50 protein-coding genes and 2 pseudogenes (2 of these 52 only partly in view) are annotated in these 56,760 nt (G+C 70.5%); 24 read left to right on the top strand and 28 right to left on the bottom strand.

All coding sequences use genetic code 11. From position 1 onward, the window contains the following. Together OWR29_RS08855 and OWR29_RS08850 are read right to left on the bottom strand one after the other, a co-directional pair. Positions 1 to 607 carry the 5' portion of a glutamate--cysteine ligase gene (locus OWR29_RS08855; protein WP_267562079.1) on the bottom strand. Its footprint begins 527 nt before the window's first position, so only the first 607 of its 1,134 coding nucleotides appear in the window; it begins with the start codon at positions 605 to 607; its stop codon lies off the left edge, out of view. Between the two features lie 9 nt (positions 608 to 616). Next, complete coding sequence (locus OWR29_RS08850) at positions 617 to 1,783, bottom strand: PP2C family protein-serine/threonine phosphatase (protein ID WP_267562078.1); 1,167 nt, start codon at positions 1,781 to 1,783, stop codon at positions 617 to 619. An 869-nt stretch (positions 1,784 to 2,652) separates the two neighbouring features. Here OWR29_RS08850 and OWR29_RS08845 point away from each other — a divergent pair. Beyond that, complete coding sequence (locus tag OWR29_RS08845; protein WP_267562077.1) at positions 2,653 to 2,823, top strand: hypothetical protein; 171 nt, start codon at positions 2,653 to 2,655, stop codon at positions 2,821 to 2,823. Between the two features lie 162 nt (positions 2,824 to 2,985). Here the strand turns inward: OWR29_RS08845 and OWR29_RS08840 are convergent, their stop codons facing one another. The 3 genes from OWR29_RS08840 to OWR29_RS08830 form a co-directional block, all read right to left on the bottom strand. Continuing rightward, positions 2,986 to 4,311: a M1 family metallopeptidase gene (locus OWR29_RS08840; RefSeq protein ID WP_267562076.1), complete on the bottom strand. Its 1,326-nt coding sequence runs from the start codon at positions 4,309 to 4,311 to the stop codon at positions 2,986 to 2,988. Next, positions 4,308 to 8,123 (bottom strand): Pls/PosA family non-ribosomal peptide synthetase, encoded by a 3,816-nt coding sequence (locus tag OWR29_RS08835; protein ID WP_267562592.1) that lies wholly within the window; start codon positions 8,121 to 8,123, stop codon positions 4,308 to 4,310. The genes OWR29_RS08840 and OWR29_RS08835 overlap by 4 nt, the downstream gene beginning before the upstream one ends. Before the next feature lie 154 nt (positions 8,124 to 8,277). Then, a complete protein-coding gene (locus OWR29_RS08830) occupies positions 8,278 to 9,093 on the bottom strand; it encodes a LysR family transcriptional regulator (RefSeq protein ID WP_267562591.1) in 816 nt (271 codons plus the stop codon). Positions 9,094 to 9,184: 91 nt separating this feature from the next. On the opposite strand from OWR29_RS08830, the gene OWR29_RS08825 reads away from it, so the two are divergent. Next, the gene (locus OWR29_RS08825) at positions 9,185 to 9,880 is read left to right on the top strand and encodes an SDR family oxidoreductase (protein WP_267562075.1); all 696 of its coding nucleotides are present in this window, start codon (positions 9,185 to 9,187) and stop codon (positions 9,878 to 9,880) included. Here the strand turns inward: OWR29_RS08825 and OWR29_RS08820 are convergent. From OWR29_RS08820 to OWR29_RS08800, 5 genes are all read right to left on the bottom strand, one after another. Next, entirely contained in the window at positions 9,849 to 10,730 is an 882-nt protein-coding gene (locus OWR29_RS08820; RefSeq protein WP_267562074.1) for an AraC family transcriptional regulator, read from the bottom strand. The two genes, OWR29_RS08825 and OWR29_RS08820, sit on opposite strands and share 32 nt — an antisense overlap. 47 nt (positions 10,731 to 10,777) lie before the next feature. Beyond that, entirely contained in the window at positions 10,778 to 11,182 is a 405-nt protein-coding gene (locus OWR29_RS08815) for an ester cyclase (RefSeq protein WP_267562073.1), read from the bottom strand. Then, positions 11,175 to 11,765: a class I SAM-dependent methyltransferase gene (locus OWR29_RS08810; RefSeq protein ID WP_267562072.1), complete on the bottom strand. Its 591-nt coding sequence runs from the start codon at positions 11,763 to 11,765 to the stop codon at positions 11,175 to 11,177. Before OWR29_RS08810 ends, OWR29_RS08815 begins: the two co-directional genes overlap by 8 nt. 7 nt (positions 11,766 to 11,772) lie before the next feature. Then, positions 11,773 to 12,534 carry an SDR family oxidoreductase gene (locus tag OWR29_RS08805; protein WP_267562071.1) on the bottom strand — a complete coding sequence of 254 codons (762 nt, stop codon included), beginning with the start codon at positions 12,532 to 12,534 and terminating at the stop codon, positions 11,773 to 11,775. Between the two features lie 80 nt (positions 12,535 to 12,614). Continuing rightward, positions 12,615 to 15,443: an ATP-binding protein gene (locus tag OWR29_RS08800; protein ID WP_267562070.1), complete on the bottom strand. Its 2,829-nt coding sequence runs from the start codon at positions 15,441 to 15,443 to the stop codon at positions 12,615 to 12,617. A gap of 6 nt (positions 15,444 to 15,449) precedes the next feature. Here OWR29_RS08800 and OWR29_RS08795 point away from each other — a divergent pair, with 6 nt between their 5' ends. Genes OWR29_RS08795 through OWR29_RS08785 form a run of 3 tightly spaced genes read left to right on the top strand, consistent with a single transcriptional unit; the run spans position 15,450 to position 17,448 of the window. Then, on the top strand, positions 15,450 to 16,325 hold the full coding sequence (locus OWR29_RS08795) for an SMP-30/gluconolactonase/LRE family protein (RefSeq protein WP_267562068.1): 876 nt from the start codon (positions 15,450 to 15,452) through the stop codon (positions 16,323 to 16,325). 30 nt (positions 16,326 to 16,355) lie between these two features. Then, positions 16,356 to 17,060 (top strand): metal-dependent transcriptional regulator, encoded by a 705-nt coding sequence (locus OWR29_RS08790; protein ID WP_267562066.1) that lies wholly within the window; start codon positions 16,356 to 16,358, stop codon positions 17,058 to 17,060. A 22-nt stretch (positions 17,061 to 17,082) separates the two neighbouring features. Continuing rightward, complete coding sequence (locus tag OWR29_RS08785; RefSeq protein WP_267562065.1) at positions 17,083 to 17,448, top strand: BlaI/MecI/CopY family transcriptional regulator; 366 nt, start codon at positions 17,083 to 17,085, stop codon at positions 17,446 to 17,448. Positions 17,449 to 17,533: 85 nt separating this feature from the next. On the opposite strand, the gene OWR29_RS08780 is transcribed toward OWR29_RS08785, so the two are convergent. Beyond that, on the bottom strand, positions 17,534 to 18,148 hold the full coding sequence (locus tag OWR29_RS08780) for a DedA family protein (RefSeq protein WP_267562064.1): 615 nt from the start codon (positions 18,146 to 18,148) through the stop codon (positions 17,534 to 17,536). 24 nt (positions 18,149 to 18,172) lie between these two features. Then, complete coding sequence (locus OWR29_RS08775; protein ID WP_267562589.1) at positions 18,173 to 19,318, bottom strand: M50 family metallopeptidase; 1,146 nt, start codon at positions 19,316 to 19,318, stop codon at positions 18,173 to 18,175. Positions 19,319 to 19,417: 99 nt separating this feature from the next. On the opposite strand from OWR29_RS08775, the gene OWR29_RS08770 reads away from it, so the two are divergent. Continuing rightward, the gene (locus tag OWR29_RS08770; protein WP_267562063.1) at positions 19,418 to 22,642 is read left to right on the top strand and encodes a GH92 family glycosyl hydrolase; all 3,225 of its coding nucleotides are present in this window, start codon (positions 19,418 to 19,420) and stop codon (positions 22,640 to 22,642) included. 102 nt (positions 22,643 to 22,744) lie between these two features. Here OWR29_RS08770 and OWR29_RS08765 read toward each other — a convergent pair whose 3' ends face one another. Further along, on the bottom strand, positions 22,745 to 23,413 hold the full coding sequence (locus OWR29_RS08765; RefSeq protein WP_267562062.1) for a hypothetical protein: 669 nt from the start codon (positions 23,411 to 23,413) through the stop codon (positions 22,745 to 22,747). Between the two features lie 627 nt (positions 23,414 to 24,040). Here OWR29_RS08765 and OWR29_RS08760 point away from each other — a divergent pair. Beyond that, entirely contained in the window at positions 24,041 to 24,868 is an 828-nt protein-coding gene (locus OWR29_RS08760) for a class I SAM-dependent methyltransferase (RefSeq protein ID WP_267562061.1), read from the top strand. Here the strand turns inward: OWR29_RS08760 and OWR29_RS08755 are convergent. Beyond that, the gene (locus OWR29_RS08755) at positions 24,848 to 25,882 is read right to left on the bottom strand and encodes a LacI family DNA-binding transcriptional regulator (protein WP_267562060.1); all 1,035 of its coding nucleotides are present in this window, start codon (positions 25,880 to 25,882) and stop codon (positions 24,848 to 24,850) included. The genes OWR29_RS08760 and OWR29_RS08755 overlap by 21 nt on opposite strands. Before the next feature lie 172 nt (positions 25,883 to 26,054). Between OWR29_RS08755 and OWR29_RS08750 the strand changes: the two genes are divergently transcribed. Genes OWR29_RS08750 through OWR29_RS08730 form a run of 5 tightly spaced genes read left to right on the top strand, consistent with a single transcriptional unit; the run spans position 26,055 to position 34,689 of the window. Beyond that, complete coding sequence (locus OWR29_RS08750; protein ID WP_267562059.1) at positions 26,055 to 27,329, top strand: sugar ABC transporter substrate-binding protein; 1,275 nt, start codon at positions 26,055 to 26,057, stop codon at positions 27,327 to 27,329. Further along, positions 27,326 to 28,834, top strand: coding sequence for an ABC transporter permease subunit (locus tag OWR29_RS08745; RefSeq protein WP_267562058.1), 1,509 nt, complete (start codon positions 27,326 to 27,328; stop codon positions 28,832 to 28,834). The genes OWR29_RS08750 and OWR29_RS08745 overlap by 4 nt, the downstream gene beginning before the upstream one ends. 1 nt (position 28,835) lies before the next feature. Next, a complete protein-coding gene (locus tag OWR29_RS08740; RefSeq protein WP_267562057.1) occupies positions 28,836 to 29,687 on the top strand; it encodes a sugar ABC transporter permease in 852 nt (283 codons plus the stop codon). After that, a complete protein-coding gene (locus OWR29_RS08735) occupies positions 29,687 to 31,957 on the top strand; it encodes a glycoside hydrolase family 31 protein (protein ID WP_267562056.1) in 2,271 nt (756 codons plus the stop codon). Before OWR29_RS08740 ends, OWR29_RS08735 begins: the two co-directional genes overlap by 1 nt. Then, positions 31,957 to 34,689 (top strand): alpha-amylase family glycosyl hydrolase, encoded by a 2,733-nt coding sequence (locus tag OWR29_RS08730; protein ID WP_267562054.1) that lies wholly within the window; start codon positions 31,957 to 31,959, stop codon positions 34,687 to 34,689. Before OWR29_RS08735 ends, OWR29_RS08730 begins: the two co-directional genes overlap by 1 nt. A 6-nt stretch (positions 34,690 to 34,695) precedes the next feature. Here OWR29_RS08730 and OWR29_RS08725 read toward each other — a convergent pair whose 3' ends face one another. Then, positions 34,696 to 35,283: a helix-turn-helix domain-containing protein gene (locus OWR29_RS08725; protein WP_267562053.1), complete on the bottom strand. Its 588-nt coding sequence runs from the start codon at positions 35,281 to 35,283 to the stop codon at positions 34,696 to 34,698. A 65-nt stretch (positions 35,284 to 35,348) separates the two neighbouring features. On the opposite strand from OWR29_RS08725, the gene OWR29_RS08720 reads away from it, so the two are divergent. From OWR29_RS08720 to OWR29_RS08710, 3 genes are all read left to right on the top strand, one after another. Continuing rightward, complete coding sequence (locus OWR29_RS08720) at positions 35,349 to 35,948, top strand: class I SAM-dependent methyltransferase (protein ID WP_267562052.1); 600 nt, start codon at positions 35,349 to 35,351, stop codon at positions 35,946 to 35,948. After that, positions 35,945 to 36,379 carry a DinB family protein gene (locus tag OWR29_RS08715; RefSeq protein ID WP_267562051.1) on the top strand — a complete coding sequence of 145 codons (435 nt, stop codon included), beginning with the start codon at positions 35,945 to 35,947 and terminating at the stop codon, positions 36,377 to 36,379. The genes OWR29_RS08720 and OWR29_RS08715 overlap by 4 nt, the downstream gene beginning before the upstream one ends. 308 nt (positions 36,380 to 36,687) lie before the next feature. After that, positions 36,688 to 36,975: a hypothetical protein gene (locus OWR29_RS08710; protein WP_267562050.1), complete on the top strand. Its 288-nt coding sequence runs from the start codon at positions 36,688 to 36,690 to the stop codon at positions 36,973 to 36,975. Here the strand turns inward: OWR29_RS08710 and OWR29_RS08705 are convergent, their stop codons facing one another. Beyond that, positions 36,976 to 37,320: an Atu4866 domain-containing protein gene (locus OWR29_RS08705; RefSeq protein ID WP_267562049.1), complete on the bottom strand. Its 345-nt coding sequence runs from the start codon at positions 37,318 to 37,320 to the stop codon at positions 36,976 to 36,978. A 140-nt stretch (positions 37,321 to 37,460) separates the two neighbouring features. On the opposite strand from OWR29_RS08705, the gene OWR29_RS08700 reads away from it, so the two are divergent. Genes OWR29_RS08700 through OWR29_RS08690 form a run of 3 tightly spaced genes read left to right on the top strand, consistent with a single transcriptional unit; the run spans position 37,461 to position 38,844 of the window. After that, positions 37,461 to 37,898 (top strand): nuclear transport factor 2 family protein, encoded by a 438-nt coding sequence (locus tag OWR29_RS08700; RefSeq protein ID WP_267562048.1) that lies wholly within the window; start codon positions 37,461 to 37,463, stop codon positions 37,896 to 37,898. Between the two features lie 2 nt (positions 37,899 to 37,900). Continuing rightward, the gene (locus OWR29_RS08695) at positions 37,901 to 38,422 is read left to right on the top strand and encodes a TetR/AcrR family transcriptional regulator (protein WP_267562047.1); all 522 of its coding nucleotides are present in this window, start codon (positions 37,901 to 37,903) and stop codon (positions 38,420 to 38,422) included. After that, positions 38,419 to 38,844 carry a DUF1707 SHOCT-like domain-containing protein gene (locus tag OWR29_RS08690; protein WP_267562046.1) on the top strand — a complete coding sequence of 142 codons (426 nt, stop codon included), beginning with the start codon at positions 38,419 to 38,421 and terminating at the stop codon, positions 38,842 to 38,844. Before OWR29_RS08695 ends, OWR29_RS08690 begins: the two co-directional genes overlap by 4 nt. Here OWR29_RS08690 and OWR29_RS08685 read toward each other — a convergent pair. Continuing rightward, entirely contained in the window at positions 38,832 to 39,632 is an 801-nt protein-coding gene (locus OWR29_RS08685; protein ID WP_267562045.1) for an SAM-dependent methyltransferase, read from the bottom strand. The genes OWR29_RS08690 and OWR29_RS08685 overlap by 13 nt on opposite strands. Before the next feature lie 39 nt (positions 39,633 to 39,671). On the opposite strand from OWR29_RS08685, the gene OWR29_RS08680 reads away from it, so the two are divergent. The 4 genes from OWR29_RS08680 (at position 39,672) to OWR29_RS08665 (ending at position 45,134) form a co-directional block, all read left to right on the top strand. After that, positions 39,672 to 40,166, top strand: coding sequence for a hypothetical protein (locus OWR29_RS08680; protein WP_267562044.1), 495 nt, complete (start codon positions 39,672 to 39,674; stop codon positions 40,164 to 40,166). Positions 40,167 to 40,240: 74 nt separating this feature from the next. After that, positions 40,241 to 41,944, top strand: coding sequence for a cellulose binding domain-containing protein (locus OWR29_RS08675; RefSeq protein ID WP_267562043.1), 1,704 nt, complete (start codon positions 40,241 to 40,243; stop codon positions 41,942 to 41,944). 35 nt (positions 41,945 to 41,979) lie between these two features. After that, positions 41,980 to 43,371, top strand: coding sequence for a pectinesterase family protein (locus tag OWR29_RS08670; protein WP_267562042.1), 1,392 nt, complete (start codon positions 41,980 to 41,982; stop codon positions 43,369 to 43,371). Between the two features lie 44 nt (positions 43,372 to 43,415). Beyond that, positions 43,416 to 45,134, top strand: a complete 1,719-nt coding sequence (locus OWR29_RS08665) for a cellulose-binding domain-containing protein (protein WP_267562041.1) — start codon at positions 43,416 to 43,418, stop codon at positions 45,132 to 45,134. Positions 45,135 to 45,405: 271 nt separating this feature from the next. Here the strand turns inward: OWR29_RS08665 and OWR29_RS48260 are convergent. From OWR29_RS48260 to OWR29_RS08650, 4 genes and pseudogenes are all read right to left on the bottom strand, one after another. Continuing rightward, positions 45,406 to 45,579, bottom strand: a pseudogene (locus tag OWR29_RS48260) (HEAT repeat domain-containing protein); the annotation flags it as partial. A gap of 210 nt (positions 45,580 to 45,789) precedes the next feature. Further along, positions 45,790 to 46,413, bottom strand: a pseudogene (locus OWR29_RS08660) (MerR family transcriptional regulator); the annotation flags it as partial. Continuing rightward, a complete protein-coding gene (locus OWR29_RS08655; protein WP_267562040.1) occupies positions 46,407 to 47,030 on the bottom strand; it encodes a HEAT repeat domain-containing protein in 624 nt (207 codons plus the stop codon). The gene OWR29_RS08655 and the pseudogene OWR29_RS08660, both read right to left, overlap by 7 nt. 33 nt (positions 47,031 to 47,063) lie before the next feature. Next, a complete protein-coding gene (locus OWR29_RS08650) occupies positions 47,064 to 47,663 on the bottom strand; it encodes a hypothetical protein (RefSeq protein ID WP_267562038.1) in 600 nt (199 codons plus the stop codon). A 177-nt stretch (positions 47,664 to 47,840) separates the two neighbouring features. Here OWR29_RS08650 and OWR29_RS08645 point away from each other — a divergent pair, with 177 nt between their 5' ends. Then, positions 47,841 to 50,408 (top strand): ATP-binding protein, encoded by a 2,568-nt coding sequence (locus tag OWR29_RS08645; protein ID WP_267562037.1) that lies wholly within the window; start codon positions 47,841 to 47,843, stop codon positions 50,406 to 50,408. On the opposite strand, the gene OWR29_RS08640 is transcribed toward OWR29_RS08645, so the two are convergent. From OWR29_RS08640 to OWR29_RS08625, 4 genes are read right to left on the bottom strand one after another with little or no spacing between them, the layout of a single operon-like run. After that, positions 50,398 to 51,174: an amino acid ABC transporter ATP-binding protein gene (locus OWR29_RS08640; RefSeq protein ID WP_267562036.1), complete on the bottom strand. Its 777-nt coding sequence runs from the start codon at positions 51,172 to 51,174 to the stop codon at positions 50,398 to 50,400. The two genes, OWR29_RS08645 and OWR29_RS08640, sit on opposite strands and share 11 nt — an antisense overlap. Positions 51,175 to 51,179: 5 nt before the next feature. Next, positions 51,180 to 51,974 (bottom strand): amino acid ABC transporter permease, encoded by a 795-nt coding sequence (locus OWR29_RS08635; protein ID WP_267562035.1) that lies wholly within the window; start codon positions 51,972 to 51,974, stop codon positions 51,180 to 51,182. Next, positions 51,971 to 52,786, bottom strand: a complete 816-nt coding sequence (locus OWR29_RS08630) for a transporter substrate-binding domain-containing protein (protein ID WP_267562034.1) — start codon at positions 52,784 to 52,786, stop codon at positions 51,971 to 51,973. Before OWR29_RS08630 ends, OWR29_RS08635 begins: the two co-directional genes overlap by 4 nt. A gap of 24 nt (positions 52,787 to 52,810) precedes the next feature. Beyond that, complete coding sequence (locus OWR29_RS08625; RefSeq protein ID WP_267562033.1) at positions 52,811 to 53,095, bottom strand: SCO0607 family lipoprotein; 285 nt, start codon at positions 53,093 to 53,095, stop codon at positions 52,811 to 52,813. 203 nt (positions 53,096 to 53,298) lie between these two features. Between OWR29_RS08625 and OWR29_RS08620 the strand changes: the two genes are divergently transcribed. Next, positions 53,299 to 54,882, top strand: coding sequence for a lysyl oxidase family protein (locus OWR29_RS08620; protein ID WP_267562032.1), 1,584 nt, complete (start codon positions 53,299 to 53,301; stop codon positions 54,880 to 54,882). A 17-nt stretch (positions 54,883 to 54,899) separates the two neighbouring features. On the opposite strand, the gene OWR29_RS08615 is transcribed toward OWR29_RS08620, so the two are convergent. The 3 genes in view from OWR29_RS08615 to OWR29_RS08605 are tightly spaced (each overlapping or abutting the next) and all read right to left on the bottom strand, a layout consistent with a single transcriptional unit that may run on beyond the window. Then, a complete protein-coding gene (locus OWR29_RS08615) occupies positions 54,900 to 55,643 on the bottom strand; it encodes an ATP-binding cassette domain-containing protein (protein WP_267562031.1) in 744 nt (247 codons plus the stop codon). Then, a complete protein-coding gene (locus tag OWR29_RS08610; RefSeq protein WP_267562029.1) occupies positions 55,640 to 56,656 on the bottom strand; it encodes an ABC transporter permease in 1,017 nt (338 codons plus the stop codon). Before OWR29_RS08610 ends, OWR29_RS08615 begins: the two co-directional genes overlap by 4 nt. After that, positions 56,649 to 56,760, bottom strand: partial view of a sugar ABC transporter substrate-binding protein gene (locus OWR29_RS08605; protein ID WP_267562028.1) — the end only. Its footprint extends 1,010 nt past the window's final position; the window shows 112 of its 1,122 coding nt (coding positions 1,011-1,122); its start codon lies off the right edge, out of view; it ends in the stop codon at positions 56,649 to 56,651. Before OWR29_RS08605 ends, OWR29_RS08610 begins: the two co-directional genes overlap by 8 nt.

Below are 56,760 nucleotides of genomic sequence, written 5' to 3'. Positions count from 1 at the left end.
GGCTCCATTCGGTGAACTGCGGCGGCAGCCCGGCCGTCGGAAGCTGCTGGAACATCAGCGCGCGGTTGGAGGCGTACCCGGTGTTCTCGCCGGCCCAGAACGGGCTCGACGCGCTCAGCGCCTGGAAGTGCGGCAGATAGGTGAGCAGCCCGTCGATGATCGGCAGCACCTTGCGGCGGTCCTCGACGGCCACGTGCACGTGGACGCCCCAGATCATCATCTGCCGGCCCCACCAGCGGGTGCGGTCGATCAGGGTGTCGTAGCGGGGCTTGCCCGGCGTCACCTGCTGCTGGAACCACTGGCTGAACGGGTGCGTGCCGGACGACATGAGGTCGACGCCCATCGGCTCGGCCAGCTCGCTCACCCGCTCGACGAGCCGGGTCAGGTCGGCCACGGCGTCACGCACCCGCCGCTGGGGCGCGCTCACCACCTCGACCGTATTGGTGAGCAGTTCGTTCGTCACGTGCGGAAAGGACTCCGCGCCGCCCAGGTGCGGGAGCAGTTCGGGAGCAGCCGGACTGAGCTCACCGCTGCGGCGGTCGACGCAGGCGATTTCCCACTCGACCCCTAGGCGCGATCTTTTCGATGGGGCGAAGTCGATACCCATGGGCCAACTCTACGGATGACGGCGCCATTGCAGCATGGCCGCGGTCGCGTCGTCGCGGAGCTCGCCCTCCTCGTACGAGATGATCGTCCGGATCAGGCGGCGCATCGTCTCGGGCGCCGGCGCGCCCTCACGCAGAGCCCCGACCAGGAACTCACTGAGTTTCTCGACCCCGAACAAATTGCCGTACGCGTCACGCGCCTCGGTTATGCCGTCGGTGTAGAAGACGAGCGCGTCCCCGGCCTCCAGCTGGTGCTCGATCACCGTCGGCGGCCGGCCGAGCATGGCGCCGAGGCCGAGCGGCAGCGCGTTCGGCGTCGGGAACGGCGGCAGCGACCGCCCGTCCCGCAGCAGAAGCTCGGCCGGATGCCCGGCGCTGATCCGGCGGTACGCCCCGGTCGGGATGTCCAGCTCGGCCAGCAGCGCCGTGACAAAGGCATTGGGGTACTGCGCCCGGATCCACTTGTCGATCGACCGGTACGTGTCGGTCAGCGACAGCCCCGACCGGCGAGCATTGCGGTACGTGTTCAGCGTCAAGGTGGTCAGGGCGCTCGCACTGATCCCGTGCCCGACCGTGTCGAACAGCGCCACGTGCAGAACGTCCCCGTTGGCGGCGTAGTCGAAAGCGTCCCCGCCCACGTCGTAGCAGGGCTCGAGCACCGCCGTGACCATGGTGCCGTCAACCGCGAAGGTGAGCGGCGGCAGCTGATTCCAGATGATCTCGGCCGCCAGCTGCATCGGCAGCCGCCGCCGCGTGTGCTCGACCGCGTCCCCGTAGAACCGCCGGCTGGCGATCAGCTCAGCCACCAGCGCCGCGATGACTTCGAGGTCATGCCGCGCCGACTCGGACGGATACTCCTTGACCTGGAATTCGAGCACGCCGAGCCGCTCGGCCCCGTGCAGCAGCGGCAGCCACAGAAACCCGTCATCCCACTGCTGCCGAGCCGTAGTGAAAGCCAGCCCCGCCGGCGTCCCGTCCACCGCCGACCCGTCCCCCCGCTCCGGAGTCGTCCCCCGCAACGGGTGCAACGCCTCTTGCGCGTAGTCGACCAGCAGTACGGTCGCCGCCTCCGCCCCGAGCAGGGGCGCAGCCCCCGCCAGCACCGCCGGCAGGTCCTCGGCCCGCCCCCGGTGCCGCAGATCCATGAGCCGCCGCACGGCCTCCATCGAAGCAACCATCGTTCCCATCCTGCCCGCCCCCGAACAAGACCGCATCGCCACCCCACCCGACAACCCCGCGCAATCCCAGGTGACCTAGCGGCAGGCGCACAGCCCCGCCCCCATCCGCTCGGCCAGCTCAACGCCGGGACGCTGTAAACCCGGCGCCGGCGCAGCGTCCACCGCCGTCGTTCCACCGAGCATCCGCTACCCGCCCACAACACGAACAGACCGAACGTGCGCAAACGCCACCTGCCTCCACCCGGCGCAAGCAAACGTGCAACAAACGCCACTCACCCACACCCCGGCGCAGGCCAAACGAGCAACAAACGCCGCTCGCCGACGCCCGGCGCGACCAAACGAGCAACAAACGCCGCCCACCGACACCCGGCGCGACCAAACGAGCAACAAACGCCGCCCACCGACGCCCGGCGCAAGCAAACGAGCATTGAGCGCCGCCGACCTGCGCCCGAAGCGACCGAAACGAGCAACAAACGCCGCCCACCGACGCCCGGCGCGCGCAAACGAGCAACAAACGCCACCCACCGACACCCGGCGCGACCAAACGAGCAACAAACGCCACCCACCGACACCCGGCGCGACCAAACGAGCAACGAACGCCGCCCACCGACGCGCGGTGCGCACGACGCGCAACAAACGCCGCCTGCTGATGCCCGGCGCAAGTAGACGAACGACGGACGCCACCTACCTACGCCCAAGGGCGACCTAAACGCGGCACGCTGCCCACCTGACGTGCACTTGTGCAGTCCGGCCGATGCGGGAGACGCAGGTAGCAGCCGCCTTGTGCCTGTACGCGACGCACACAACTCAGCTCGGGCAAGCCCCACTCCGGGATGACGAAGGTAGGCGGAGCGAGCGGGGAGGCAGTCATGACCGGCACCGTGAACTGGCGCGACGTCAAGGCCAAGGCGCAAGCGCTCGACCCCGAAAGGGACAGCAATGAACGCGTCGCCCGTCGGCGTCAGATGCGCGAACAGATGCTCGCCGCGAGCGAAGCGAGGTTGGGGGGCGGGGATGGCCCACGCAGGGATCAAGCCTGACCGCCCGTAGTGGGCCATCCCCGCCCCCCAACCGTCCCACCGCAACCCACACCGGTTTGATCAGGACGAGGCACCGCCGGAAGCGACAGGCGGCGAAGTGGGCGGAACAGCCAGCAGGGCTGCGCGGCAACGCCGGAAGCGACAGACGGCGAAGCGGGCGGATCAGCCAGCCGAGTTGCGGGGCAGCGGCGGCAGCGCCGGCCGGTCGAGCCATGCGGTGAACAAGTCGTCCAACGGCTGGGCGGAGAAGCGCTGCGCGTGGGTGCGGAACTCGGCCGTGGTCACGGTTCGGTGCTGGTGCTCGGCGACCCAGGAGCGGAGCAGGGCGAAGAACGCCGGGTCGCCAATAGTCGTGCGGAGGGCGTGCAAGGTGAGGGCGCCCCGCTTGTAGACCAGCGGGTCGAACATGCGGTCGACGCCCGGGTCGGCGATGGGGATGGTCGCGGGATGGGCCAGCAGCCAGATGTGCCAGCGGGCGGCGTGGATGTCGGCTGACGGGCCGCCTGACATGCTTGACCACAGCCACTCGGCGTACGTGGCGAAGCCCTCGTTGAGCCAGATGTGACGCCAGTCGGCGACCGTCAGGCTGTTGCCGAACCACTGGTGCGCGAGCTCGTGGGCAACCAGGCGTTCGTGGGTGCGGCGGCCGTCCAGGTGGTTGCGGCCGAAGACGGCCATGCCCTGCGCCTCGACCGGGTCGTCCAGGTCGTCGTCGGCCACCACTACGACGTACTCGCGGAAAGGATACGGGCCGAACAAGCGCTCCAGGGCGGTCATGATCTCGCCGTGGCGGCCGAAGTCGTGGCGGAACACCGTGCGCAGGCGGGGCGGGATCGCGGCCGTCTGCCTGACGCCGCCGGTGGCCAGTTCGACCAGCTCGTACCGGCCGATCTGCACGCTCATCAGGTACGCCGACGTGGGCTCGTTGCGCTCGTAGACCCACGTCGTCGTGCCCGCGCCGCGGCGACGAGAGACCAGGTCGCCGGTCACCACCACCGTGTACGGGGAGGCCGCGGTGACCGAGACCAGGTAGGTGGCCTTGTCGTCGGGGCGGTCGTTGCACGGGAACCACGACGGCGCCCCGATGGGCTGGCTGGCCACCAGCACGCCGTCGGTCAGCTCGTCCCAGCCGATGTCGCCCCAGCGCCCCGAGATCGGCACGGGCGTCCCGGCGTACCGGACCTCGACCTTGAACGTCGCCCCGTACCCGATCGGCTTCTCCGGCTTGACGCGCAGCTTGCCGGCCCGGTGCGTGTACGTGGCGCGCCGCCCGTCGACCCGGACGTCCTGCACGCGGAACTGGCCCAGGTCGAGGCTGAACCGGGACAGCGCCTGCACCGACTGGGCCGTGATGGTGGCCCGGCCGGCCAGGCGGTTCGAGACCACGCGGTAGTCCAGGTCCAGGTCGTAGCGCAGCACGCGGTACCCGCCGTTGCCGTGCCCGGGTAGGTACGAGTCGGGCGAGTGGTCGACGCCCGGGGGCGTCATAACCAGTTCGCGATCGGGTTACCCAGCCACCGGCTGTCCTGCGGCACAGCGTCGCCGCGGGTCACGAGCGAGCCGGGGCCCACCGTGGTGCGCGCGCCGATGCTGGCGCCGGGCAGCACGATCCCGTGCGGGCCGAGCGTGGCGCCCGCGCCCAGTGTCACCTCGTCCATGGCCATGATCCGATCATGGAACAGGTGGGTCTGCACCACGCACCCCCGGTTGACCGTGGCGCCGGGCCCGAGCCGCACCAGGTCGTACTCGGGCAGCCAGAACGTCTCGAGCCAGACGCCGCGGCCGATCTTGGCGCCGAGCGTGCGCAGCCACATGGTCAGCAGCGGGGTGCCGGTGGCGAAGCGGAACAACCACGGCGCGGCCAGCACCTCGACGAACGTGTCGGCCAGCTCGTTGCGCCAGACGAACGACGTCCACAGGGCGTGCTCGGTGACCCGGAACCGGCCCACCAGCAGCCACTTGGCCGCCGTGGCGGTCAGCGCGCCGGTGATGGCCGCGGCGAACAGCACCGGGCCGGCGGCCAGGGCGGCCGCCCCCAGCCCGTACGCGCTCCAGATCAGCTCGAGGACGGCGAGCACCGACACCGCCAGCACGCCGGCCAGCATCACCGGGACGACGCGGCACAGTTCGATCGCGGCTCGGGCCAGCTTGAGGCGCAGCGGCGGCTCGTAGGTGCGGCCGGCGTCGCCCGTCTCGACCGTGCGGCGCAGCGGCAGGGGCGGCGAGCCCAGCCACGACGAGCCCTTCTTGGCCTTGCGCGGCGCCGACGACAGCACGCCGACCAGGCCCCGCTTGGGCACCGACCGGCCGGGCGCGGCCATGCCCGAGTTGCCGAGGAAGGCCTCTTTGCCGATGCGGGCGGGGGCGATCCGCAGCCAGCCGTTGTTCAGCTCGTAGGTGGCCACCATCGTGTCGTCGGCCAGGAAGGCGCCGTCGTCGACCGTGGTCATCTTGGGCAGCGCGAGGACCGTGGAGAGCTCGGCGTTGCGGCCGATCTTGGCGCCGAGCAGCCGCAGCCACACCGGCGTGAACAGGCTGGCGTAGATCGGGAAGAGCGCGATGCGGGCCATGCCCATCAGACGTTCGGTGGCCCAGGCCTGCCAGGCCACCCTTCCCCTTACGGGGTGGAAGCCCTCGCGCACGCCGAGGCTGAGCACCCGCACGGCAACGAGAACAATTACCGCGTACGTCAGGAAATAAGCGACAGCCGCGACCGGGGCCATCAGGATGGCCGAGCGCAGGTCGGTGCCGAGCAGCAGCAGAGCGGGCAGCACGGCCAGCACCGGCACCAGAGCCAGCAGCTGAGCCGTCAGGCTGTAGGCGGCCACCCACAGGCGCGACCGGCGCGGCGGACGCTGCGCGGGCCAGGAGACACCGTCCGACTTGCCGGGCCACCGCTTGCCCGCGGCCACCGCCCCGGTCACCGTCGAGCCGGCGCTGACGTGCGCGTTCTTGCCGATGCGGGCGCCCGGCATCAGGGTGCTGCGGCCGCCGACGCGGGCGCCGGCCCCGATCCGCACCTTGCCGACCCGCACGATGTCGCCGTCGACCCAGTAGCCGGACAGGTCGACCTCGGGCTCGACGGCCGCTCCCCGGCCCAGCTTGAGCAGGCCGGTGACGGGCGGGGCCGAGTGCAGGTCGACGTCGGGCCCGATCTGGGCGCCCAGGGCCTTGGCGTACGTGATCATCCAGCTCGCGCCGGTGACGCCGGTGGCACCGGTCAGCTCGGCCAGCCGTTCGGCCGCCCACAGCCGCAGATGAACACTTCCGCCCCGCGGGTAGTTGCCCTTGCCGACGCCGCGCAGCAGCAGCCGCGCGCCACCGGCCGCCACGGCGATCCGGCCGGGCGGGCTGAACAGCACGAGCCAGCTCGCCGCGATCCACCACCACGAGGTGTGCGGCGCCCACGAGACCAGGTTGGCCAGCGCGGCCAGCACGGTGAGCCAGCGCAGCCCGACCAGCGCCAGCATGGGCAGCATGAGCAGGCCCTGGACGAGCCCGGCCCGCTTGGGCGTCGGCTTGACGTCGCGGCGGACGGTTTCCGTGGCGACGAGGGCGTCGAGCGCGGCCGCCATCTGCGACAGCCGCGGGTACTGGTAGACGTCGGCCACCGCGACCTGCGGGTGGGCCCGGCGGATCCAGGCCACCAGCTGGGCCGCGTTGAGGCTGCTGCCGCCGTTGCTGAAGAAGTCGGCGTCGGGCTCGCCCGGCCGTACGCCGAGGATTTCCTCCCAGCCGTCGGCCAGCCAGGCCTGGGTGGCGGTCAAATCGGCGTCGCCGGCCCCGGTGGCCAGCGGCCACGGCAGCGCGGCCCGGTCGACCTTCCCGGAGGTGCGGGTCGGCAGCTCGTCCACCTCGGCCAGCAGCGGGACGAGGGCGGCCGGCAGCTGCTCGCGGATGCGCACGGCGGCCGCGGCCGCGTCGAAGCCCTCGCGGGGTACGACGTACCCCACGAGCAGCTGGTTGCCGGCGGCGGTGCGCTTGATGGCGGCGGCCGCGCCGGCCACCCCGGGCAGCGCCTGCAGGGCCGCGTCGACCTCGCCCAGCTCGATCCGGCGGCCGCCCAGCTTGACCTGCTCGTCGCCGCGGCCCAGGAACAGCAGCCCCTCGGGCTCGGCGCGCACGATGTCACCACTGCGGTACGCCCGCTCCCAGCCCAGCGAGGCCAGCGGCGCGAACTTCTCGGCGTCCTTGGCCGCGTCCAGGTAGCGGGCCAGGCCGACGCCGCCGATGACCAGCTCGCCGGTCTCGCCCATGGCCACCGGGTCGCCGGCCGGGCCGACCACGGCCAGTTCCCAGCCCGCGAGCGGGAGCCCGATGCGCACCGGGCCCTCGCCGGTCATCCGGGCCGCGCAGGCCACCACGGTCGCCTCGGTCGGGCCGTACGTGTTCCAGACCTCGCGCCCCTCGACGGCGAGCCGTTCGGCCAGCTCGGGCGGGCAGGCCTCGCCACCGAAGATCAGCAGGCGGACCTCTTCGAGCGCCTCCACCGGCCACAGCGCGGCCAGCGTCGGGACGGTCGAGACGACGGTGATGCGCTGCTCGGCCAGCCACGGGCCGAGGTCGACGCCGCTGCGCACGAGGGCCCGCGCGGCCGGCACCAGGCAGGCGCCGTGCCGCCAGGCCAGCCACATCTCTTCACAGGAGGCGTCGAAGGCGACGGACAGGCCGGCCAGCACGCGGTCGGACGGGCCGATCGGCTCGGCGTCGTCGTCGGCCAGGAACAGCTGGGCCTCGGCGTCGACGAACGCGGCGGCCGCGGCATGGGTGACGGCCACACCCTTGGGCGTGCCGGTGGAGCCGGAGGTGAAGATGATCCAGGCGTCGTCGTTGGGTCCGGGCCGTCCGGCTCCTCCTTCGGGCGTACGGCGCATGGTGACGCTCAGCCCGTCGCCGAGCACAGCCGCCACGCCCGCCTCGCCGAAGACCAGTTCGGCGCGCTCCTCGGGGTCGTCCGCGTCGACCGGCACGTACGCCGCACCGGCGGCCAGGACGCCGAGGATGGCCAGGTAGAGCTCGGTCGTGCCGGAGGAAACCCGGATGCCGACCCGATCGCCGACGCCGATGCCGTGCCCGGTCAGCGTGACCCGAAGCTTCTCGACCTCATCGGCCACCTCACGGTAGGTGAGTGACACGCCGCCCGCGTCGAGCGCCGGGCTGCCCGGGTGGGCCTGGACGGTGGCCTCGAAGACGTCCACCAGGGTGCGCCGGAGGGGCGCTGACCTCGACCGGAAGAGTGCCGGAGCCTCGGACGGACCGTCGAACTCGGGCAGGTCGATCAGTTGCAGGTCAGTCGTCACCGTCACCGGGCGTACTCCATCTCCACCACATAGTCACCGTCGCCAAGCGCACGGCAGTCAGCCGCCCGGGGCAGCCAACAAAGCTACGGGCGGAAGATGAACGATGACGAGTAAATGACGAATACGTGTCCAGAAACACGAACGCGTCACTCCATCAGGAGGACCGCTTCAGAAGGTCCGCGAATTCGTCCAGAAGTGGATCGCGCCGCTCGGCCACCCAGGCCAGGCTGACTTGGTTGTCCGGGATTCCGTCGATCCGGCTCCACGTGACGTCGGGCCGGGTGTAGTAGGTGGCCGTCGACAGCGGCAGCACCACGATCCCCCGCCCGGCCGCCACGTTCTCCAGCTTCTCCTCCACCGCCAGCGCCGGCACCGGCTCGGCCGCGACCGTCGCCACGGCCCGCCATTCCGCCACCGCGTCCGGGTTCTGCAGCAGTCGCTCGCCGGCCAGATCCGTCATTGCCACCGACTCCTTGCCGGCCAGCCGGTGCCCGGCCGGCAGCACCACGACCCGCGGCTCGTGGGTCAGCGGCCGCACGGTCAGTCCACGCTGGTCGATCGGCAGCCGGACCAGGCTCACGTCGGCCCGGCCGTCACGCAGCACCTCGACCTGATCGTTCCAGGTCGTACGCAGCACCTCCACCGCCAGGCCCGGATGCCGCTCGCGCAGGCGCCGCACCGGGTCGGTGACGATCAGGCCGGGCATGAAGGCGACCACGAACCGGTCGGCGCCACGGGCGACCCGCCGCTGCAACGCCTCGGCCGCGGCCAGCAACGGCTCGGCGTCGGCGAGCAGCCGGCGACCGGCGTCGGTCAGTTCGGTCGCGCGCTTGTCCCGCCGGAACAGCTGGGCCCGCAGCTCACCCTCGAGCGCCCGGATCTGCCGCGACAGCACGGGCTGGGCGATGTGCAGCTCGGCGGCCGCCCGCCCGAAGTGCCGATGCCGGGCGACGGCCACGAAGTAGCGCAGTTTGCGCAGGTCGACGTCGATGCTCCGAGGGTATTACAGCCGACGGAACAGGTCTTGGACGCGACCGCCGGTCCGGGCGCAGCGTTGACGCATGAACATTGCGAAAGAGCGGGTGGTTGTCCTCGGCGGCACGTCGGGGATCGGGTACGCGGTGGCCGAGGCGGCCGTCGAGCGCGGAGCCGAAGTGGTCGTCGTCTCCCGGAACGAGCAGCGCGTACGCGAGGCGGCCGAACGCCTCGGCGCGACCGGCCGGACCGCCGACCTCGGCCACGCCCCCACCGGCCTCTTCGACGAGATCGGCCCGTTCGACCACCTCGTCTACACCGCGGGCGAGCAGCTCGCGCTGACCCCGATGGCGTCGCTGGACGTCGAGCAGGCTCGCGAGTTCTTCGGGGTGCGCTACTTCGGCGCGCTCGCCGCGGTGCGGGCCGCCCTGCCGCACTTGCGCGAGGGCGGTTCGATCACGCTGACCAGCGGCACGGCGGCCGACCGGCCGGGGCCGGGCTGGGCGGTCGCGTCGAGCATCTGCGGGGCGGTCGAGGGGCTGACCCGGGCGCTGGCCGTGGAACTGGCCCCGATCCGGGTCAACGCCGTGAAGCCCGGCGTCACCCGCTCGCCGATGTGGGGCGCGGACGTCGAGCAGTTCTACGCCGAGACCGCGGCCGCCGTGCCCCTGCGCCGGGTCGGTGAAGTGGCCGACGTGGCCGACGCCTACCTCTATCTGATCGGTCAGCCGTTCACCACGGGCACGGTGCTCACTGTCGACGGCGGCGCGCTGCTGGCCTGACCGCGCCGGTGTCCTGGCTCGGGGGCAGGCCGAACTGGCGGCGGTAGTCGCGGCTGAACTGCGACGGGCTATCGTAGCCGACGCGGCGGCTGACGCCGGCGATGTCGGTGGGGTCGGCCGCCAGCTGCAGGCGGGCCTGCTGCAGCCGGATCTGCTTCTGGAACTGGATCGGGGTCATCGCGGTGGCGGCCTGGAAGTTGCGGTAGAACGCGGCCAGGCTCATGCCGGCCACCTGGGCCGCCTCCTCGACCTGGAAACCGCGCTGGTAGTTGTCGCGGATCCAGCGGACGGCCCGGCCGACGTGGCTGAGGCTGCTGTCGGACCGGCCGAGCTGGCGGACGATCGCGCCCTGCTCGCCCCGGATCAGCCGCCAGATGATCTCGCGCTTGATCAGCGGGGCCAGCACCGGGATGTCGGCCGGCTCGTCGAGCAACCGCAGCAGCCGGACCACGGCGTCGAGCAGGGCCGGCGGCGTCTCGCTCACCCCGAGTCCGAACGGGGCGTCGCCGCCGGCCTGGGCGTCGTCCACCAGCATCTCGGCCACGGCCGCCGGGTGCAGGGTCAGGCCGAAGCCGAGCCCCGGCCGCTGCGGGCCGGCCTCGCTGAAGTGGCTGGTCACCGGCATGTCGACCGACGCCACCAGGTACTGCCCGGCGCCGTACTCGTAGACCGTCTCGCCATAACCACAGCGTTTGGTCCCCTGCGCCACAACCACAAAGACTTTCCCGTACGTGGTGGGAGCGGGCGGATACGGCCGGTCGGCCCGCATGATCTGGACGTCCTCGATCGCCGTACGCAGGTCGGGGCGCGCGTGGCGGGCCAGCAGGTCCCGCAGTTCGCCGAGCGGCATGCGAGCGATTCAACCACGCCGCACGCCGCCGGCTCACTCCTGAGGGATCAGCCCGGCAGCGCCCCGATCTGCTGCAGGATGGTCGCCCGGTCCGGCGACACCCAGAACTCGGCGATCTTGCCGTCGGCGATCCGCATGACCCCGATGCCGACCGCCGACACCCGGTTGCCGGTCGGCGGCACGCCCAGCAGTTCCCCGTCGTGCGTGCCCTCGTAGCGGCAGCGCAGCGCGACCAGGTCGCCCTCGGCGATCAGCTCGTCGAGCGGGTGCCGCAGGTCGGTCATGCCCGCGAAGAACGCGTTCCCGAAGGCCTTCACCCCGTTCCGGTCCATCGTCGGGAAGCCGGCCGGGTGGAACTGGTAGTCCTCGGTGCACAGGTGGACCGGGGTGGTGCGGCCGCGGTCCAGCTCCTCGAAGTAGTTGCGGACGATCTGCTTGTTCTGCTCAGACATACTCGTGCTCCTTCGTAAGGCGGGCCGCCGGGCGGCGGCAGCTGTAGACGAGGGCGGGTGGCAGGTTGGCCCACACCGTGCGGCCGGTCACCACTTCGTCGAAGCGGCTCTCCAGGGACCGGTGCAGGCGGCGGGCCGGCGGGGCCCAGCGCGCGTGCACGTACGCGAAGGTGGTGAAGACGCCGTCGGGGCGCAGCACCTCGGTGGCCGCCGCCAGCACGTCGCGCTGACGGCCAGGGGCGAAGGCGGCCCAGGGCAGGCCGCTCACGATGACGTCGGCCCGCTCCGAGAGCACCGTCCCGATGTCGGCGGCGTCGGCCACGACCGCCTCGACCGACGGGAAACGGCGGGACAGCTGCTCGGCGAACCGCTCGTTGATCTCGAGGACGACGTGCCGCCCGCGGCCGGCCAGCCGTTGCTGGATCGCCGCGGTGAAGGCCCCGGTGCCGGGGCCCAGTTCGACGACCACGACGTCGGACGCCCGCGGCACCGGCGCGGTGGCCACCCGGGCCAGCGCGGAACCGCTGGGCGCGACCGCGCCGACGGTCAGCGGGCTGCGCAGGAACTCGGTCAGGAACGACATGGCCGCCTCACTTGGCCTGGTCGAGCCGGACGGCGTCCGGGCCGGCCGGGAACCGCAGCCGGCCGGTGGTGTCGTGCACGGCCTGCCAGACCGTGCGGGCGACGTCGGACTCCGTGGTGAACAGGTCCTGGCCCAGGAAGTCGCCGAGCGACTTGGTGGCGAACGGCACGTACGGCGCCGGAACCAGCTCGTCCAGCGATTCGGTGAGGTCGACGTAGTTGGTGGCCCGGGCCGCGAAGTTGGTCGACAGGCAGGAGCCCGGTTCGACCGTCTTGGCCGACACCCCGAAGCCGGCCAGTTCCAGCGCCAGCGACGACGTGAACCCCTCGATCGCCGTCTTGCTGGCCTTGTAGGCGGCCGAGAGCGGCATGTGGCCCAGCACCACGCTGGAGGTCACGTTGACGATGACGCCCGAGCCGCGCTCGCGGAACTGCGGGATCACGGCGTGCGTCGTGGCCATGACGCCGAACGTGTTGGTCTCGAAGATCTCGCGGACGCGGCTCAGCGGGGTGCCCTCGAAGGCACCGATCGACCCGATGCCCGCGTTGTTGACGAGCGCGTCGATCGGCCCGGCGGCCGCGAAGGCGGCGTCGATGCTGTCCTGGTCGGTCACGTCGAGTTGAAGGACGCGCAGCCGGTCCGACTCGGGCAGCACGCCGGAGCGGGGGCTGCGCATCGTCGCGATGACGTTCCAGCCTTGGGAGTGGAAGTACCGCGCGGTCTGCGCGCCGTACCCGGACGAGGTTCCTGTGATCAGCACTGTGTTCATGCCTCAACTCTGCGAAATACCAGGTCAGAGCACATCTGTCGAACGACCGCGGCCTGGTGTCCACTCCGGACGGCGACGACTTAAGTCGTCCGGGACAGCGCGTCCCGCAGGCCGGCCCGGGAGGCGATGCCGAGCTTGGGGAAGATGCGGTACAGGTGGGCGCCGACCGTGCGGTGCGAGAGAAACAGGCGCTCGGCGATCTGCTTGTTGGTCAGCCCGGACGCGGCGAGCTGGGCGATCTGCAGCTCCTGGGCGGTCAGCTCGACCGGGCCGGCGGCGGGCGCGACCGCCTCGCGGTGCCCGGCCGCGCGCAACTCCTGCTGGGCGCGGGCCAGCCACGGCTCGGCGGCCATCGCGGCGAAACCGTCGCGGGCGGCCAGCAGGTGCCGGGCCGCCTCGGTCGGCGTCGCCTCGCGGCGGAGCCGTTCGCCCAGAATCAGCCGGGCCCGGGACGCCTCGAACAGCCAGCGGTCGTTCAGCGCGGCCTCCAGCCCGGAGATGTCGCCGCCGGTCAGGACCTCGGCGGTGGCCTGCAGCATCCGCATGCGCGGCGACAGCCGCTCGATGCCGGCGGCCCGCATCGCCTCGACGTGGGCCCGCGCCTCGGCCGGGCGGCCGCTGCGTATCGCCGCCTCGACCAGGTCGATCATCACCCAGGTGCAGTGCGGCGCGTACGGGGCCAGGACGCCGGGCGGGCTCATCGCGGCCGCGTGGCGGAAGGCGGCGCCGAAGTCGCCCTGCCCGGCGGCGGCCAGGGCGCGGGGGTGGTGGGCGAACAACGCCGCGGCGGCCACCCCGCGCGGCAGCGCCCAGTGGGTCATCTCGTCGGCCAGCCCGTACGCCTCGTCGAACCGGCCCCGGCCGGCGGCGATCACGGCCCGGTGGTAGCGGAAGTACCAGGCGAAGAACGGGAACCCGCCGCTGTCGCAGATGCGCTGCCCCTCCCCCGCCAGCTCCTCGGCTTCGTCCCACCGGCCGGAGAGGTAGTCGTCCAGGCACAGGTGCATGAGAGCGCCGAGGTGCCGCCGGGTCGCGCCGCCCGCCCGGCCCTGCTCGACCAGGCGCCACGACGACTCGCGACAGTCGCCCAGGCGGTCGAGATAGACCGAGGCCGTGCCGATCCGCATGATCCGGGTCGGGTCGGTCTCGGCGGCCAGCGAGGCCAGAACGGGCTCGATCAACGGCTGCGCCGAGACACCCGTACGCACGGGGTCGGGAAACGTGCGGGCGGCCAGCGCCAGCACGTCGGGCGGCTCGGGGCGCAGCCGGCCCATTGCTCGGTGGAAGGCCACCCAATAGTGCTCGGCACCGCCGTACCAACTCAGCAGCAGCAACGTGTTCATGGATTCGATGAGCGCCGGGTCGCCGGCCCGCCAGCCGTGGTCGCCGGCCTCGATGGCCCCGGCGACCAGACGGTGGGCGGTGTCGACGTCCCCGTCGCCGTTCAGCATCAGGAAGGCGGCCGCGTTGGCCGCGTGCAGCGAGCCCGGGCCGTCGCGCCGGGCGTCGTGCAGCAGGGCCGCCGCCTCGGCCGAACCGCTCGCCTCGGCGCCGATGTAGGCCGCCTCGGCCAGCCGCCGCCCGCGATCGGCACTGGTGGCGCTGAGTTCGGCCGCCCGGACGAGTGACGTGCTCGCGGCCAGCGCGTCGCCGCGGAGCATGACCCGGTGCGCCACCTCCTCCAGCAGCTGGGCCACCGATTCGTCGGGCCCGGTGGCGGCGGCCGACAGGTGCCAGGCCCGGCGTTCGGGGTCGCCGGCCAGCGCGGCGGCCAAGGCAAGGTGGGCGCCGCGACGCTCCTCGTGGGTCGACATCGCCACCACGGCCGAGCGGATCAGCGGATGCCGGAACGTCAGCCGGGCCGTGGCGTCGTCCACCCGCACCAGCTGGACGCGCTCGGCCGGCCCCAGATCGGTCAGGCCGGGCGGTCCGGCGGCGGCTCGCAGCACGCGTACGTCACCCGCGCCCTCGAACGTGGCCAGCAGCAGCAACCGGCGGGTGGCGTCGGGCAGCCCGGCCATGCGCGCGGCGAACATCGACTGCAGGCGGTCGCTCAGCGGCACGACCTCGCCGGCCGGGGTCGCGGACCGGGTCGCCGCGAGCAGGGTGGCCGGCAACTCCATCAACGCGAGCGGGTTGCCCTGGGCCAGGGTCAACAGCCTTCGCCGTACGGGCTCGGGCATCCCGGGATAGCTGACCTCGACGAGGCGGGCGGCCGCGTCGTCGTCGAGCGGGCCCACCACCGTCTCGTCCAGCCCGCGCCGGTCGAGGAAGCCCGCCGTGCCCGTACGGGCCGAAGCCAGCAGCCCGGCCGGGCTGCCCTCGAGACGCCGGGCCAGGAACCCGAGCACGACCGCGCTGGCCCGGTCGATCCACTGCAGATCGTCGACGACCAGGATCAGCGGTCTCTCCTCGGCCATCGTGCGGATCAGCAGCAGCACGGCGTTGCAGACCAGCAGCGGGTCGGGGGCGGCGCCGGGCCCGAAGCCGAGCGCCACCGACAACGCCTCGCGAGGCCCCGGAGGAAGATGCGCCAGATCGGCGTACGCGGGAAGCAGAAGTTGATTCAGCGCCGCGTAGCTGACGTCGGCCTCGTACTCGGATCCGGACGCCCGCAGCACGCGCAGCCCGTCGGCGATCGCCCGGTCGGCCACCGCCGCCAGCAACGACGACTTGCCGACGCCGGGCTCGCCGCAGATCAGCCGGACGGCGCCGGGAAGATGGGACAGCGCCGCCAGTTCAGCCTGTCGTCCGAAGAGTTCGATGGTGAGCCACCCTGAGATACCGGCAACCAGGAAGCAGCAAGCTACCCGCCGATTCGGCGGAAACGACGGCTGATGACCGCTTCGGGCAAGGAATCGCGAGTTTCCGGCAAGTCCTTGCCTCACGGCCGCGTGCGGGCCGATCATCGGGCGATGACGGCCGAGGTCACCACCGTGCTCGACGGATTCCAATTCACCGAGGCGCCCCGCTGGCACGAGGGGCGGCTCTGGTTCTCCGACTTCTACACGTCCGAGGTCAACTCCGTCCGCGCGGACGGCTCCGACCTCCGGCTCGAGGCGACGGTGGAGCAGCAGCCGTCCGGCCTCGGCTGGCTGCCCGACGGGCGGCTGCTGGTGGTCTCGATGCGCGACCGCCGGATCCTGCGCCGCGAGCCCGACGGCCGCCTGGTCACCCACGCCGACCTGAGCGGGCACGCGACCGGCCACCTGAACGACATGGCGGTCGACGACCAGGGCCGCGCCTACGTCGGCAACTTCGGTTTCGACCTGATGGGCGGGGAACCGCTCGCGCCGGCCGCGCTGCACCGGGCCGATCCCGACGGCACGGTCACCGAACTGGCCACCGACCTGTGGTTCCCCAACGCCATCGCGCTCACCCCCGGCGGCAGCGTGCTGGTCAACGAGACCTTCGGCAACCGGATCACCGCCTTCGACCTCGACGCCGGCGGCGGCCTGGTCAACCGGCGGGTGTGGGCCGAGTTCGGGCCGCTGCCGACCGACCTCAGCGTGGCCGGGGCGATCGCGCAGCTGGCCGTGGCCCCCGACGGCTCGTGCCTGGACGCCGAGGGCGGCCTGTGGGTGGCCGACGCCGTCGGCGGGCGGCTGATCCGGGTGGTCGAGGGCGGCGAGATCACCGACGAGGTGCGGCCGGGCACCAACGTCTACGCCTGCGCGCTGGGCGGCACGACCCTGTTCGCCTGCGCCGCCCCCGACTTCTACGAGCACGCGCGGCGGGCCGCGCACGAGGGCAGCGTGATCGCCGTACCCGTGCGAGTGCCGGCGGCGTGACACTTCTCCTACAAGATGTAGGATCGGTCGATGGCGGAGCTGATCGACCCCATCGGGATGTCTCTGCGGATCATCCTCGAATGTGAGGAGGAGGGGGTGCCCCCGATCGGGGCCCGCCTCGCCCAGCGGCTGGGCCGGTCGGCTCCGACCGTCAGCCGCATGATCGAGCGCATGACGCGTGACGGGCTGGTCGTCATCGACGCGCGGCGCCGCCTCGAGCTGACCGTCGCGGGCCGCCGCCGGGCCACCTCGGTGCTGCGCAAGCACCGCCTGGCCGAGGTGTTGCTGGTCCGCGAGCTGGGCGTGCCCTACGAGCAGGCGCACGCCGAGGCCGACCGGTTCCAGCACGCGCTGACCGACCGGGCCGAGTCCCTCCTGTACGACCGGCTCGGGCGGCCTGCGCTTTCGCCGTACGGCAATCCGATCCCCGGCCTGTCCGGACTCGGGGGTCCCCGCTCGTCGCGGCGCCGGCCGCGTGGCGAGCACCCGCTGGCCGACGCCGACCACCCGGGCCGGGCCGTGGTGACCCGCATCGCCGAATCGGCGCAGGAGGACGCGGAGCTGTTGAGCGCGCTGCGCGCCGGCCGCGACGTCGAGTTCCGGCCCGCCTCCGACGGCGTGCTGGTCACGGCGGCCGGCGCCGAGGTCCGCCTGCCCTACGCCGTGGCCCGCGGCATCCACGTCGTCGAGGCGGCCCGTCCGAGCGTCCGGAAGGCGGCTCGCACGGGCGTCTAAGCTGACGCCCGGGAGGTCGGAAGTGACGAAGGACGGGCGGCGGGCCCCGGGCAGCCTGGAGGCCGAGGTCATGGGCGTGCTCTGGTCGGCTCAGCGACCACTGACGGCGACCGAGGTGCAGCAAGCGCTCGGCGGCGGCCTGGCCTACAACACGGTGCAGACCATCCTGATCCGCCTGCACGAGAAAGACGTGCTCCGACGGCAGCGGGCCGGGCGCAGCCACGCGTACTGGCCGGCCGAGGACGCCGCCACCGCCGCCGCCTCCCGCATGCGGGCCGCCCTGTCCAACCGCCCCGACCGGCACGCCGTGCTGCGCCAGTTCGTCGCCTCACTCGACGAGGCCGACGCGGCCGAGCTGCGCCGGCTCCTCGCCGGCCTGGACGACTGACCTGGCTGCGCCGAGCGCGGCTGCTCGCGGGCCGGCACGGCTGATAGCTCTGCCGAGCGCGGTGGCGGCTGCAAAGCAGTTCGATCTAGCTCTGCCGAGCGCGGCGGCGGCTGCGGAGCAGTTCGACGGCGACCGGGAGCACCGAGATCACGACGATCGCGGCCAGGATCAGCTCGATGTTCGACTTCACGAAGGCGACCTGCCCCAGGAAGTAGCCGAGAATCGTGACGCCGCAGCCCCACACCGTGCCGCCGATCAGGTTGTAGGCCAGAAAGGTGCGGTAGCGCATGTGGCTGGCGCCGGCCACGATCGGCGTGAAGGTGCGCACGATGGGCACGAACCGGGCCAGGACGATCGAGCGGGCCCCGTACCTGGCGAAGAACTGCCGGGCCCGGGCCAGGTTCTCCTGCTTGAACAGCCGGGAGTCGGGCCGCCTGAACAACGAGGGACCGAACCGCCGCCCGAACGCGTACCCGAACTGGTCGCCGGCCACCGCCGCGACCGCGACCAGCAGGCAGAGCAGCCACAGCGGCTGCCGCAGGTAGCGCCCGTCGGCCACGAGCAGGCCCGCCGTGAACAACAACGAGTCGCCCGGCAGGAAGAACCCGATCAGCAGCCCCGACTCGGCGAACACGAGGACCAGGATCCCGATCAGGCCGAACGTCGAGATCAACCACTCCGGCTGCAGGAACGAGGGCACATCTGAAACCTACACGCTGTAGGTCTACGACAGCCGGATCGGGTTGACGATGTCGGCGGTGATGGTCAGGGCCATGACCAGGCCGCCCAGCACGACGAGGGCCATGGTGACGGGGAACAGCCGCGTGAAGTCGACCGGGCCGCCGGCGGGGCGGCCGCGCAGGCGGCGGGCCAGGTCGCGGACGCTCTCGAACCAGACCACCGCGATGTGGGCGCCGTCGAGGGGCAGCAGCGGCAGCAGGTTGAAGACGGCCATGAACAGGTTGAGGCTGACCAGTAGCAGCAGGAACGTACCCCACAGGCCGCGCTCGACCGCTTCGCCGCCGAGACGGCTGGCGCCGACCATGCTGATCGGGGTGTCCGGGTCGCGCTCGCCGCCGATCGCCTTGACCACGGCGGGAATGCGCTCGGGGAAGGCGGCCAGCTGGCTCACCGTGCCCGAGATCAGTTCGCCGGTGAATGCGGCCGTCGCCCCGGTCGCGGCCACCGCGTCGTACCGGAAGGAGGCGGGCGGCGGCACCGGGGTGGCGCCCATCATGCCGATCGCGCCGGCGGGCTGGGACACGCTGGCGACGTCGACCGTGAGGGTGAGCGTTTCGTTGCCGCGGCGCACGGTCAGCGTGGTTGGGCCCTCGGCCGCTTGCACGGCCGTGAGCACGTCGCGCCAGAGCGGTGTCGGGGATCCGGCCACGGCTTCGATCCGGTCGCCCGCGCGCAGTCCGGCCTCGGCCGCCGGGCAGACCGCGCCGACGCAGGTGGTGCTCGCGACGACCGGCTCGGTGACCGGCCTGAGGTTCGGCAGGCCCGTGGTCACCGCCATCGCGTACAGGATCGCGACCGCGAGCACGACGTGCATGACCGGACCGGCGACCATCACCGTGGTGCGCTTCCAGGCCGGGTAGCGCCACATCGCGCGCGGCTGTTCGTCCGGGGTCAGCTCGTCGAGGCTGGTCAGGCCCGCGATGTCGCAGAAGCCGCCGATGGGCAGCGCCTTGAGGCCGTACTCGGTCTCGCCGCGGCGGAACGAGAACACCGTGGGGCCGCGCCCGACGAAGAAGCGGCGCACCTTCATGCCGAAGGCCCGCGCGGCCAGCATGTGGCCCGCCTCGTGCCACGCGAGCGAGAGGCAGATGCCGAGCAGAAAGAGCACGAATCCGGCGGCGTAGGGCAGCACGTGCGGATACTACCGGAACGTTTATTGACAGTTTTACATGTATGAATCTAGCGTGACATCGTTGTCACCGGCCCGCGTCGAACGGCAGGTCACGCCATGCTTCGTTGGTTCGCCACCCTCCTGCTGACCGCCGGCCTGGGCGTCGCGGTCGCCACCCCCGCGGCCGCCGCCCCGGGCGACTTCGTGACCGGCTTCGAGGCCGGCGACGCCCAGCCGACCTGGCAGAACAGCGTCGAGAGCAGTTCCGGCATCGGCGGCTACTGCTGCGGGCTGAGCGGCATGGAGAGCGCGCCCCGCAACGAGACCGCGCACGGTGGGTCGTCCGCGCTCATGTACTCCGGCAACGACGCGAGCACGACCACCTCGTACTCGTACAACCGGGTTTTCGATGTCGATCTGCCGGTGACGGCGGCGACCACACTTTCGTACTGGGTTTATCCACAGTCGGGCGGGCATCTGGACGTCGCGGTCGATCTGGTGTTCACCGACGGCAGCCGGCTCCGCGATTCCGGCGCCGTCGACCAGAACGGCGTCCGCGTGCACCCGGCCTTCCAGGGCAACGGCTCGGTTCTCGGCTTCGACCGGTGGAACTTCGTCACCTCGTCGATCGGCCAATGGGTGGCGGGCAAGACGGTCGACCGCATTCTGATCGGCTACGACCAGCCGGCCAACACGGGCACTTTCCGGGGCTATTTCGACGACCTGGCGATCACCAGCGAAGCGCCCGCCGCGCGCCTGTCCGACCTCGTGGACACCCGGCGCGGCTCCAATTCCGACGTGAGCTATTCGCGGGGCAACACCTTCCCCGGCTCGACGGTGCCCAACGGCTTCAACTTCTGGACGCCGATCACCAACGGCAACAGCGACGGCTGGCTCTACCAGTACAACTCGAGCACCGTTCAGGGCTTCGGCGTCAGCCACGAACCCAGCCCGTGGATCGGCGACTACGGGCAGCTGCAGGTGATGCCGATGACCGGCTCGGTGAAGACGACGCCGGACGCGCGCAAATCCACCTTCAGCCACAGCAACGAGGTGGCCAAGGCACACTACTACAAGACCCAGCTCGACACGTACGGCATCACGGCCGAGATGACGCCGACCGACCACGCCGGCGTCATGCGGTTCAAATATCCGGCCGCCGCCGAATCGGTCATCGTGTTCGACACCATCGACAAGGTGGGCGGCTCGATAACGGTCAACAGCGGCGCCCGTACGATCACCGGCTACCTCGACCACAAGGGCCCCCGCCTGTATTTCTCGGCGACCGTCGACAAGGCCATCGCGGCCACCGGAAACGTCAGCGGGCAGGGCGTCACGAGCTGGATCCGCTTCGCCACCACGGCCGGCGAACAGGTCACGCTGAAGCTCGCGACCTCGTACATCAGCGTCGCGCAGGCCACCGCCAACCTCGCGCAAGAGGTCGGGTCAAAAGCGTTCGACACCGTACGCGAGGAGAGCGCGGCACTGTGGGACTCGACGCTCGGCAAGGTGCGGCTCGAAGGCGCCTCCACCGATCGGCTGGTCACCTTCTACTCGAACATGTATCGGGCCTTCATGTACCCGAACAACATGTCCGAGATGGTGGGCGGGGTGCGTAAGTACTTCAGCCCGTACGACAACACCGTGCACGACGGGCAGATGTACGTGAACAACGGCTTCTGGGACACAGCCAGGGCGGTGTGGCCGCTTTACACGCTGCTCACTCCCACGCGTACGGGGGAAATGCTCGATGGTTTTGTCAATGCCTACAAGAACGGGGGCTGGACGCCGCGGTGGTCCGGCCCCGGCTACATCGACATCATGGTCGGCACCAACCAGGATCTGGCCTTCGCCGACGCGTACGTGAAGGGGGTGCGCAACTTCGACCACAAGGCGGCGTACGCGTCGATGGTGAAGAACGCGGCGGTGTACTCGTCGTCGGGTTCGAAGGGCCGCAAGGGAATCGAAGTGTCGACGTTCAAGCGGTACGTGCCGACCGACGTTCGTGGTGAGGCGGCCTCGTGGACGCTCGAGGACGCCAACAACAACTTCGGCATCGCGCAATTGGGGCGGGCGCTCGGATTCACCGAGGACGCCGCCTATTTCGAGAACCGGGCGCTCGACTACGCGAACCTGTACTCGGCGTCGACCGGGTTCTTCCGCGGCAAGACGTCGTCCGGCGCCTGGCGGACGGCCGATTCCGCCTTCCGGCCCAACGAATGGGGCTACGAGTTCACCGAAGGCGCGCCCTGGCATTACGCGACTCCGGCACCGCAAGACCCGCAAGGCATGGCCAATCTGTATGGCGGCCGCGCGCAACTGTCGGCGAAAATCGACTCCGTCTTCGCCGCTTCGCGCGACTACCTGCCCGGCTCGTACGGCGGTGTCATCCACGAGATGCGCGAGGCCTACGACACGAACATGGGCCAGTACGCGCACCCGAACGAGCCGATCCACCACATGCTCTACATGTACAACTACGCGGGAACGCCGGCGAAGACGCAGACGCGGGTGCGCGATGTGCTCACTAAGTTGTACGGCTCCGGGGCCGGCAACGGCGGCGGCTATCTCGGCGACGAGGACAACGGCCAGATGTCGGCCTGGTACGTCTTCAGTGCGCTCGGCTTCTACCCGGCCCGCATGGGCAGCACCGACTACACGATCGGCGCGCCCCTGCACCCGTCGGCCACGGTGACACTGGAGAACGACCGCACCTTCACGGTTTCGGCGCCCGGGGTGAGCGACACGAACAGATACATCCAGAGCGCGACGCTCAACGGCGTCCCCTACACGAAGAACTACCTCACCCACGCCGACCTGCAGGCGGGCGGAACGCTCAGCTTCGTGATGGGCCCCAACCCGTCCACGTGGGGCACCGGCGCCAACGACGTGCCGCCGTCACTGACCACGGGAAGCGCCGCCCCGCGCCCCTTGGCCGACAAAGCCACCGGCGGCACCGTGACGGCCAGCGGCGAGAACCCGCCCAACGAAACCGCCGCCAAACTGGTCGACGACACGTCCCTGACGAAGTGGCTGACGTTCGCCGGCACCGCCACCCTCGAATACCGCCTGCCCGCGGCCGCAGCGGTCAAGCAGTACACGCTCACCTCAGCCGAGGACGCCCCCGAACGAGACCCGCGCAGCTGGACGTTGCAAGGCTCCAACGACGGCGCCACCTGGACGACGGTGGACTCGCGCTCGAACCTGGACTTCGCGGACCGCCGCCAGACTCGAGCTTTCGTCATCCCGAACACGACGGCGTATTCGCGTTACCGCCTGCAGATAACCGCCAACCACGGCGCCACCGCCACCCAACTAGCCGAGTGGGAGCTGCTCGCCTGACCCCACCAGGCCGCCTCATGTTGACGAACGCATGTACATGTTGACGACGCTGTACATATTGATACACACAATCAACATGTACACATGAGGGCCGTCCGCTCATCAATGGGTGTAGGGCTCCAGGCACCCGAACTCGGGGCTCGTGCCCGTGACCTCGACCAGCACGCGTTCGGGGCGGACGTCGCCGATCACGCAGCCGGCCTCGGGAAAACGCACTTCGAACACGGCTCCCGGCGGCTGCCGCATCTCGCTGACGCCCACGTCGTCGGGCCGTAAGCCCAGGTCGAGCAGGGCCTTCCGGGCGGACGCGGGCTGGAAGTCGCCGGCTTCACGCAACGCCGCCAACTTGGGCCGGATGTGCGCCGCCAAGGCATCCCCAGCACGCTTCTCCTCGGCGGTGAGGTCGTGCCGCTCTTTCCAGCCGTTGTTCTCAGCCTGATGAGGCGCCCCGTCTCCCGGTGGCCCGGCCGCATCGCCGGCCTCATCCGGCGGGACCGATGCCGTAACGACCGGCGCCGACGCGCTCGCCGACGGAAGCGGCGCCGCGTCCCCGTCGCCTGCACCCGGCCGAGCGCAACCGAGCGCCAGCAGCCCCAGCACAGCCGCCGTCATCCATCCATAGCGAGACCACGTCCGCATCGCCGAAGCGTAGGCCAGCAGCGCAAAGTTCCGGCGCTTCGCTTCGCTACGGTCACCGGCACCGGCACCGGCACCGGCACCGGCACCGGCACCGGCGGACTGTTCAGGGCCGAGGTGGCGCTGACAGGTCATTGGTCAACCGCCGTGCGGCGGGTTGTGAACTAGATCGACGAAAGGCGATGCCGGGCCGGCGACCGGAAGCGGACGGCCGCCGTACACACTCGCTGATGCCACACCACCTCGCCTCGCGCACTCGCCCTGCGTCCGACCACGGCTACGCAGCCACCCGCCAACCCAGTTCGCAGCCTGAGGACTCGCGGCGGCCAACGCGCATCTCGTTCCGTGGTGGCGGAGCGGGCAGTGACGTTGTGGTAGCCATCGGGCACCGCGGGGCGGGCAGTAACGTTGGTGGCCATCGCGCAATGCGTCCCGTGACAACGAAGCGGGCACGGAAACCCCGGTGGCCATCGCGCATCGCGTTCCGTGACGGCGGAGCGGGCACGGAAACTCGCGGTGGCTATCGGGCATCGCGTCACGTGACGGCGGAGCGGGCAATGACGTTGTGATAGCCATCGGGCACCGCGTCTCCTGACGGCGGAGCGGGCAAAGCTGTCGTGGTGGACATCGGGCATCGCGCCCGTGATGGCGGAGCGGACGGTGGCTTCGCGCCACTCGCGCTACGGTTCGCGGGCACGATCCGTTAGGGCGGCGCGGTTGGGCAGGGCCGCTTCGGAGCTGGGGCGGAAGTGGGGGTCAGGCATGGGCGGCGCGGGGACGGGCGGTTACGGGGGCGCCAAGCGGTGGAACGGGCCGTCCGGGCAGGCTTGGGTTCAGCTGCAGGCGGTCATGGACGGGATGTACCGGCCGATCGAGCAGGTCATCGTGGACGCGGTGGATCCGGCTCGGCGGAGCGTGCTGGACGTGGGATGCGGCACGGGCGGCACCACCGTTGCCGTGGCGGGGAAGCTTGGGCCCGAGGCCCGGGTTTGCGGCGTGGACATCTCGGAGTCGATGGTCGAGGCGGCTAGAGGCCGCGGCTCCGACGTCGAGTTCATTCAGGCCGACGTCCAGGAATACGAGTGGCCGCCCGGGTCGTTCGATGCGATTGTCTCGCGCTTCGGGGTGATGTTCTTCGATGACCCCGTACGCGCGTTCGGCCGCCTGCATCAGGCCGCCACCACGGACGCCGGGCTGGTCTTCGTCGCCTGGCGTGGCATTGAGCAGAACCCGTTCATGACGACCGCCGAGCGGGCCGCCGCTCCCCTGCTGCCGGAGCTGCCGCCCCGCCGGTTGGACGGGCCCGGCCAGTTCGCCTTCGCCGACGCCGACAAGGTGCACCGCATCCTGGATGATGCCGGCTGGAACGAGATCTCCATCGAGGCGGCCGACATCGAGTGCGCCTTCCCCGAGGACGAGCTGGTCGGCTACTTCACCCGGCTGGGGCCGGTCGGGCTGGCCCTGCCCGACGTGGACGACAACGTCCGCGCCAAGGTCGTCGAGGCCGCTCGCCCGGCGTTCGACCCGTTCGTCCACGGTGCCGAGGTCCGGTTCACCGCCGCGTGCTGGCTAGTTCGGGCCGCCCGGTAGAGACGGCAAGGGGCCGGTGGTTCCGCGCACGACGACCTGGGTCGGCAGGACCACGTGAGGGGCGGCCGGTTCGCCCTCCTGCAGGATCCCGTGGACGAGCTGGCCGGCCACCAGACCCTGTTCGGTGACGGGCTGGCGGACCGTGGTGAGGTCGAACATGTCGGCCAGGTGGTGGTCGTCTATCCCGACCACCGACATCGTGTGCGGCACGGCCACGCCGGCCCGGCGCAGGGTTCGCAGGGCCCCGAAGGCCACCTCGTCCGAGAACGCGACCACCCCGGTCGGGGGCTCGGGCAGACTGAGCAGCTCGCTCATGCCCTCGACGCCGCCGTGGCTGCCCCAATGGCGGTTCACGACCATGGAAGCCGGAAGACCGGCCTCCTCGAGCACGGTCGTGAAGCCCTTCAGGCGGGCGCTGGGGGCGGCGTACTCGAGGCTCCACGTGCCGGTTGAGTTGATCATCGCGATGCGGGTGTGGCCGGCCCGGACCAGCTGGGCGGTGGCCTGGCGGCCGGCCTCGACGTCGTCGATGCGGACGTGCGGGTGGTCGCCGAGCGTGCCGCCGGCCATGACCACGGTGACGCCCATCAGGTCGAGGCGGCGGCGCTCGTCGTCACTGATCGGCAGGGCGACCAGGATGAGGGCGTCGACCTGGCGGCGGGCCGGCAGCTCCTCGAAGAAGCGGCGGCGCTCGCGCTCCTCTTTGACCTCGTAGAGCAGCACGTCGAGGTCGGTGCCGCGCAGGCCGGTGACGATGCCGTCCAGCATGGACGCGTAGAACCAGTGGGCCACGTCGGGCGTCACCACGGCCACGCGGCCGCTGGAGCCCCGGGCCAGCCGGGCCGCGTCGGGCGAGACGGCGTACGAGAGGTCGTCGGCCAGCATCCTGATCTTGCGCCGGGTCTCTTCGGAGACGCCGGAGGCGCCGCTCAGCGCGCGCGAGACCGTCGCGATCGAGACGCCGGCCCGTTCGGCCAGGTCGGTCATGTTCAACGCCACCGGTCGCTTCGCCACGGTCATCACCGTAGAGCACGTAAACGCTTACGTCACCACCTTCGCCGAGTAAAGCGGCACAAACATATTGACGGTTGACAGCGGAGGTGACGTGTTTCACTCTCGTTTCGTAAACGCTTACGTGAGCCCAGTACGCAGCACGCCGGTGATCCACACCCACAGAGGAGTCCCGATGAGATCCCGTCTGCTCGCCCTCATAGCCCTGACCGCCCTGCTCCCCACCGCCGCTTGCTCCGGTGGCGACGGCGGCAAAGGCGGTGAAGAGAACCAAAACGAAGCGAAGCCGAGCGCATCGGCGGGCGCGAACGCCCAACTGGTCATCTGGACCTCGGAGGCGGCCAGCCGCGCGGTCACCCCGATCGCCCAGAAGTTCGGCCAGGAGAACGGCATCACCGTCGACGTGCAGGTGATCGCGGCCGACCTCGCCGCCACCGCCATCACCGCCAACCAGGCCGGCAACGGGCCCGACATCCTGACCTTGCCCAACGACTTCCTCGGCGGCGCGCTGCAGAACGGCACGATCAAGCCGCTCTCGCTCGGGGCTGCGGACCTGAACGCGTACGAGAAAAGCGCTGTCGCCTCGGTCAGCCGCAACGGACAGGTCTGGGCCTTGCCGTACGGGATGGAGAATTTGGTCCTCTACCGCAACACCAAGGCCGCACCGGACGCCCCGGCGACCGTCGAAGAGCTGGTGAGCACGGGTCAGGCGGCGGTCAAGAAGGGCACGGTCAAGCGGGCGCTCTCGCTGCCGGTCGGGCAGGAGGGCGACGCGTACCACATGCACCCGTTCTTCACCTCGGCCGGCGGATCGCTGTTCGCGATGGACGCGAGCGGCCAGTACGACACCACGAAGGTCGGCATCGGCACGCCGGAATCCATCGCGGCGGCGAAGAAGATCGCGGCGCTGGGCGAGAAGGGCTCGAAGGTGCTGTCCCGCTCGATCGACGGCTCCAACGCGATCGCGCAGTTCACCGAGGGCAACGCGGCCTACCTGATCTCGGGCCCGTGGGCGCTGGCCGACATTCGCAAATCCAAAATTCCGTACGACATCACGCCCGTCCCGCCGTTCCGGGGTGGCCAGCCGGCCGCGCCCTTCCTCGGCGTGCAGGCGTTCTGGATGCTGTCGAACGCGAAGAACCCGGCCTTCGCCGAGGAGTTCGTGACCCGGGCGATGAACACGCCCGAAGCGATGACGGCCATGTACGAGCAGGACCCGCGCCCGCCCGTCCGCAGCGACGTGCTCGCCGCCGTGAGTGCCAAGGACGCCGACATGGGCAAGCTCGCGGCCGGCGCCAAGAACGCGACACTGCTGCCCGACTTCCCGTTCATGGCCGGCGTGTGGCCGCCGCTGGGCCAGGCCTACGCCATCATCGTGGGCGGCGCCGATCCCGCGTCCACCATGACCAAGACCGGCAAGACGATCGAGAACGCGGTCCGGGCCAAGTGATCCGGATCCTCTGCCTGGGGATCGCTGTCGGCACCGCGGCGGCGCTCACCCCCGGTCTGGCGGCCGGCCGGCACTTCGTGGTGCTGGCCGTCGCCTGGATCGTCGTCGCGGTGCTGCTGGTCACCTACGCCACCCGCCGGGCGCTGGTGGCCAAGTACCTGGTGCCGGGCACTCTCCTGCTCGTCCTGTTCACTGTCGCGCCGGTGCTGGCCACCGTGCAGATGTCGACCACCAACTACGGCGACGGCACCCGGTCGACCAAGGAGCAGACGGTCGCGCGCATCGTGGCCAACTCGGTCGTCCAGGCGCCGGATTCGCCCACGTTCAACCTGTCGGTCGCGACCACGAGCGACGGCGAATTCATGTTCTTCCTGGTTGACCGCGCCACCAATCACGCGTACGCCGGAAATGAGCAAGGTCTGAAGGAGCTGAGCCAGGAGGCGGCCACGGTCACCAAGGGATTCGTCACGGCCGCGCCGGGCTACACCTTCCTGACACCGGCGCAGGTCAACGAGGCCGGCCCGCGGCTGAAGGAGTTCGCGGTCCCCACCGCGGACGGCGCGATCCGTCAGCGCGGGCTGCGCGAGGCGTTCGAGGGACGAACGACGCTGCGCTACGAGAAGCCGGCGGACACGATCGTCGACCAGCGAACACAAACGCGCTATACCGTGCAACGCCAGGGCGACCGCGAGTACTTCGCCGACAGCACCGGGCAGCGCCTGTCCGAGCAGTCCTGGCGCGCGAGCGTCGGGCTCGAGAACTACCGGCGCGCGTTCACCGATTCGCGCATCCTCGGCGGCTTCCTGCGCATCTTCGGCTGGACGGTCGTGTTCGCGGCGGGCTCGGTGCTGCTCACCTTCGCCGTCGGGCTGGCGCTGGCCGTGATGCTCAACGACCCGCGCGTACGGGGTCAGAAGTGGTACCGCTCGATCCTGCTGCTGCCGTACGCGATCCCGGGGTTCATCAGCATCCTGGTCTGGTCCGGCTTCTTCAACCAGGAGTTCGGGCTGATCAACAGCCTGACCGGCCTGCACGTCGACTGGTTGGGCGACCCGTTCTGGGCCAAGGCGGCGCTGCTGCTGCTCAACCTGTGGCTCGGTTTCCCGTACATGTTCCTCGTGGCCACCGGCGCCCTGCAAGCCATTCCGGGCGAGCTCAAGGAAGCCGCGACCATCGACGGCGCCGGCGGGTTCACCGCCTTCCGCAAGATCACGCTGCCCTTGCTGCTGGTGGCCGTGGGGCCGATCCTGGTGGCGTCGTTCGCGTTCAACTTCAACAACTTCAACGTGGTCGAACTGCTCACCCACGGCGGCCCGTTCACGCCGGACAACCCGGACGCGGGCGCCACCGACATCCTGATCAGCTACACCGTACGGCTCGCGTTCGGCGCGGGCGGCGCGCAGTTCGGCTTCGCGGCGGCCATCGCCACCCTGCTCTTCGTCATCACCGGGGTGCTCGCCGCGGCCCAGTTCCGGGCCACCCGCAGTCTCGAGGAGGTGCACTGACTTGACGATCCGTTGGTGGCGTGAGGTCGGCTGGCGGCATGTCGGCGGCCTGGTCGCCGTGATTTTCGCCGTCGTCCCGGTGCTGTACGTCGTGTCGGCCGCATTCAATCCGCTGGGCACCGTGGTCTCGACCGACGTCGTGCCGACCCAGTTCAGCCTCGTGCACTTCCGCTCGCTGTTCGAGGACCCGGCCCGGCCGTTCCCGCGGTGGCTGCTCAACACGGTTGTCGTGTGCGCCGCGGTGACGGTCGTGCAGGTCTTCTCGAGCGCGATGGCCGCGTACGCGTTCTCCCGTTTCCGCTTCCGCGGCCGTCGCAGCGGTCTGCTCACGCTGCTCCTGATTCAGATGTTCCCGCAGTTCCTGGCCGTGATCGCGCTGTTCACGATGGTCACCGAGCTCGGCGAGGCGCTGCCCGCGCTGGGGCTCAACACCATCGCGGGCTACAGCTTGGTGCTGATGGGCAGCGCGCTGGCCCAGGTTTGGCTGATCAAGGGCTACTTCGACACCATCCCCCGCCAGCTCGACGAGGCGGCCGTGGTGGACGGCGCGAGCCAAGCCACGGTGTTCTTCCGGATCCTGTTGCCGCTGGCCCGGCCTATCCTGGCCGTCACCGGGCTGCTCGCCTTCGTCGGCGTGATCGGCGAGTTCCTGCTGGCCTCGATCTTCCTGACCGACACCGACTCCAAGACCCTGGCCGTCGGCCTGTACGGGATCATCGAGTCGGACCGGTCGAACAACCTGGGCGTCTTCGCGGCGGGCGCGCTGATGACCGCGTTGCCCGTGGTGCTGCTCTTCCAGTACCTGCAGAGGTACATCGTCGGCGGGCTCACGGCCGGGTCGGTGAAGGACTGATGCGGCCGGTGGCCGATCCGGCGGCGGTCGTTCGCGGCGAGCGCTACCGCATCACGGTGCTCACTGAAGGCCTAGTGCGCCTGGAATACGCCGAGGACGGTGTCTTCGAGGACCGGGCGTCCACGTTCGCGGTCAACCGGCAGCTGCCGGTTCCGGCGTTCCAGGTGTTCGAGAACGACGACCATCTGGAAGTCGTCACGTCACGGTTCCGGCTCACGTACGACCGGGGACCGTTCACCACCAGCGGCCTCAGCCTGGCCGTGGGCGGCGGGATCAGCACCTACCACTCGGTCTGGCGCTACGGGCAGGCGCCGGAAGACCTCGGCGGCACGGCCCGCACGCTCGACAACGCCGACGGCGCGATTCCGCTCGAACCCGGGGTCGTCTCGCGTACGGGATTCGCGGTAATTGACGATTCCCGCTCGTTCCTGTTCACCGACGACGGCTGGGTGAGCGCGGACAACGTCAACCGCGTCGACCTGTACGTGTTCGCGTACGGCCACGACTACGCGGAAGCGCTGAAAGCGTTCTATGCGGTCTCCGGGCCGCAACCCGTGGTGCCCCGATGGGCGCTCGGCAACTGGTGGAGCCGGTTCCACGCCTACAGCGACGAGTCGTACCTGGCCCTGCTCGACCGGTTCCGCGACGAGGGGCTGCCGTTCTCGGTGGGCGTCATCGACATGGACTGGCACCTGACCGACGTGGACCCCCGCTACGGCAGCGGCTGGACCGGGTACACCTGGAACCGCGACCTGTTTTCCGAGCCCGCTTCCTTCTTGAAGCAGGTGCACGACCGGGGGCTGCGCGTCACGCTCAATGTGCATCCGGCGGACGGGGTGCGCGCGTACGAGGACGCCTACCCCGCCATGGCGGCCGCCCTCGACCGTGACCCGTCGAGCGGCGAGCCGATCGCCTTCGACGTCACCGACCGGCGCTTCCTGACCGCCTACTTCGAGGTGCTGCACCGCGGACTGGAGGCCGACGGCGTCGACTTCTGGTGGCTGGACTGGCAGTCCGGCCCGCACTCGCGGGTGGCCGGCATCGACCCGCTGTGGATGCTCAACCACTTCCACTTCCTCGACAACGGGGCGCTGACCTTCTCCCGGTACGCCGGGCCGGGCAGCCACCGCTACCCGGTGGGCTTCTCGGGCGACGCCGTGATCTCGTGGGCCTCGCTCGCCTTCCAGCCCCACTTCACGGCGACGGCGGCCAACATCGGGTACGGCTGGTGGAGTCACGACATCGGCGGGCACCTGGACGGCGTCCGTGACGACGAGCTGGCCACCCGGTGGCTGCAGTTCGGCTGCTTCTCACCGATCCTGCGGCTGCACTCGACCCGGAACCCGTTCATCCACAAGGAGCCGTGGGCGTTCCCGTCCCCGGCCCGCGAGGTGATGGCGGACTTCCTGCGGCTGCGGCACCGGCTCGTGCCGTACCTGCACACCATGAATCACCGCGACGGCCTGCCGCTGGTGCTGCCCATGTACTACCGCGCCCCCACGACCGAGGCGGCCTACGAGGTCCCGAACCAGTACCAGTTCGGCTCCTCGCTGGTCGTCGCGGCCATCACCACGCCCGCCGACCGCCGTACGGGCCTGGGCCGGGTCAAGGCCTGGCTGCCCGAGGGGACGTGGGTCGACGTGCTGACCGATCTGGCCTACGACGGCGGCCGGTCCCTGTACCTGCACCGCGACCTGAGCACGATCCCCGTGCTGGCGCCGAGTGGGGCGATCGTGCCCCTGGACGGACAGGCCGTGCCCGGCAACGACCCGGTCGAGCCGGACCACCTCGAGGTGCTGGTCGTGGCGGGCGCCGACGGCACGTTCGATCTGATCGAGGACTCGGGCGTGACGCCGCTGCGCTGGCACCAGGAGGAAGGCGTCCTGGAAGTCGGTCCGGGGCCGCTCGGGCGCAGTTGGACAACCACCTTTCCGGCACTCACCGGCGTCGATCCGGTGGCGACCGTGGACGACCTGCCAGTCCCGGCCGAGATCGACCGGGGTGCGACTCGAACATCGATTACGGTACGAGACGTGCCTGCTACGGCCATGTTACGAATCTCCGTCGGCGCCCGGCCCGGCCTGCGGCGCAACGACGTCACCGCGTTGGTCTACGCCCTGCTGGACAGGGCGCAGATCGAGTACCGGACCAAGACCCGGGTGCTCGAGGCCGTCGAGTCGGCCCGGCCCCTGACGGTCCTGCAGTCCTTCGACCTGGACGACAACCTGCTCACCGCCCTTGGCGAACTTCTGCTCTCCCAGGAGAACTGATGCGAAAACATCTTGCCGTCATCCTCGCGGCCGTCCTGGCCGGCGGGGTGATCAGTGCGCCCGCCGCCGCGTCCGGGGGCGGGCTGCCCGGCCGGCACTCGCTGCGGGCCCCGGTCACCGACGAGAACTTCTACTTCGTCATGGCCGACCGCTTCGACAACGGCAGCACGGCCAACGACCAGGGCGGCCTCGGCGCCGACCCGCTCGTGTCCGGCTTCGACCCGACGAAGAAGGGCTTCTACAACGGCGGCGACCTGGCCGGGTTGCTGCGCCGCATCGACTACATCAAGGGCCTGGGCACCACCTCGATCTGGCTGACGCCCAGCTTCAAGAACAAGGCCGTGCAGCTCGAGGACGGCCCGTCGGCCGGCTACCACGGCTACTGGATCACCGACTTCACCCAGATCGACCCCCACCTGGGCACGAATGCCGAGCTCAAGACGCTGATCGACGCGGCCCACCAGCGCGGCATGAAGGTCTACTTCGACATCATCACCAACCACACCGCCGACGTGATCGGCTACGAGTCGGGGGCCCGTCAGCCGTACGTGTCGAAGGACGTCTCGCCGTACAAGACCGCCGCCGGGAAACCGTTCGACGACCGGGACTACGCCGGCAAGCCGACGTTCCCGCCGCTCGACCCGGCTACCTCGTTCCCGTACAAGCCCGTTCTCGACCCGGCCGAGAAGAACCTGAAGGTGCCGGCCTGGCTGAACGACACCACGCTCTACCACAACCGGGGCGACACGACGTTCGTCGGCGAGAACTCGCTCTACGGCGACTTCTTCGGCCTCGACGACCTGTTCACCGAGCACCCCCGGGTCGTCAACGGCATGATCGACGTCTACGAGAAGTGGATCGCCGACTTCGGCGTCGACGGCTTCCGGATCGACACCATGAAGCACGTCAACGACGAGTTCTGGCAGAAGTTCGGGCCGCAGGTGCTCTCGTTCGCCCGTAAGCACGGCAAGCCCGAGTTCTTCATGTTCGGCGAGGTCTTCGACACCTCGAAGAGCTTCACCTCGCAGTTCACCACCCGCAACAAGATGCAGGCGGTGCTCGACTTCCCGTTCCAGGAGGCGGCTCGCAACTACGCCTCGAAGGGACAGTCGGCGGCCGCGCTGGGCCAGTTCTTCGCGGGCGACGACTGGTACACCGACGCCGACTCGAACGTCTACCAGCTGCCGACGTTCCTCGGCAACCACGACATGGGCCGCATCGGCAGCTTCGTGCAGGCCGACAACCCGGGCGCCGGGGACGACGTCTGGCTGGCCCGCGACCGGCTCGCGCACGAGCTGATGTACCTCTCGCGCGGCAACCCGGTCATCTACTACGGCGACGAGCAAGGCTTCACCGGCCCGGGCGGCGACCAGGACGCGCGCCAGACCATGTTCGCCAGCCGGGTGCCCGAATACCTCGACGACGATCTGATCGGCACCGCGGCCACGCACGGCCAGGACAACTTCGTTTCCAACCATCCCCTGTACGCGGGGATCTCCGGCCTGGCCCGGCTGACCGCCCAGCACCCGACCCTGCGCGACGGCGCCCACCAGCACCGCTACGCCTCCGACGGGCCGGGAATCTACGCGTTCTCCCGCACCGACCAGCGCGAGTATGTGGTGGCGCTGAACAACAGCACGTCGGCGCAGACGGCCGCCGTTCCGACCTACCTCTCGGGCGGAAAGTTCGAGCGGGTGTACGGCACCGGTCCGTCCACGGTGACGTCGGCCTCGGACCGCCGGCTGACGGTCACCGTGCCGGCGCTGTCCACTGTCGTCTACGCGTCGAAGAGCCGGGTTCCGGCGTCCAAGGCGGCGCCGGCCGTGTCCCTGGCCGCGCCGGCGCCCTCGGTCGAGTCGCGTGGCCGCATGCAGGTCAGCGCGAACATCGGCGGGTCGTCCTTCAACCAGGTCACCTTCTATGCCCGTACGGGCCATGGGGGCTGGACCTCGATCGGCACCGACGACAACGCGCCCTACCGGGTGTTCCACGACGTCTCCGGGCTGCGGGCCGGCACCTCGGTGGAGTACAAGGCCGTGGTTCTGGACAACGCCGGGCACAGCCGCACCAGCGCGTCCCGCTCGGCCAAGGTACCGCCGCCGGCGCTGACCATCGAGGCGCCGGCCGAGGGGGCCAACGTGCGCGGGCAGGTCGAGGTGCGGGCGGTCGCCGACCCGGAGCGGGCCAGCCACGTGGTGCGGTTCGAGCGCAGCGTGGCCGGCGGCGCATGGACCACGATCGGCCGGGATTCGTCGTCGCCCGCGTACACGGTGTTCGACGATCTGTCGTCGCTGAACCTGGCCGCGGGCACGCAGATCCGCTATCGGGCCGTGCTCAGCGACCCGCATGTGGTGAGCGCGGTTCGTACGGTCCGGTACGCCGGTCCGCCGCAGGCGGTGGCCACGGTGCACTACTTCCGGCCGGCCGGGGACTACACGGGCTGGGGCCTGCACCTGTGGGGTGACGCCGTCGATCCCGCGGTGCTGGCCCAGATCGCCTGGGACAAGCCGTGGCCCGCGACCGGCGTGGAGGGTGGCTGGGCGACGTACGAAATCCCGCTCGTCGACGACACCAAACCGGTCAACTTCATCATGCATCTGCCCAACGGCGACGCCGTGCCGACGACCCGCGAACCGGGCGGGGACCGGGCGTTCACCCCGATCGACAACCCGCAGATCTGGCTGAAGCAGGGCGACGCCACGATTTATACGTCGGCTCCCCCGACCAGCTGATTCCGCCTAAGGGGCGGGCGCGGACAAATGTGCGCGCTCGCCCTGGGCGCCGAACAGCGTCAGTAACTCGGCCGGCTGGGCGCCGGCGCTTCCGATCCAATGCGGCGTACGGGTGTCGAACTCGGCGGCCTCGCCCGGGCCCAGCTCGAACTCGCGCTCGCCCTCGCCTTTACCGAGTCGCAAGCGCACGTGGCCGTTCAGCACGTAGAACCATTCGTACCCGTCGTGGCTCTGCATTTTCTGGGTCGCCGCCTTTCCGGCCGGTGGGTAGACCACCTTGTAGGCCTGCACGCCGCCGGGCCGCCGGGTCAGCGGAACGATCGTCAGCCCGAACCGGCGTATCGGCTTCAGATGGATGCGCGGGTCGCCGGTGGGCGGGGCCGCGACCAGATCGTCGAGCGGCACCCCGTGCGCCCGGGCCAACGGCAGCAGTTGCTCCAGTGTCGGCCGGAGCTTGCCGTTCTCGAGCCGCGACAGCGTGCTCGCGGTCAGCCCGGTCTCGGCGGCCAGCTCGGCCAGCGTGGCTTTACTTGCCCGCCGCAACTCCCGCAGCCGCGTACCCACGTTGGCCAGCACATCTTCTTCAGCGCCCATGCCCTCAGCATGCGGATCCGCAATTTTTCTTGCAACCTCGGAACGACGGCGGCGACGCTGGCTCCATGATCGCTGAACAATTCTGGGAGAAGCAGTACCGCACCCGCCGGACGTGGGGCGGACGCGCGAACCCCCTGCTCGTCGAGGTGGCAACCCCGCTCACTCCCGGCGCCGCCCTCGACCTGGGCTGCGGCGCCGGCGGCGACGCCCTCTGGCTGGCCCGGCACGGCTGGCAGGTCACCGCCGTGGACGTCTCGCCCACCGCCGTCGAGCAGGTGCGAGCGCAGGCTCCTTCAATCACCGCCGAGCAGCACGACCTCGCGGTGAGCTTCCCGGCCGGCGAGTTCGACCTGATCTCGGCCCAGTACTTCCAGACCCCGCTCCCCCTCGACCGCGCCCAGGTGTTCCGCACGGCCGCCCACGCCCTGCGCCCCGGCGGCCGGCTGCTCGTTGTCGACCACGGCTCCACCGCCCCCTGGTCATGGAACCAGGACCCCGACGCGCACTACCCCACGCCCACCGAGGTGGCCGCCGGCATCGGCCTCGATCCCGCCGACTTCCCGGTGATACGAGCCGACATGCCTCAACGCCGAGCCACCGGCCCCGACGGCCAGACCGCCACAGTCACCGACAACGTCCTGCTGATCCAGCGAGCCGCCGCATGAGCGACCTCCTGAACGTCCTCGACCAGCTGCGCGAGTCGATCGCCGGCAAGGCCACCGGAGTCCCCGAACCCCAGGTCCGCACCGCCGGCGTCCCCTCCGGCACCAGCCTGCTCGGCCTGATCAAACACCTGACCCACGTCGAGCGCTTCTACTTCCAGAGCCGCCCGATAACCAGCATGAAGCGCACCTTCAAACCCACCCGCACCGAAACCGCCGACGACATCCTGGCCGCCTACCGAGAAGCCGTCCGCGAGTCGAACGAGGTCATCGCCCAATACACCGATCTGAGCCGGCCCGCCCCCAGCCCCGGCGGCCGGGGCGCAACCCCCACCATGCAGTGGACCCTCATCCACATGATCGAGGAAACGGCCCGCCACGCCGGCCAAGCCGACATCCTCCGAGAGCAGATAGACGGCGCCACCGGCCGCTGATTCCCGTCTCCCTAAGTAGATTCAATCTACGCACCTGATCACCGGTGGGCTGCCGGGCATCGTGCTGCGCCGGCCATCGGGTACCCCGGCCGACGACCATTTGCGTGACCAGTGCGCCGATCCAGCTTCACCGCTGTTCATCGTGCCCGAGCAGTCACTGGCTTCGGAGTTTCCCAACCCCGATGTCGCCCGGCGCGTCGTCGAAGCGGTCGGCGAGCTGGCGCGGGCGAGCCGTCGAACCCTTGATCCGCACGTCGCTGGAGGAGGCCGCGCTCAGCGGGTCGCTGCCTTGGCCGAAAGCACAGTCCGTGGGCGGCTGGTGGAACCGGCAGTTCAACCCCGAGATCGACCTGATCGGCGCCGACCGGGCACCCATCGCCGCACGGATCTACTTCTGTGGGTCGCTGAAGTGGCTGGGCGCGCCCTTCGACAATCATGACCTGCACGAGCTGCGGGAAGGCGCCCGGCAGGTTCCCGGCTTCGACCCGTCGAGCACCGGGCTGCTTGCCGTCAGCCGTTCCGGCACCACCCTGCCGGCCGGCAGCGTCGACTTGGTCTGGGGTCCCGACGATGTCGTGGCGGCCTGGCCGCGCTGATCAGCGGGCGGCGACGGCCTGGCGGTGGGCCTCGCTGCCCTCGCGGTAGAAGAGGTAGCCGCCGTGGTGGAGGACGTCGCCTTCGAAGCGGCCGTCGGCGGTGAAGCCGCTGTCGTCCCAGTAGTCGATGTGGGCGCCCTTGACCTCGTAGCGGCCGGTGTAGGCGCTCGACCGGGCGCCGCGAGCCTCGTCGTAGCGGCCGCCGGGCAGTAGCTCCTGGCGGATGTGGTTGTCGGCGGTGACCCACATTCCCACGTACGGGTGTTCGTCCGGCGGCGCCGTGCGGCAGGCGGCCAGTACACCCGTGGCGGCCAGCAGCAACGACGTGATCAGAAGTTTGCGCATGAGCCCCAACGTAGGTTCTCTCGCACGCGCCATTCAGGGTGCGTCACACCCACCCTCCGCTTCGCCTTGACAGTGTCAAGCAGTCGATGCAGACTGGTGCTTGACAGTGTCAAGGAGGCCTTATCCTGTATCACGCCATCGTGAAGCGCATTGCCGTCCGGAACTTCCAGCGGGTCACCGACCACGACTACGAGGCGCTGCTGCAGGACTGCGCGCCCGACATCCACCACCGCTTCGGCGGCTCCCACGCGCTGGGCGGCGAGCGCCACGACCGCGAGGCCCTGAGCCGCTGGTTCGAGCGTCTGGGCCGCATCTCGCCGACCCTCCGGCTGACCGTCGAGGACGTCTGGGTCAAGGGCGGCCCGGCCCGCACCACCGTGATCATCCGATGGTCGGCCACGCAGCAGATGCCCGACGATTCCCCGTACGTCAACCACGGCGTGCACGTCGTCGTGATGCGCTGGGGCAAGGTCGTGTCGATCGACGCCAACGAGGACTCGCAGGCGGTCGACGCGGCGCTGCGGGTTCTGGCCGCGCACGGTGTCGAGGAAGCGCTCGCCGCGCCGATCGTGAGCTGACCATGGGCGTACGGGAAGATCTGCTGGCCGCCGCGCGGGCTGAGCTCGACGAGAACGGGCACGCCGGGATCAGCCTGCGGGCCGTCGCCCGCCGGGCCGGGGTCTCGCACGCGGCGCCCAAGCACCACTTCGCCGACCGGGCGGCTCTGTTGACGGCGATCGCCGCCGACGGCTTCGCCTCGCTGGCCGCGGCTCTCGACCAGGTGCCGGATCCGACACTGGCCGCGCTGGGACGGGCGTACATCGATTTCGGGCTCACCCACCCGGCCCTGTTCGACCTGATGTTCCGGCCGAGCGAACTGCACACCGACGACCCCGAGCTGCACGCCGCCACCGAGACCTCGCTCCGGCGCCTCAAGACGGCCACCGACGACGAATCCCTCACGATGATCAGCTGGGCGCTCGTGCACGGCCTGGTCATCCTCACCCGCGACGGCGCCCTGGGCGGCCTGACCGAGGCCGCCGACCCCGCCGCCACCGCCCGCCGACTGGCCGAGATCTTCGCCGAAAGGATCCAATCATGACCAGCACCGCCCTGCAGCGCGCCGGCACCGCCGACCGCGAGCGCACCGGCCGCCACCTCGGTGTCGCCCTCAGCCTCGGCTACCTGACGCTTGACGAGTACGAGGACCGCCTCGCCCGAGCGATGGCGGCGAACACATACGACGCCCTCCACCGCCTGACCGCCGACCTGCCGATCGACCAGCTACGCCGGCACGACCCGCAGGCCCGGGCCCGCCGCGCCCACGCCGCCCGGCTCGGCGTCCGCATCCACCTGGCCGCCTACCTGGCCATGGCTGTGCTGGTCACCGGCATCTGGCTGACGATCGCGCTGGCCGCGGGCGCCTGGTACCCGTGGCTGATCTGGCCCATCCTGGGCGGCGGCCTCGGCGTCCTGGGCCACGCCGTGCCGGTGGCGCTGCACCGGCGGGCTCAGGCCGCCTGATCCCGCCGGGCGACCCCGCCGAACTCGTCGACCTCGACGCTGCTCTCGTCGACGGTGCCCGGACGCCAACGGGCGCACGACACCACGCCCGGCGGCAGCAGGGTCCAGCCGGCGAAGAAGCGTTCGATCTGGGCGGGCGAGCGCAACGTGATCGGCGGCTTGCCGAACTTGTTCCAGTGGGCCACGCTCTCGTCGCTGGCCGCGCCGTGGACGGCGTTGGTGGCGTGGTTGATGACCAGGTAGCTGCCGGGTGCGAGAGCCGCCTTCGGCTGCTCGACTATTGCGTACGCGGAATCGGTGCCCGCCACGTGATGCAACACGCCCATCAGGATCAGGCCGACCGGCTGGCTCAGGTCGAGTGTGCGAGCCGCCTCGCGCAGAATCGTCGCCGGATCCTCGAGCTCGGCCTCGACGTAGTCGGTGGCGCCCTCGGGAGCGCTGGTGAGCAGGGCCCGGGCGTGCACCAGCACGAGCGGATCGTTGTCGACGTACGTGATGCGCGACGACGGCGCCACCCGCTGGGCCACCTCGTGCGTGTTGTCGGCGGTGGGCAGGCCGGTGCCGATGTCGAGGAACTGACGGATGCCCAGATCGCCGGCCAGATGGGTGACGGCGCGACCGAGGAACGCGCGGTCGGCCCGGGCCTGTTCGACGATGCTGGGCAGCATCTGCCGGACCCGTTCCCCCACCTCACGATCGACGGCGAAGTTGTCCTTGCCGCCGAGCCAGTAGTTCCAGACCCGCGCCGAGTGCGGAACGCTCGTATCGAGCGACGTCGCTTCCGTCATGCCGACAAGATAGTCCTATGAGGATCGCCCGGTAAGCCCGTGGAGAGCATCACCAAGAATCGGCAACCGCTCGCAACCGTGCAGGCAATGGTGGCCCGCGCCTACGGGCCCGGCGAAGTGTCAAGCGACGTGCGCGAGCTGGGCGAAGGCTGGTTCTTCATGGAGTTCGTCGACGCCGGCCATCTCGGCGCCTTCGACGCGGCCCTGGGCGCCACCAACCGGCAGCTCAACGAGATCCGCGGGGACTGGTTCGGCGCGTTGGGCGGGCCGGGCGAAGCGACCTGGCGGGCGTATTTCACCGGCCGGCTCGCGGCGACGCTGGGCGACGGCGAGCGGCGGGGCATCGACCTCGGCTTGCGCTATGAGGTCGTACGGGAAATGACCGCGACCCACCTGCCCGCGCTCGACGAAGTGGTCACGCCGCGCTTCGTCGAGCTTCTGACGATGATCATCGAGACGGACTACCGCGGCTATCCCACGACTGCGCAGTACGACCTGGTCCGCGAGCAACTGGGCCGGCACCTGTTCCATTGATTTTCGTCAAAGTTGTTGTCCGGGTGCGCTCCGGCGGTCTACTAAGTACCACTCATGAATGGGAGCGCTCCCAGATGAAACGCCTCAAGACTGTTCTCGCCGTCCTCGGCCTCGTCGTCGCGGGGGTGGTCGTGACCAGCCCCTCGGCCAGCGCCGCTGCGGTGGCCGCCTTCCCCGGCGCGGCCGGCCCGGCCATGTATGCCACCGGCGGGCGGGGCGGCGACGTCTACCACGTCACCAACCTGACCGACAACGCGAGCAACCCCCAGGCCGGCTCGCTGCGGTACGGGATCACCAACGCCCCCAGCAGCGGCCGGACCATCGTGTTCGACGTGGCCGGCACCATCAAGCTCTCGCCGGCCGGGCGGCAGGGCTGGCTGTCGATCGGCAAGAGCAACCTGACCATCGCCGGGCAGACCGCGCCCCGGCCCGGCATCACGATCATGGGTCAGGCGACCAAGGTGACCGGCGACAACATCGTCCTGCGGCACCTGAAGTTCCGGCCCGGCAAGGACCAGGCCAACCCCGAGACGGCCACCAACGACGGCCTCTGGCTCACCGGCGACAACATCATCGTCGACCACGTCTCGGTCAGCTGGGCCGACGACGAGGGCATCAGCGCCAGCGACGGGGCCGGGCAGATCACCGTGCAGTACGCGATCGTCGCCGAGGGGCTGAACTACGCGGGTCACGCGTACGGCTCGCTCATCGGCAGCGACGTCAACGGCTCGAACATCGCCTATCACCACAACCTGTACGCCCACAACACGAGCCGCCTGCCCCGGCTGGGCAACGAGACGGGCGCCGTGAACTACGTCGAGTGGAGCAACAACGTCGTCTTCGAGGGCAAGGGGTACAGCGGCGAGAACCAGCTCGTCAACGCCAACTTCGTGGGCAACACGTACCTGCGGCACAACTCGAGCAATCCGGCCGTCTACACGGGAGCGACCGGAACCACGCTCTACCAGTCGGGCAACAAGGCCGACTACGACGGCGACTCCAACCTGACCAACGGCACGGACGCCGGCTGGGACAAGTTCACGGCGTCGGTGCAGCGCTCGAGCCGCTTCGCCGTGCCCAACATGACCACCGAGGCGGCCTACACGGCGCTGCCCAAGGTGCTCGACAAGGCCGGCGCGTTCTGGTGGGCCCGCGACGCGGTCGACACCCGGATCGTCAGCGAGACCCGGACCACGAGCGGGACGCTGATCAGCAACTACAACACCTCGCAGTGGAACGCGCTGTGGAACGCCTCGGCGGTCAACGCGCCGACCGGCTGGGACACCGACCGCGACGGCATGCCCAACGCCTGGGAGACCGCGAACGGCCTCAACCCGAACGCCGACGACCACAACGCCGACGCGGACGGCGACGGCTACCGCAATCTCGAAGAGTATTTGGAGTACGCGGCACAGGGCGGCCAAACGACGCCGACCACACCCCCGGCGACCACCACGCCGCCGACGACCACCACGCCGGTCACCGGCGCTTGCTCGGCCGTTTACCGCACCACCAACACGTGGGGCGGCGGGTTCCAGGGCGAGGTGACGGTGACGGCCGGCGGCGCGCCCATCACCGGCTGGTCGGCCCGGTGGACGCTCGGCAGCGGTCAGACCATCAGCCAGGTGTGGAACGGCAAGCTCACCACGAGCGGAACCGCCGTGACCGTGGCCAACGAGTTCTACAACGGCGCGCTGGCCGCCTCGGCCTCGACCACGTTCGGCTTCACCGCCACGGGCACGGCCACCACACCCACCCTGACCTGTACCGCCCCGTGACGCCCGGGCCCCGAGCCTCAGGGAGGAGGACACCCATGAACCGCAGACGTGTCGCCGCGGCCGTCGCCATCGCTTCCGTCTCTGCTCTCGCGTCCGTCGCCGTTGCTACCACTGCCCGGGCGGCTGCGGGGTGCCAAGTTGACTACCGCGTCAGCTCGCAGTGGGCCGGTGGCTTCACGGCCGCCCTCACGATCCGCAACTTGGGCGACCCGATCAACGGCTGGCGGCTCGGCTGGACTTTCCCGGCCGGGCAGAGCATCACGCAGTCCTGGGGCTTCACCGCGAACCCGGCGTCGGGCGCGGTAGTGGCCACCAGTGCCGACTACACCGCCGCCATCGGGACCGGCTCGTCGGTGGAGGTCGGCTTCAACGGCACCTGGGCCGGGAGCAATCCGGTGCCGACGGCCTTCACCCTCAACGGCACGGCGTGCACCGGCTCCACCGCACCCCCGACGACCACCAGGCCACCCGGCACGACACCGCCCGCCACCACGCCACCGGCAACCACCACGCCGGCGACCACCCCGCCGGCCACGCCGCCCGTGACCACTCCGCCGGCGGGCGCGCCGACCGTGGCCAAGGACGGGAGCGGGCAGTACACGACCGTGCAGGCGGCTCTCGACGCGGTGCCGGCGAACAACACGACTCGGCGTGTCATCACGGTCAAGGCCGGCACGTACCGCGAGATCGTCACCGTCACCAAGCCGTACGTCACCCTGCAGGGTCTCGGCTCGGCGGCGGGACAGACGGTGATCGTCAACAACCACAGCAACGCGGGCGGCTACGGCACCTCGAACAGCGCCACCGTCTTCGTCAAGGCCCGGGACTTCATCGCCACCAACCTGACCATGTCGAACGATTACGGCGAGGGCAGCCAGGCGGTGGCCGTGAACGTCAACGGCGACCGGGCGACGTTCAACAACGTCCGGTTCCTCGGCAACCAGGACACGCTGCTGGTCAACAACTATCGCCACTACTTCGTCAACTCGTACGTCGAGGGGACCGTCGACTTCATCTTCGGCGGCGCCTCGGCCGTCTTCCACAACTCGACGATCTACGAGAAGCGGTCGACCGGCGGCCCGATCACCGCGGCCAACACGGACGCCTCACTGACGTACGGGATCTTGTTCTACAAGTCGACGATCACCGGCGCCGCGAACAACGTCACGCAACTGGGCCGCCCGTGGGGCCCGGCCGCGCAGGTCTTGTTCCGCGAGTGCACCTTGAGCGCAACGATCAGAAACGCGCAGCCATGGACAGACATGTCCGAGAACTCCTGGAAGAACGCGCGCTTCTTCGAGTACAGGAACACAGGTTCGGGCGCCGGAACGAACGGCAATCGTCCGCAGATGAGCGATGCGACGGCCGCCAACCACACCCCGCAGAAGTATCTGTCCGGAACCGACGGCTGGAACCCGGTGCTCTGATGAAAACGACAACATCGCGCAGTAAAACGACACCATCGCGCAAGTTGGCGGCCGTTGTGGTCACCGCCGTCGCCGCCGCCGCATCGGTCGGCCTGGCTGTCGACGCGCAGGCGGCGGCCGGCTGCCAAGTCGACTACCGCGTCAGCTCCCAGTGGGCCGGCGGCTTCACGGCCGCCCTGACCATCCGCAACCTCGGCGACCCGATCAACGGCTGGCGACTGGGCTGGACGTTCCCGGCCGGCCAGACCATCACCCAGTCCTGGGGCTTCACCGCCAACCCGGGCGCGGGCGCCGTCATCGCCACGAACGCCGACTACACCGCCGCCATCCCGACCGGCTCATCGGTGGAGGCCGGCTTCAACGGCACCTGGACCGGCACCAACCCAGTACCGACGGCGTTCACCCTTAACGGAACGGCCTGCACCGGCACCACCGCACCCCCGACCCCCACGCCACCGGCAACGACTCCACCCGCGACCACACCGCCAACCACCACGCCGCCCGCGACGACACCGCCCGCCACCACGCCGCCCGCGACCACGCCTCCGGCTACCACCCCGCCGCCGAGTGGCCCGGTCAAAGCGTTTCCGTCCGCTGTCGGTTTTGGAGCCGCAGCCACCGGGGGCCGGGGCGGCACGGTCTATCACGTGACCAACCTGAACGACTCCGGCGCGGGCTCGTTCCGCGACGCCGTCGGCACAACCAACCGGATAGTTGTTTTCGACGTCGGGGGCTACATCCGGCTGTCGTCCACCGTGCTGGTCAAGAGCAACATCACCATTGCCGGTCAGACCGCGCCGGGCGGCGGGATCGGCGTACGCGGTGGGGAAGTTTCTTTCAACAGCGCCAAGAACGTGATCGTCCGCAACTTCCGGTTCCGGATGGGCACCGAGGACGCGGATCAGAAGAACAACGGCGTCAACTGGCTGGACGCGAGCAACCTGATCTTCGATCACGTGTCGATCGAGTTCGGGGCGTGGAACAACATCGACGCCGTACGCGCCTCGAACATCACTATGCAGTATTCGATCGACGCCAACCCGATCGGCCAGCAGTTCGGCGCGCACACCGAGACCGGCCCCTACACCTGGTGGCGCAACCTGTGGGCCAACTCGCACAACCGCAATCCGCTGGCCAAGGCGAACACCCAGTTCGTCAACAACGTGGTCTACAACTACCAGGCCGGATACACGGCGGGGAACTCCAGCGGCCACTTCCTGCACGACGTGATCGGCAACTATTTCATCACCGGCCCGCGCACGACCAGCGCCTCGAATTACTACTACCAAACCGGCAACCAGCAGATCTACAACCGCGACAACTGGGTCGACAGCAACAAGGACGGTCAGCTGAACGGTTCCGCGGCCGTGGTCCGGGGCGGTGCGACCGAGCTGTCGGCGCCCTTCTCGACGAATCCACCGGCTCTGACTGCGGCGGCTGCCTATGCCGATGTCGTCGCGAAGGCCGGCGCCGTTCCACGCGACGATGTGGACAAGCTCGTCGTCGCCGATGTGACCTCGCTCGGCACCAAGGGCGCCTTGTGGTCGAGCCAGACAGCCACCGGCCTCACGAACAACGGTTACGGCGCGCTGTCCGGAGGCACGGCCCGGCCCGATACCGACCGGGACGGCATGCCCGACGCCTGGGAGACCAAGTACGGGCTTAACCCGAACGCCAACGATGCCGGCGGCGATTTCGACAAGACCGGCTACACGAACGTCGAGAAGTACGTCAACGGCCTGCTCGACGCTCAGTATCCCTGAGCTCCACGAACGCCGAAGCGACGAGGGCCACCGACCGGTCCTCGTCGCGGGTCAGCCGTCGCAGCACCTCCAGCACGGCGGACCCCGGAATCTCGACCAGCGCCTGGGTCACCCGGATCCGCACCGCCGTGTCCGCGGTCGCGCTCAGCTCAGCCTCCAGCGCACCGACGATCCGTTCGCCCCACCCCGACGAAGCATCCGGCGCACCGACGATCCGTTCGTCTCGCCCCGGCAAAGCGTCCGTCGCGCCGCCGATCTCGTCGTCCACATGCGGAGAAGCGGCCAGCACGCCCAGCATTTCGGCCGCCTCGACGTCGTTGACCCCGGACACCACCATGTCGACCAGCACCGGCACGGCCGCCGTCACGCCTTGCCGACCCAAAGCCAGAGCGGCGGTCCGGCGTACGACCGGGTCCGAGTCCCCCAGCGCGTCGGACAGCACCGCGATAACCCCGGCCGGCGACGAGCCGGGCGCCGAAGACGCGGGCGGCCGAGAGCCAGGCGGCGCCGAGCCGGCCGCTGAAGACGCACGCGACGAGAATCCGGCCGTCAAAGGGCCGGCCGCCGAAGAAGCAGGGGGTGAGAGTCCAGCCGGCGAAGTATCAGCCGCCGAGGACACAGGCGGCCAAGAACCGGCCGACGCCGACCCACCCGCCGCGGCCGAGCCGGCTAGCGAAGCGATCGCCAGCACCGCCCGCCGCCGGATGGCCACATCATCCGAGCGCAGCCCCGCCACCAGACTGTCCAACCCGTCGCCGCCGGCTCGCGCGAGCGCCCACCGCAGCGCGCCCGCCACGTTCGGGTCGTTCTCGGACAGCACCGCCCCCGCCAGCAGCTCCACCGGGACCGGCACGTCGTCGTCGGCCGGTGCCAGCACGGCCTGCTGGCGCCGCGCCGCGTCCGGGGAGTCGAGCCCGTGCATCAGCTCAACGATGCGCAGCACGTCCGGCCACCCCGAGGGCGCCGTGGCGTCCACCGCCCGCAGCCGTTGCAGCAGCTCTTGTTCCCGCTCGAGCCGTTCCTCGGTCCACCGGATGAGGTCGCTCACCAGGGCGGCCGGCGTGAACCCGGGATCTTCCAGGGCGGACGCGATCTGCTTCAGCGACAACCCGAGCGAGCGCAGGCTCTCCACGTGGAAGATCCGCCGGATGTCGTCGGCCGAGTATTCGCGGTAGTTGCCGACGGTACGACCGGTCGGGCGCACCAGCCCGAGCCGGTCGTAGTGCCGCAGCATCCGGGTGCTGACCCCGGACCGCCGGGCCACCTCGCCGATCAGCACTTGTCGGGCCCCAGAGCCATCACCCGGGTGGCCTCGGCGATGGCGGCGTCGAACCCGGCCTCCGGGTCCAGCAGCAGCGCCCGGGTGGCGCGAGCGTGCGCCGCCACGGCGGGGTCGTCGCTGTCCAGCCCAGCTTGCAGTGCCTGCTCGGAGCCCAGGGCGACGAGCGCCCGGCTCAGGCTCAGCTTCACGTTCCGGTCGCCGCGACCGAGTTGCGCCGCCAGTTCCACCGCCAGCCCCTCCCGCTCGCCGTCGGGGGCGAGCGCCACCGCGGCCCGCCACGCCGTCCGCGCGACCTCGTCGTCGGCGTCCCGCAGCAGCGACCGCGTGATCGCCGGCCACGCCCGCTCGTCCCCGAGCTTCGACAGCGTATGCAACGCCTGGCTGCGCGCCTGGGCGATCGGCGACCCGAGCTCGGCTACCAGCCGCGGAACCGTCAGGGAGGCCGGCAGCCGGGTCAGGGCCCAGGTGAGCATGTCCCGCACGAAGAAGTCGGGCTCGACCGCGCACCGGGCCACCAGCGCCTCGAGCAGATCCGGGTCGGCCCGCGTCCCGGCGGCCAGCGCCGCTTGCAGCCGGATCGAGGACTCGCCCGCATTCAAAGCGTTCAGAACCATGACCCCAGTGAAGACCTTGTCACAGTGTCAAGGTCAAGCCTCGCGGCCGTGACCCGCATGGATCGGGTGGTCGGTGTGGTCCAGGTGGCCGGAATGGCTGGGTTGGCCGCCGGGGCAGTGCACGCGCGGGTTCCACATGGTGAAGGTGCCGGCCGGGTTGTGCTTCCACACCCACACGTGCAGCGAATAGAACGGCGGCAGCCCGTAGCGGTTCGGGCTGTCGGTGAAGTCGAAGCGGTGACCGTAGAGCGCGGGTGGCTGGTGATGTCCGGCGTCCCAGGCCTGCTTGATCACCACATACTCGACCGCGACCAGCCGCAGTTTGCCGGCCCGATCCGGTTCGTAGACCATCGCCTCGGGCGTCCGGGCCTTGATCTTGCCGTCGCCGACCAGGTCGCCGTTGACGTAGTGGACGCCCATCGCCCCCATGCCCGGCATGTCGATGCACGCGATGCCGTCCTGGTCGAGGAACCGGCCGTAGCCCGCCTTCTCGGCCACGGCGACCCGCTTGTACTTCGCGCTGTCGTGCTTGAGCCGGTCGAGGTCCGAACGGCACCAGGAGGCGTACGCCGGGGTGGCTGCCCCGACGAGCAGCACCAGCCCGGCCAGCGGGGCCCACAATCTGCGCAGCATGGTCGATCCTTTCGTTCCGGGCCGGCGCATCCGGCCTGGTCAGAACGCTAGGAGCGACCGCCGCCGGGCGAATCGGCAGCGATGCCCAGGTTGCCCCGGCGCGTTACCCAGTTTTCGCCGGGTCGGATGGCCTACAGCACGGTCGACGCCGCCCCGGGCGGCTGCCACGGTGGGCCGGTGGGTGACGAACTGGTCGAGCGCTCGCACCAGCTGGCCGCCCTGGGCGACGCGCTGGCCGCCACCCGGGGCGAGCGGCACGGCGTCCTCGTCCTGGTCGGCGGCGAGGCGGGCAGCGGCAAGACGGCGTTGCTGCGGCGCTTCTGCTCCGCGGAAGAGACGACGCTGTGGGGATCGTGCGATCCGTTGTTCACGCCGCGTCCGCTGGGCCCGTTCCTCGACATCGCCCGTGCGACCGGCGGCGAGCTGCACGAGCTGGTGACCGCGGGCGCCAAGGCGTACCAGGTGGCGGCGGCCGTGATCCGCGCGGCCGAGGCTCGTCCGGGCGGCGTCCTGGTCGTCGAGGATCTGCACTGGGCCGACGAGGCCACCGTCGACGTGCTGAGCCTGCTCGGCCGCCGCATCGACACCATTCCGGCCCTGGTCGTCGCGACCTACCGCGACGACGGGCTCGACCGGTTCCATCCAGCGCGGCGCCTGCTGGGCGATCTGGCCGGCCTTTCCCGCGTACGTCGTATCGAGGTGCCGCCGCTGTCGGCCGGCGCGGTCGCGGTGCTCGCGGCGCCGCACGGCATCGACCCCGACGACCTGCACCGCGCCACCGGCGGCAACCCGTTCTTCGTCACCGAGGTGCTGGCCGCACCGGGCGATGCCATTCCCGCGACCGTACGCGACGCCGTGCTGGCCCGCGCCGGCCGGCTGACCGGCGACGCGGCCACCGTCCTGGAGGCGGTGTCGATCGCGCTGCCCCGGGCCGAGCTGCCGTTGCTCGACGCGCTCGTGCCCGGCGCGGCGAACCCGCTGGAGCAATGTCTCGGCTCGGGCATGCTGGTCGAGGCCCCGGGCGGCGTGGTGTTCCGGCACGAGCTGGCCCGCCGCGCCGTCGAGCAGTCCTTGTCGCCCCACCGGCGGACCGAGCTGCATCGCCGGGCGCTGACCGCACTTACGGGCACCGCCGACCCGGCCCGGCTGGCCCACCACGCCGAGGCGGCCGGCGACACCGAGGCGGTGCTGCGGTTCGCTCCGGCCGCGGCCCGGCAGGCGGCCTCGACCGGGGCCCACCGCGAGGCGGCCGCCCACTACGAGCTGGCCCTGCGGTTCGCCGGCCCGCTGCCCGCCGAGGACCGGGCCGAGATGCTCGAAAGCCGGTCGCAGGAGTGCTACCTGACCGACCAGATGGACGAGGCCATCCACGCCCTCGAGCAGGCGGTCGCACTGTGGCGGGCGTCCGGCAACTCGGTGCGCCAAGGCTCGGCGCTGACGCAGCTGTCCCGCGCGCTGTGGTGCCTGGGCCGCACCGCGGAGGCCGACCGGACCAGCGACGACGCGCTGCGGCTGCTGGAGGACGGGCCGCCGGGACCCGAATGGGCTCAGGCCTGCAGCGTGGTCTCGGCGACCCGCCTGAACGAGGAGCGCTACGACGAGACCATGGCCTGGGCCGAGCGGGCGCTGGCGCACGGGGACACCGCGGTGACCGTGCACAGCCTCAACAACATCGGCACGATGCAGCTGCTCACCGGCCGGCCCGAGGGCTGGACGAGCCTGTCGCGCAGCCTCGCGCTGGCCACCGACCACGGCCTGGACGACCACGTGGGACGGGCGTACATCCACCTCGGCTGGGCCGCCACCCGCACCCGCGCCTACGACTTCGAACCGTGGCTCGACCGTGGCATCAAGGTGTGCCAGGAGCTGGGACTGGAGGCGTGGGAGTACTACGTGGTGGTCTACCGGGCCCGGCTGCACCTCGATCTGGGCCGCACCGAGGCCGCGGTCGAGGACGCCGAGCACGTGCTGCGATCCGCGCGCTCGGTTCCTCTGCTGCGGCTGCTGGCGCTCAGCGTTCTGGGGCTGGCCCGGGCCCGCCGGGGCGATCGGGATCGGTGGGCCGCACTCGACGAGGCGCTCGCCCTGACCACCGGGCAGACCGAACTGCAGTTCCTGGCGCCGGTCGCCACGGCTCGGGCCGAGGCGGCCTGGCTGGACGGCCGGGCGGCCGAGGTCGACGAGATCACGAGCGACGTCCTCGGCCTCGCGGTGGAGCGGAACGCGGCGTGGGTGGCCGGCGAGCTGGCCTGGCTGCGGCGCTTGGCCGGGCTCCCGCCGGTGGTTGTCGCGGCCGTCGACCCGTACGCGACGCAATTGGCCGGCGAAGGCCGAGCCGCCGCCGCCCGGTGGAAGAAGCTGGGCTGCCCCTACGACGCCGCCCTGGCTCTGGCCGATTTCCGCGACGAGGCCGATCTGCGTACCGCGCTCGCCGAGTTCCACCGCCTCGGCGCCCGCCCGGCCGCCGCCGCGATCGCCCGCCGCCTGCGCGAACACGGCGTGCGGGACGTGCCGCGCGGCCCCCGGGCCGAGACGGAACGCCACCCGGCCCGGCTGACCCGGCGCGAGGCCGAGGTGCTGACCCACCTGGGGCAGGGCGAGTCGAACGCCGTCATCGCGACCCGGCTCTACCTCTCCGAGAAGACCGTGCACCACCACGTCACGGCCATCCTGCGCAAGCTCGGCGTGGCCAGCCGTGGCCAGGCCACCAGCGAGGCTATCCGGCGCGGCCTGCTCAGTCCGTGAGGTGGGCGCCGATCTCGGACTCGCTGACCCGGGTCGGCTCGAGCACGCGGTGCAGGAAGGCGCGGGTGCGCTCCTCGCGCGGCTTCCCGAACACCTCGGCCGGCGGGCCCTGCTCGACGATCAGGCCGCCGTCCATGAACACGACGCGCGAGGCCACCTCGCGGGCGAAGGCCATCTCGTGCGTGACCACCAGCATCGTCATGCCGTCGGCGACCAGGCCCCGCATGACCGCCAGCACCTCGCCCACCAGTTCCGGGTCGAGCGCGCTGGTCGGCTCGTCGAACAGCATCAGCTGCGGATCCATGGCCAGGGCGCGGGCGATGGCGACCCGCTGCTGCTGACCGCCGGAGAGCTGCGCCGGATAGGAAGCTGCCTTGTCGGCCAGGCCCACGCGGTCGAGGTTCACGCCGGCGATGCGGTCGGCCTCGGCCCGGCTGCGCCGGAGCACCCGGCGCTGGGCGATGGTCACGTTCTCGCGGACGGTCAGGTGCCCGAACAGGTTGAACTGCTGGAAGACCATGCCGATACCCCGGCGTACGGCGTCGATGTCGCAGTCCGGGTCGGTGACCTCGACGCCGGCCACCCGGATCGACCCGCGGGTCGGCTCCTCGAGGAAGTTCACGCAGCGCAGCAGGGTCGACTTGCCGGAACCGGACGGGCCGATGACGCACACCACCTCGCCCGTCTCCACGGTCAGGTCGATGCCGCGCAGCACCTCCAGCGACCCGAACGACTTGTGCAGGCCGCCGATCTCGATCGCCGCCATGCCCGTCACCTCTCCCTCGCGGCCCGGCGCTCCAGCCCCCGCACCAGCTGCGACAGGGGCAGGGTGATCACCAGGTAGAGCAGTCCGGCCACGACCAGCGGGGTCGGGTTGACCCGCGAGTTGAGCGTGTCGCCGGCGAACTTGGTGAGCTCGATCGTCGACGACGTCACGCCGAGCACGTACACCAGGGAAGTGTCCTTGGTGAGCAGGATGATCTCGTTGGTCAGCGGGGGGATGACGATGCGGAACGCCTGGGGCAGCACGATCGAGACCATCGCCCGGGGATGCGACATGCCCAGCGTACGGGCCGCTTCCAATTGGCCCTTGGGAACGGCCTGGATGCCGGCGCGGATCGTCTCGGCCATGTACGCGGCGGCGGTCAGGCCCAGGCCGACGGTGACCGAGCCGTACACGCCGCCCGGGATCTCACGGTCGGGGAAGGCCAGCGGCACGCCGTAGCCGATCATGAACAGCACCAGCAGCGCGGGCAGGCCCCGGAACAATTCGATGTACGCGGTGGCGAACCAGCGGTAGGGCAGGATCGTCGACAGCCGCATCAGGGCCAGAATCAGCCCCAGCGTCAGGCCGAACACGAACGCCAGCAACGTGTAAATGATCGTGTTCCGCAGCGCGATGGTGATCGCCTCGGGGAACATGCTGCCGGCCACGTCGGACCGGAAGAACGCGTCGGACAGCCGGCCCCAGTCGGCGGCCGCGAGCACGGCCACGATGACCAGCACAAAGATCACATAGCCGGCGACGCGGAAGACGCGGCGCCGCCGGCGCGGGCTGAGCTTCATGAAGCGGGCTTCTCGCCGATCCACTGCGCATAGATCTTGTCGTACGTGCCGTCGGTGCGCGCCGCCGAGATCGCGTCGTTGACCGCCTTCAGCAGCTCGGCGTTGCCCTTCTTGACGGCGAACCCGTACTGCTCGCCGGTGTCGAACCCGGCCGTCACGACGGCCTTGCCCGGGTTGGCCTTGATGTAGTCGTTCCAGACCGGGAGGTCGCCGACCGCGGCCGCCACCTGGTTGGTCGCCAGGGCCTGCTGCAGCGCGGCCAGGTCTTTGTAGGCGACCACCTCGAGGTCGAGGCTCTTCTCCTTGACCTGCGCCTTGATGTAGTCGTCGCCGGTGGTGCCGCCCTGCACGCCGATGCGCTGGCCCTTGAGCTCCTCGAGGGTCTTGACCTCTTTGCCGGGCAGCGTGTTGAGCGCCTGGGTGGCGTCGAAGTAGGGATCGGAGAAGTCGAGCACCTTCTTGCGCTCGTCGGTGATGGTCATGCCGGCCGCGGCCACGTCACACTTGCCCGAGTTGAGGTCGGCGCCCGACTTGATGCCCTCGAACGGCGTGTCCACGATCGCCTGCGTGACCTTGAGCTTGGCCGCCACCAGGTCGATCAGCGCGACGTCGAAGCCGACCACCTTGCCGCTGTCGTCCTTCGACTGGAACGGCGCGTACGGCAGGTGGGTGCAGGTCGTCAGGGTCCCCGCCTTGACCAGCGCCACCCCACCCTCGGCGGTTCCCCCGGTGTCCTCTTTGGCACACCCCGCGACAGCGCCCAGCGCCAGAGTCGCGACGGCGGCCAGACGAGCCAGTCCCCATGCGTTCATCGCCCAAGATTAATCCACGCACACCTATGGGGCGACTTCCGCGCCGCGGTCGTCGAGTTTGTGGGAGCGCCAGTAGACGTCCCACTCGTCGTCCACGTGCTTGGGCTCCTTGCCGTCGGGATAGCGGACGAAACCGGTCGGGGGCTGGTCGCCGTCGGCTACGCAGGCTCGGCCGGTGGTGCTGTCGACGGCGGCTACCGGGTACTCGCCTGAGCGGCAGATCGCCTCGCGGATCGTGCAGCCGGCGGTCAGCCCGCCGGCGGCGACCGTGAGGGCGAGCAGGAGTGGTGTGCGGCGGCGCTGGCTCATATCCGAATTGTTGCTGATGCGGGCCGGGCCCGCGCGATCTCTGACTTTCGGCCGATGCGGGCGCGCTCAAGCATGTCGATGGATGGATATTTCTCACGGATTCGTGCCAACGAGCTTCGATCTCACAGCCTCTTCACAGGAGTCTCCTTTGGATGGTCCGGCAACGGCCGCCCACCCGGCGGCCGCCCGACCGGAAGGACCCCATGACCGATCCGCTGAAGAAGCGCCGCCGGCGTTCGCGCCTGATGACGTACGGCGCCGTGGCCGCCGCGCTGGCGCTCACCGCGGCCGGCGTGGGGGTGGCGCAGGCCGCCGCCACCCCGCCCCCGCTGTCGTTCGTCGCCGCCACCGGGCAGGTGACCGCCGAGCGCTACGACTACGACGGCGAGATCTACCTGTCGTTCGACCTCGGCCTGCACGTGATCGCGGGCAAGGACCCGCTGGAGATCTGGGCCAAGCGCACCGGCTACGACAAGCCGATCACGGCCGAGCGGGTCGTGGTGCAGAACGGCAAGAAGAAGAAGGTCGCGCTGCCGGCCGGCCTGGTTCCCGACTTCAACGGGCTCAAGGACTTCACCACCATCTCGATCGCCGACGCGGCGGGCCAGGTGGTCAAGGAGTACAAGACGCCGTTCTGCGGCAACTCGTGGTCGTCGGCGCGCACCCGGCCCGACGCCCCGGCTGCCAACCCGTACCCGCAGAGCTGCGGCGGCTACAACCCGTTCACCCTGGGCGCGGTGTGGGGTGTGCAGGCCGGCTGGGACGCCCAGGTCGTCGACCAGCCGCCGTACGAGGATGACCAGCCCTTCGACCTGCCGGTCGGCCAGTACACGGCCACGGCGACGGTCAACCCGGTCTACAAGCAGCTGTTCGGCATCCCGGCCGAGCAGGGCACGGCCAAGGTCGGCGTGACAGTGGTCGACGGCGACACCGACCGGGCCGGCCTGGCCCGGATCAAGGCGGCCGACGCCGGTCCGGTCGAAGCAGCGGCCGACGAGCATTCGGTCCACACCGCCGAGGGTGACGCCAAGCGCCAGGTGTCCGCGTACGTTCCGGAGCTGCGCGCCCCGGCCAAGCGGCCCACCCCGCTCAAGGCCGCCCCGACCGGCGGACCGCGCCCCGACCTGCGCTCGCTGCCGGCCTGGGAGATCGCGCTGGAGCAGGAAGACAACAAGTGGTACGTGAACTTCGGCGCCACCGTGTGGAACGCCGGCACGTCCCCGCTGCTGGTCGACGGGTTCCGCCGCACCGGCACCGAGCTGATGGACGCGTACCAGTACTTCTTCGACGCCAAGGGCAACCAGGTCGGCAGCCGCCCGGCCGGCACGATGGAGTGGGACCCGCGGGAGGGTCACCTGCACTGGCACTTCACCGACTTCGCGCAGTACAACCTGCTCGACTCGACCCAGAAGCTGGCCGTGCGCAGCGGCAAGGAGGCCTTCTGCCTGGCCAACACGGACGCGGTCGACTTCACCATCCCGAACGCGAAGTGGCGGCCGGAGAACACCGACCTGTCGACGTCGTGCGGCGCCAACACCGTGATCGCGGTGCGTGAGGTGCTGGACATCGGCAACGGCGACACCTACAGCCAGTACCGGCCGGGCCAGTCGTTCGAGGTGACCGACCTGCCCAACGGCACCTACTACATCCAGGTGCTGGCCAACCCCGAGAAGAAGCTGGCCGAGCTGGACACCACCAACAACTCGGCGCTGCGCCAGATCGTCCTGGGCGGCACCCCGGAGGCGCGCACGCTGACCGTGCCCCCGGTCAACGGCATCAAGGGCTGACGTGACAACGTGGCCGGCTATCGGCGTCGCCGGTAGTCGGCCACCACCAGATCGGTCAGTTCCTCGAGGGACGTGTCGGCGGCCCGCTTGTCGAAGGTGATCCGGCCGTGCTGCAGCAGGTTGACCCGGTCGCACACGTCGAGCACCTGGGCGTAGTTGTGCGCGATGATGATCACCGAGACGTCCCCGCGGCGCTTGAGGTCGCGGATCACGTCGAGGATCATCGTGCCCTCCTTGGCTCCCATGGCGGCCAGCGGCTCGTCGAGCAGCAGCACCTTGGCGTCGGAGTAGACCGACCGGGCCACCGCGATCGCCTGCCGCTGCCCGCCGGAGAGCTTGGCCACCTCGACCCCGACGTCGGGCAGGTTGACGCCCATGTCCTTGAGGTGGCGCTCGGCCCGGCGTTTCATGGCCCGGTTGTTCAGCAGCGGCCAGCGCACGAGTTCCCGGTTGAGGAACATGTTGTGATAGACCGACAGCTCGTTGATCAGGGCCAGATCCTGATAGACGGTGTCGATGCCGAGCGAGCGGGCGTGGTCGACGCTGCGCAGCGTGACCTCCTGGCCGGCGACGACGATCTGCCCGGCGTCCGGCTGGTGGTAGCCGCAGAGAATCTTGATCAGGGTGGACTTGCCGGCGCCGTTGTCGCCGATCAGGCCCAGCACCTCGCCCGGGTCGACGTGCAGGTTGATGTCGCTGAGCGCGGTGAGCGCGCCGAACCGCTTGGCTATCCCCCGCGCTTGCAGTGCCGCCGTGGTCATGACTTCCCCGCTCGCCGCAGCCGGGACAGGTACTGGTTGGCGATCATCGAGGCCAGGATCGCCAGTCCCAGGATCAGATAGATGGTGTTGGCGCTGTAGCCGATGAGATTGAAGCCGTTCTGCAGGGTGGCCAGCACCAGGGCGCCCAGCAGCGCGCCGACGATCGTGCCGGAGCCGCCGGCCAGGGCCGTGCCGCCGATGACGGCGGCCGAGATGGCGTAGAAGGTCAGCGTGGTGCCGCCGCCGATGTTGGGGTCGATGGTGTTGATCCGGGCCGCCTCCATGATGCCGACCAGGCCGCCCAGCGCACTCGTGATCATGAAGTTGCCGATCTTGATGCGGGAGGCGCGGATGCCGGCCTCGGTCGCCCCGACCGGATTGCCGCCGACCGAGATGGTGTGCAACCCCCACCGCGTACGCGTGAGAACCACATGGAAGACCGCGACGATCACGACCGCCCAGGTGATGCTGGCCCACGGCCCGGCGCCGATCCAGGTCTGGAACGTTCCCTGAACCGGCTCCGGGATGGGCACGGGGTACGCGTGCGAGGTGATGAGCAGCAGCCCCTGGACGGCGAAGAACGTGCCCAGCGTGACCACGAACGACGGCACGTGCAGCTGCGTGACGATGAAGCCGTTGACCAGTCCGATGAAGGCGGCCAGGGCCAGCGCCAGCACCAGGGCGAGCAGCACCGGCACGCCGTAGTAGTCGATCGCGAAGTGCAGCAGGAACGGGGCGAACGCCGCCACGATGCCCACCGACAGGTCGATCTCGCCGCTGACCAGCAGCAACACGATGCCCACGGCGACGATCGCGGTGGGCGCGGTGGCCTGGGCGATGTTGACCAGATTGTCCCGGCTCAGGAAGACGTCGCTGGACGCCCGGAAGTAGACCATCAGGGCCAGGGCGACCAGCAGCACGCTGGCCTCGCGCCGGCGGAGGAAGGCGTCCAGCACCCTCCGGGGAGCGCGCGGGGGCGCCTCCTCCGCCGTCCGTTCCGCGGTGTCAGCCATGCGCGATCGGCCCGGACCGGGGTACGAGCACCTTGTCGGTCGTCGAGCCCTCGTAGCGCGACTTCGTGTTCTGGTACGGCTCCACGTTGTCCTTCGTGACGAAC

It is taken from the genome of Paractinoplanes pyxinae (assembly GCF_026626335.1).
Lineage (GTDB): Bacteria > Actinomycetota > Actinomycetes > Mycobacteriales > Micromonosporaceae > Actinoplanes > Actinoplanes pyxinae.
The sequence above is the reverse complement of the archived record's forward strand: the minus strand, read 5'-3'. Positions and strand labels throughout refer to the sequence as shown.

Coding starts and splice junctions, on each gene's coding strand:
- OWR29_RS08675 (WP_267562043.1), top strand. CDS start 40,241: ATGAAACGCCTCAAGACTGTTCTCGCCGTCCTCGGCCTCGTCGTCGCG.
- OWR29_RS08620 (WP_267562032.1), top strand. CDS start 53,299: ATGACCGATCCGCTGAAGAAGCGCCGCCGGCGTTCGCGCCTGATGACG.
- OWR29_RS08670 (WP_267562042.1), top strand. CDS start 41,980: ATGAACCGCAGACGTGTCGCCGCGGCCGTCGCCATCGCTTCCGTCTCT.
- OWR29_RS08825 (WP_267562075.1), top strand. CDS start 9,185: ATGAACATTGCGAAAGAGCGGGTGGTTGTCCTCGGCGGCACGTCGGGG.
- OWR29_RS08715 (WP_267562051.1), top strand. CDS start 35,945: ATGAGCGACCTCCTGAACGTCCTCGACCAGCTGCGCGAGTCGATCGCC.
- OWR29_RS08690 (WP_267562046.1), top strand. CDS start 38,419: ATGACCAGCACCGCCCTGCAGCGCGCCGGCACCGCCGACCGCGAGCGC.
- OWR29_RS08735 (WP_267562056.1), top strand. CDS start 29,687: ATGCGGCCGGTGGCCGATCCGGCGGCGGTCGTTCGCGGCGAGCGCTAC.
- OWR29_RS08655 (WP_267562040.1), bottom strand. CDS start 47,030: ATGGTTCTGAACGCTTTGAATGCGGGCGAGTCCTCGATCCGGCTGCAA.
- OWR29_RS08610 (WP_267562029.1), bottom strand. CDS start 56,656: ATGGCTGACACCGCGGAACGGACGGCGGAGGAGGCGCCCCCGCGCGCT.
- OWR29_RS08760 (WP_267562061.1), top strand. CDS start 24,041: ATGGGCGGCGCGGGGACGGGCGGTTACGGGGGCGCCAAGCGGTGGAAC.
- OWR29_RS08810 (WP_267562072.1), bottom strand. CDS start 11,765: ATGTCGTTCCTGACCGAGTTCCTGCGCAGCCCGCTGACCGTCGGCGCG.
- OWR29_RS08850 (WP_267562078.1), bottom strand. CDS start 1,783: ATGGTTGCTTCGATGGAGGCCGTGCGGCGGCTCATGGATCTGCGGCAC.
- OWR29_RS08815 (WP_267562073.1), bottom strand. CDS start 11,182: ATGTCTGAGCAGAACAAGCAGATCGTCCGCAACTACTTCGAGGAGCTG.
- OWR29_RS08845 (WP_267562077.1), top strand. CDS start 2,653: ATGACCGGCACCGTGAACTGGCGCGACGTCAAGGCCAAGGCGCAAGCG.
- OWR29_RS08630 (WP_267562034.1), bottom strand. CDS start 52,786: ATGAACGCATGGGGACTGGCTCGTCTGGCCGCCGTCGCGACTCTGGCG.
- OWR29_RS08840 (WP_267562076.1), bottom strand. CDS start 4,311: ATGACGCCCCCGGGCGTCGACCACTCGCCCGACTCGTACCTACCCGGG.
- OWR29_RS08790 (WP_267562066.1), top strand. CDS start 16,356: ATGGCGGAGCTGATCGACCCCATCGGGATGTCTCTGCGGATCATCCTC.
- OWR29_RS08615 (WP_267562031.1), bottom strand. CDS start 55,643: ATGACCACGGCGGCACTGCAAGCGCGGGGGATAGCCAAGCGGTTCGGC.
- OWR29_RS08685 (WP_267562045.1), bottom strand. CDS start 39,632: ATGACGGAAGCGACGTCGCTCGATACGAGCGTTCCGCACTCGGCGCGG.
- OWR29_RS08640 (WP_267562036.1), bottom strand. CDS start 51,174: ATGGCGGCGATCGAGATCGGCGGCCTGCACAAGTCGTTCGGGTCGCTG.
- OWR29_RS08705 (WP_267562049.1), bottom strand. CDS start 37,320: ATGCGCAAACTTCTGATCACGTCGTTGCTGCTGGCCGCCACGGGTGTA.
- OWR29_RS08625 (WP_267562033.1), bottom strand. CDS start 53,095: ATGAGCCAGCGCCGCCGCACACCACTCCTGCTCGCCCTCACGGTCGCC.
- OWR29_RS08800 (WP_267562070.1), bottom strand. CDS start 15,443: ATGATCGGCCCGCACGCGGCCGTGAGGCAAGGACTTGCCGGAAACTCG.
- OWR29_RS08730 (WP_267562054.1), top strand. CDS start 31,957: ATGCGAAAACATCTTGCCGTCATCCTCGCGGCCGTCCTGGCCGGCGGG.
- OWR29_RS08795 (WP_267562068.1), top strand. CDS start 15,450: ATGACGGCCGAGGTCACCACCGTGCTCGACGGATTCCAATTCACCGAG.
- OWR29_RS08820 (WP_267562074.1), bottom strand. CDS start 10,730: ATGCCGCTCGGCGAACTGCGGGACCTGCTGGCCCGCCACGCGCGCCCC.
- OWR29_RS08720 (WP_267562052.1), top strand. CDS start 35,349: ATGATCGCTGAACAATTCTGGGAGAAGCAGTACCGCACCCGCCGGACG.
- OWR29_RS08750 (WP_267562059.1), top strand. CDS start 26,055: ATGAGATCCCGTCTGCTCGCCCTCATAGCCCTGACCGCCCTGCTCCCC.
- OWR29_RS08770 (WP_267562063.1), top strand. CDS start 19,418: ATGCTTCGTTGGTTCGCCACCCTCCTGCTGACCGCCGGCCTGGGCGTC.
- OWR29_RS08805 (WP_267562071.1), bottom strand. CDS start 12,534: ATGAACACAGTGCTGATCACAGGAACCTCGTCCGGGTACGGCGCGCAG.
- OWR29_RS08695 (WP_267562047.1), top strand. CDS start 37,901: ATGGGCGTACGGGAAGATCTGCTGGCCGCCGCGCGGGCTGAGCTCGAC.
- OWR29_RS08765 (WP_267562062.1), bottom strand. CDS start 23,413: ATGACCTGTCAGCGCCACCTCGGCCCTGAACAGTCCGCCGGTGCCGGT.
- OWR29_RS08725 (WP_267562053.1), bottom strand. CDS start 35,283: ATGGGCGCTGAAGAAGATGTGCTGGCCAACGTGGGTACGCGGCTGCGG.
- OWR29_RS08635 (WP_267562035.1), bottom strand. CDS start 51,974: ATGAAGCTCAGCCCGCGCCGGCGGCGCCGCGTCTTCCGCGTCGCCGGC.
- OWR29_RS08650 (WP_267562038.1), bottom strand. CDS start 47,663: ATGCTGCGCAGATTGTGGGCCCCGCTGGCCGGGCTGGTGCTGCTCGTC.